The organism is Acidobacteriota bacterium (assembly GCA_038040445.1).
In the GTDB taxonomy this organism is placed as follows: Bacteria; Acidobacteriota; Blastocatellia; order UBA7656; family UBA7656; genus Onstottus_A; species Onstottus_A frigus.
The window spans coordinates 1-44,813 of the sequence record JBBPIG010000027.1; the positions used below are offsets into that span (position 1 = coordinate 1).

The 44,813-nt window shown below is 56.6% G+C and carries 35 protein-coding genes and 1 pseudogene; 19 read left to right on the forward strand and 17 right to left on the reverse strand.

Annotated elements, in window-relative coordinates:
* The first annotated feature begins 739 nt into the window (after positions 1-739).
* Positions 740-3,670, forward strand: coding sequence for a hypothetical protein (locus AABO57_23405; GenBank protein MEK6288676.1), 2,931 nt, complete (start codon positions 740-742; stop codon positions 3,668-3,670).
* 112 nt (positions 3,671-3,782) lie between these two features.
* Positions 3,783-3,911, forward strand: coding sequence for a hypothetical protein (locus AABO57_23410; GenBank protein ID MEK6288677.1), 129 nt, complete (start codon positions 3,783-3,785; stop codon positions 3,909-3,911).
* A 168-nt stretch (positions 3,912-4,079) separates the two neighbouring features.
* Here the strand turns inward: AABO57_23410 and AABO57_23415 are convergent, their stop codons facing one another.
* From AABO57_23415 to AABO57_23470, 12 genes and pseudogenes are all read right to left on the reverse strand, one after another.
* Positions 4,080-4,796, reverse strand: a complete 717-nt coding sequence (locus AABO57_23415) for a hypothetical protein (protein ID MEK6288678.1) — start codon at positions 4,794-4,796, stop codon at positions 4,080-4,082.
* 390 nt (positions 4,797-5,186) lie between these two features.
* A pseudogene (locus AABO57_23420) lies at positions 5,187-5,864 on the reverse strand (efflux RND transporter permease subunit).
* Positions 5,807-6,499, reverse strand: coding sequence for an efflux RND transporter periplasmic adaptor subunit (locus AABO57_23425; protein ID MEK6288679.1), 693 nt, complete (start codon positions 6,497-6,499; stop codon positions 5,807-5,809). The pseudogene AABO57_23420 and the gene AABO57_23425 overlap by 58 nt, the downstream one beginning before the upstream one ends.
* A 10-nt stretch (positions 6,500-6,509) precedes the next feature.
* Positions 6,510-7,883: a TolC family protein gene (locus AABO57_23430; GenBank protein ID MEK6288680.1), complete on the reverse strand. Its 1,374-nt coding sequence runs from the start codon at positions 7,881-7,883 to the stop codon at positions 6,510-6,512.
* 113 nt (positions 7,884-7,996) lie between these two features.
* Positions 7,997-11,179, reverse strand: a complete 3,183-nt coding sequence (locus tag AABO57_23435) for an efflux RND transporter permease subunit (GenBank protein MEK6288681.1) — start codon at positions 11,177-11,179, stop codon at positions 7,997-7,999.
* The gene (locus tag AABO57_23440; GenBank protein ID MEK6288682.1) at positions 11,166-12,683 is read right to left on the reverse strand and encodes an efflux RND transporter periplasmic adaptor subunit; all 1,518 of its coding nucleotides are present in this window, start codon (positions 12,681-12,683) and stop codon (positions 11,166-11,168) included. The genes AABO57_23435 and AABO57_23440 overlap by 14 nt, the downstream gene beginning before the upstream one ends.
* A gap of 1,528 nt (positions 12,684-14,211) precedes the next feature.
* Positions 14,212-14,397, reverse strand: a complete 186-nt coding sequence (locus tag AABO57_23445; protein ID MEK6288683.1) for a hypothetical protein — start codon at positions 14,395-14,397, stop codon at positions 14,212-14,214.
* A 322-nt stretch (positions 14,398-14,719) separates the two neighbouring features.
* Positions 14,720-15,901 (reverse strand): aminotransferase class V-fold PLP-dependent enzyme, encoded by a 1,182-nt coding sequence (locus tag AABO57_23450; GenBank protein ID MEK6288684.1) that lies wholly within the window; start codon positions 15,899-15,901, stop codon positions 14,720-14,722.
* Between the two features lie 127 nt (positions 15,902-16,028).
* Entirely contained in the window at positions 16,029-16,871 is an 843-nt protein-coding gene (locus tag AABO57_23455; protein ID MEK6288685.1) for a tryptophan 2,3-dioxygenase family protein, read from the reverse strand.
* 51 nt (positions 16,872-16,922) lie between these two features.
* The gene (locus AABO57_23460; protein MEK6288686.1) at positions 16,923-17,735 is read right to left on the reverse strand and encodes an enoyl-CoA hydratase family protein; all 813 of its coding nucleotides are present in this window, start codon (positions 17,733-17,735) and stop codon (positions 16,923-16,925) included.
* Positions 17,732-18,154, reverse strand: coding sequence for a RidA family protein (locus AABO57_23465; protein MEK6288687.1), 423 nt, complete (start codon positions 18,152-18,154; stop codon positions 17,732-17,734). Before AABO57_23465 ends, AABO57_23460 begins: the two co-directional genes overlap by 4 nt.
* 24 nt (positions 18,155-18,178) lie before the next feature.
* Complete coding sequence (locus AABO57_23470) at positions 18,179-18,961, reverse strand: hypothetical protein (protein ID MEK6288688.1); 783 nt, start codon at positions 18,959-18,961, stop codon at positions 18,179-18,181.
* Positions 18,962-19,160: 199 nt separating this feature from the next.
* On the opposite strand from AABO57_23470, the gene AABO57_23475 reads away from it, so the two are divergent.
* Together AABO57_23475 and pcp are read left to right on the forward strand one after the other, a co-directional pair.
* A complete protein-coding gene (locus tag AABO57_23475) occupies positions 19,161-20,057 on the forward strand; it encodes a DMT family transporter (protein MEK6288689.1) in 897 nt (298 codons plus the stop codon).
* 98 nt (positions 20,058-20,155) lie between these two features.
* The gene (gene pcp / locus AABO57_23480; protein MEK6288690.1) at positions 20,156-20,776 is read left to right on the forward strand and encodes a pyroglutamyl-peptidase I; all 621 of its coding nucleotides are present in this window, start codon (positions 20,156-20,158) and stop codon (positions 20,774-20,776) included.
* 11 nt (positions 20,777-20,787) lie between these two features.
* Here the strand turns inward: pcp and serA are convergent, their stop codons facing one another.
* On the reverse strand, positions 20,788-22,368 hold the full coding sequence (serA, locus tag AABO57_23485) for a phosphoglycerate dehydrogenase (protein MEK6288691.1): 1,581 nt from the start codon (positions 22,366-22,368) through the stop codon (positions 20,788-20,790).
* 199 nt (positions 22,369-22,567) lie between these two features.
* Between serA and AABO57_23490 the strand changes: the two genes are divergently transcribed.
* From AABO57_23490 to AABO57_23535, 10 genes are all read left to right on the forward strand, one after another.
* Positions 22,568-22,846: a hypothetical protein gene (locus tag AABO57_23490; GenBank protein ID MEK6288692.1), complete on the forward strand. Its 279-nt coding sequence runs from the start codon at positions 22,568-22,570 to the stop codon at positions 22,844-22,846.
* 105 nt (positions 22,847-22,951) lie between these two features.
* Positions 22,952-23,275: a 50S ribosomal protein L21 gene (rplU, locus tag AABO57_23495; protein MEK6288693.1), complete on the forward strand. Its 324-nt coding sequence runs from the start codon at positions 22,952-22,954 to the stop codon at positions 23,273-23,275.
* Between the two features lie 58 nt (positions 23,276-23,333).
* Positions 23,334-23,591, forward strand: coding sequence for a 50S ribosomal protein L27 (gene rpmA / locus AABO57_23500; GenBank protein ID MEK6288694.1), 258 nt, complete (start codon positions 23,334-23,336; stop codon positions 23,589-23,591).
* Positions 23,592-23,664: 73 nt separating this feature from the next.
* Positions 23,665-24,696, forward strand: coding sequence for a GTPase ObgE (obgE, locus tag AABO57_23505; protein MEK6288695.1), 1,032 nt, complete (start codon positions 23,665-23,667; stop codon positions 24,694-24,696).
* Between the two features lie 70 nt (positions 24,697-24,766).
* A complete protein-coding gene (gene nadD, locus AABO57_23510) occupies positions 24,767-25,432 on the forward strand; it encodes a nicotinate-nucleotide adenylyltransferase (protein MEK6288696.1) in 666 nt (221 codons plus the stop codon).
* 4 nt (positions 25,433-25,436) lie between these two features.
* Positions 25,437-25,835 carry a ribosome silencing factor gene (gene rsfS / locus AABO57_23515; GenBank protein ID MEK6288697.1) on the forward strand — a complete coding sequence of 133 codons (399 nt, stop codon included), beginning with the start codon at positions 25,437-25,439 and terminating at the stop codon, positions 25,833-25,835.
* Between the two features lie 61 nt (positions 25,836-25,896).
* Positions 25,897-26,850 (forward strand): sigma-54 dependent transcriptional regulator, encoded by a 954-nt coding sequence (locus tag AABO57_23520; protein MEK6288698.1) that lies wholly within the window; start codon positions 25,897-25,899, stop codon positions 26,848-26,850.
* A gap of 43 nt (positions 26,851-26,893) precedes the next feature.
* Entirely contained in the window at positions 26,894-27,391 is a 498-nt protein-coding gene (locus AABO57_23525) for a 23S rRNA (pseudouridine(1915)-N(3))-methyltransferase RlmH (protein ID MEK6288699.1), read from the forward strand.
* Between the two features lie 77 nt (positions 27,392-27,468).
* On the forward strand, positions 27,469-27,837 hold the full coding sequence (locus AABO57_23530; GenBank protein MEK6288700.1) for a TraR/DksA family transcriptional regulator: 369 nt from the start codon (positions 27,469-27,471) through the stop codon (positions 27,835-27,837).
* A gap of 105 nt (positions 27,838-27,942) precedes the next feature.
* The gene (locus tag AABO57_23535) at positions 27,943-28,707 is read left to right on the forward strand and encodes a double zinc ribbon domain-containing protein (GenBank protein ID MEK6288701.1); all 765 of its coding nucleotides are present in this window, start codon (positions 27,943-27,945) and stop codon (positions 28,705-28,707) included.
* 517 nt (positions 28,708-29,224) lie between these two features.
* Here the strand turns inward: AABO57_23535 and AABO57_23540 are convergent.
* Positions 29,225-29,551, reverse strand: coding sequence for a hypothetical protein (locus AABO57_23540; GenBank protein ID MEK6288702.1), 327 nt, complete (start codon positions 29,549-29,551; stop codon positions 29,225-29,227).
* Positions 29,552-30,523: 972 nt separating this feature from the next.
* Between AABO57_23540 and AABO57_23545 the strand changes: the two genes are divergently transcribed.
* Both AABO57_23545 and AABO57_23550 read left to right on the forward strand, forming a co-directional pair.
* Entirely contained in the window at positions 30,524-34,330 is a 3,807-nt protein-coding gene (locus tag AABO57_23545) for a TonB-dependent receptor (protein ID MEK6288703.1), read from the forward strand.
* A gap of 71 nt (positions 34,331-34,401) precedes the next feature.
* A complete protein-coding gene (locus tag AABO57_23550; GenBank protein ID MEK6288704.1) occupies positions 34,402-35,589 on the forward strand; it encodes a tetratricopeptide repeat protein in 1,188 nt (395 codons plus the stop codon).
* A gap of 85 nt (positions 35,590-35,674) precedes the next feature.
* On the opposite strand, the gene AABO57_23555 is transcribed toward AABO57_23550, so the two are convergent.
* Complete coding sequence (locus AABO57_23555; protein MEK6288705.1) at positions 35,675-36,982, reverse strand: MFS transporter; 1,308 nt, start codon at positions 36,980-36,982, stop codon at positions 35,675-35,677.
* Between the two features lie 359 nt (positions 36,983-37,341).
* On the opposite strand from AABO57_23555, the gene AABO57_23560 reads away from it, so the two are divergent.
* Entirely contained in the window at positions 37,342-38,253 is a 912-nt protein-coding gene (locus AABO57_23560; protein MEK6288706.1) for a uracil-DNA glycosylase, read from the forward strand.
* A 99-nt stretch (positions 38,254-38,352) separates the two neighbouring features.
* Here AABO57_23560 and AABO57_23565 read toward each other — a convergent pair whose 3' ends face one another.
* Positions 38,353-38,733, reverse strand: a complete 381-nt coding sequence (locus AABO57_23565) for a zinc-ribbon domain containing protein (protein ID MEK6288707.1) — start codon at positions 38,731-38,733, stop codon at positions 38,353-38,355.
* A gap of 556 nt (positions 38,734-39,289) precedes the next feature.
* On the opposite strand from AABO57_23565, the gene AABO57_23570 reads away from it, so the two are divergent.
* Both AABO57_23570 and AABO57_23575 read left to right on the forward strand, forming a co-directional pair.
* Positions 39,290-40,213: a hypothetical protein gene (locus AABO57_23570; GenBank protein ID MEK6288708.1), complete on the forward strand. Its 924-nt coding sequence runs from the start codon at positions 39,290-39,292 to the stop codon at positions 40,211-40,213.
* 186 nt (positions 40,214-40,399) lie between these two features.
* Positions 40,400-41,443, forward strand: coding sequence for a hypothetical protein (locus AABO57_23575; GenBank protein MEK6288709.1), 1,044 nt, complete (start codon positions 40,400-40,402; stop codon positions 41,441-41,443).
* 23 nt (positions 41,444-41,466) lie between these two features.
* Here the strand turns inward: AABO57_23575 and AABO57_23580 are convergent, their stop codons facing one another.
* Complete coding sequence (locus AABO57_23580; GenBank protein ID MEK6288710.1) at positions 41,467-44,559, reverse strand: ABC transporter substrate-binding protein; 3,093 nt, start codon at positions 44,557-44,559, stop codon at positions 41,467-41,469.
* Between the last annotated feature and the right edge of the window lie 254 nt (positions 44,560-44,813).

Here is a 44,813-nt window from a genome sequence, read left to right on the forward strand (position 1 = left end):
CCAGCAATTCGTTCTTGGTGACGACTTCACCGCCGTTTTCGGTCAACACGCAAAGCAGTTCGATCTCCTTCAAAGGCAGATTTACGGGTTCGCCATCATGCCACAAAACTTTCTTCTGGGCGTCTAACCGAAACCTTCCGAATTGCCTAAGACGCTTAATTTCACTGCTCATAGAAACCTCCGGTAAACGAATGGAGATTTATTGGAGAAAAACTTCAAGACATTTCTCTCGCGCACACAGTTTAATGCCAGTCATCAACGGAAGGTACGTTGAAAGGCTTTGCGAAAGCAGTTGGCTCAGAAGGCTAATTGTTTCCGTCGCGGCGCAATTCTAGAACATATGACCCCAAAAGGAAAGAAATTCCGAATCACCACCGAAAGCACGAAATCTTTATCGTTCGGTTGAGCCGCGACACGGAGATCTACGGATTCTGTCCGAACTGCAAAACGGAAGTCAAGATGTTGTCTTTGGATTCTACAGGGAGGGTCTCAGGAGTAAGTGGACGAGAAGTGATCAGACGAATTGCTGCGGAAGAAATTCACTCGATTGAAACCGCAAGCGGTGACCTGCTCGTCTGCCGGAACTGTTTGAAGCACTGTCTTCAAAAGGAGAACTCATGAGGCGTGCTCGTGTTCCAGGACCCTGAGCCGGGCTGCAATGAGACAAGCCGGAACAAAGGCCGGTCAAACCGGGCCCGTTCCTGGTTGTGGAATAACCTGACTAACCGGAGGCACTGTCATGTTGAAATTGTCAAACCCTACATTCTCTACGATCGGGTTCTTAGTACTGTCGATAACGCTGTATGCCCAGAACCCTCAACCAAATATAGCTTCGACTGAGAAGATTCAATCCAGGCTAGTCACCGCTTCCGTCGCCGGTGAGTCCATACGCTTCGTATCTCTTGGAGAACTGATCCAGATGCGTCTCGAAGTCATCGCCGCGTCCGGCGAGACGATGTTTGACTCGGGCTTCAAACCAGGCAATGTGATTGATTGGCCCTCGTCAGATAAGCAGGGACAGCGTGTTTCCGCTGGATCATACCTCTGCGTCGTTACTGTCAAAGACCGTTCAGGCCAGATCACAAGAAAGCAAGTAATTGCCAGCTTGCGCGATCAATCGCTCAGATTGAGTCAGTCCGATAGTTCACTGCTTACCGCCGCTCAAGCTCAAACAGCCGATATGAATTCAGATGCAGATGTCAGCTTGACCATTCTCGAGCCGGAACAGTCGCCGGCGGCGGCCGTTGTTGCGCACGACGGGAGCGGGGCTCATCTGGTCAGCGGGAGCGGGGGATTGTCAATCAGCAGCGGGGACTTCTTCAGCAATAAAATACTCGAGCATCTCAGACTTACCGCGGAAGGCAATCTGGGGATTGGTGTTTCTAATCCGCAAGCGAAGCTCGACGTCGCCGGACTGATCAGATCAAGCCAGGGCATCATGTTTCCCGACGGAACAATACAAACCACAGCCGCCAAAGACCAAATCAAAGACCCCAGCAAAGATCCGGTGTTCAAGGAAGGGAACAACTCGAAGACATGGGATCAAAACAGCAAAGCGGGGAAAAAAGGGAAGGGTGACAAGACGGTCGGGCCGGAGTTATTTGTCGGCGAAGACCTGACGGTCAATGGGAACATCTTCTTCACACCGCCGGCGGGGTGTTGTCGAGACATCACGATGCCGAACAGTAGTGGAGGGCTAAGGTTCTACGCAATGGCCTTTCCGCTTACGGGGAATCCAACGGGAGCGGCGATTCAGTTCTTTGGAAATAACACAGATTTACCTGGACAGATGTTTTTGGACTCCGGAGCGCACGATGCGGCGGCGTTGATCTTCCGGACGACCGGTACAGGAGGGACCATAGCAGAGAGGATGCGAGTGAACGCTGGTGGGAACGTGGGCATCGGCACGACTAACCCGGCGGCGAGACTTCATGCGCTCGGCGCTTCGAGCAACAGCGCAACACCTATTGGGATCTTGGAGTCTACGGGCAGTCAGATCCCTTTATCATTCAGGATCAATGGAACTGAACAGGCACGGATCAGGTCCGACGCCAACGGCAATATCGTGTTGGCGACGATCAACGGCGGATCTAGGAACATTCATTTCAGGGCTGGGGACGACAGCACCACGAATATGTTCATCCAGTCGTCAACAGGCAACGTCGGCATAGGAACGACCGCTCCCAATTCGAGGCTCGATGTAGTAAATACAAACTCACAAATCCACTTTACGGATACATCAACAGAGAGCGGCGGCTATCTTGTCAGCGCCGATGGCTCGGCAACCCTATCCAGTGGGGCCAGGTGGAACGGTCGCGACTGGGTCCCCGTAGGCGCTCCAGGCAAGTCCATAACTAGTATGACCAACGGTAACATTCGGTTCTTCACCGACAATGTGTTCTTCCCAGGCACGACTTTTACCCCAACCGAACGGATGCGGATTGACGTCATTGGCAGGGTCGGCATAGGCACGACCGCGCCAGCAAACCCACTTCATGTAGTCGGCCCGGGCACAGCAAGCGGGGGGGTTGCCGGAATCAATAATGTCGTTGCGCACTTCACGCAAGCTACAGCGACGGAAGCTGCGGCCGTTTCTATCGATGCGCCTTCGGGACAGGAACCGGTTCTGTACCTGGCTGAACAGGGACTCCCAAAGTGGAGTATTAGGAACGATGCGAGCAACGGTGATAGATTCAAGATTCGTTCACACAATAGCGACGGAACGAGCAATACGCTCTTGACGATGGAATCTCTTTCCGGTGACGTCGGCATTGGCACTACCAATCCGACGAATAAGTTCCACGTTCAGAGTAGCGTAATTGATCATTATGTGACAGGCCCTTGGCTTGTGGACCAACACATCGCTCGATTCGTAAATACGTCTCCTAACGAACCCGACGAAGGCCCACCCGGTATCGGCCGTACTCCGCAAGTGCTGTTGCTCCAGCTAAGCGAGGTGCATACCCCCGCACATAGTAACCACTACATCAGCTTTTGGAACGATGACGCGGAATCCGTCGGTTCGATTCAAGGCAACGGTGATGGTGGTGTCCAGATTGGCAGCCCCGGCAGCGACTATGCAGAATGGCTGCCGCGCCTCAACCCCGCTGAGAAGATTCAACCCGGAGAAATCGTGGGTCTACACGCCGGCCGGATCACAAAACATACCCGTGGCGTGACAAAGGTGATGGCGGTGAGCACCGGCGCGATTGTCGCCGGCAACGACCCAGGCGAAAAGGCTCGTGATGGGTATGAGCTTGTGGCATTTATCGGGCAAGCGCAAGTGCGTCTGCGTGGAGCGGTGAAGGCTGGCGACTTCATCGTAGCGTCTGGCCTGAACGATGGCACCGGGATAGCGGTCTCGCCCGATTGCATAAGCTCAGAACAATTCGAGCAAGTGGTGGGGCAGGCTTGGGAGTCTTCCGCGGACCCCGGAGTGAAGTCGGTGCGAACCGCTGTTGGGTTGATCCACCGTGATCCCACAGTAAGCCGCCTGCTCGAATCCAGCCGGAATCAGACAGCGCAGATCGCTGCATTGAGTGCTCGGCTAACCGCGATTGAATTAAGGTTGGGAAAGAAACTCGCCGCTCATAAGACTGCCGCCAGCCGAAATAGCACAAGCGGTATCAGGGAGCGCAGAGTGCAAAGCGGGGCGCTCGGCTCACGGTAATCGAATTAAGGGAGGAGAAAGAACCCATCACTTAAATCCAAGGCGAAAGACATTGACCGGCGAACAATGGTCAATCCCCGGATAGAAGAATCTCGGATATTGAGCGAGCGAAGTGGAAAGAATCACCAGCGATGTAGGGGAGCCACTTGAGCCACCGCGCTACGAAGCCGAGGTAGAGGCTTTTCTCGGTGCGCGAGATGTGAAGATTCTCGCCGCCGGGTCTGGTCCCGAGCGGCGTTGAATGATAAACCGAGTACGCGACTGTGGGACGGAAGGTCCGGTCGTGGCCCCTGCACGACCGTGTTCGGAGAACTACTTCGTAACCGAACCAGTTTGTTCCTCATGCGCTCCGGTGATGACTATTATCTGCAGGCCTTTCGGCGTTAGATGATTGTCATCAGGCAAGCAATCAGCTCTCTGCCGGAGGTATGTCGATGCTATTGGATAAGCAAAGCAGAAACTCCGCCAGCACATAAGGCGGCTGGCTCCCCACGTATAGGCTGAGTTGTTGAAAGACTGAACCTAAAACATCCCGACGTAGACGGAGAGCCATCTTCTCCTTTTCCTTCAAGCTTGAATCCGTTGACAGGTGGGTTGGTTCCGCAAAGGACCAGGGAAACCACAGTGAGGTTGATCCTTCCAGCTTGTAGGTCTTGTTGGGGGTGTGGATGTACTGATCAGAATCGGGGACGCGTTTGTTGTCTCCTATGCTGCGGTGGACATCCATAGAATCTGTGAACGCCATTTCGGCGCTGATGTATTTGTCGTTTTGCTCGAGATCCGGGAAATACTTCTCTGCTCGAGATAACACAAAGAGAACCTGCGCCGTGAGTCCTTCAAACCGTTCAAATTGAGACTGTCTGTGAGGGTTAGGCTCCCAACCGATCCCTTCTTTGTAGGCCCTCAAAAGCCAGTCGATTCCCTTCTTGATATTCTCATCAAAACGATTTCCGAGAAGCTCGTTTAAGGATTCGGATCTTTTTGTCTCCAGCAGACTCCAAACCGCCATTAGTGTTGGATAGACTCTGGTGAACTCCTCGCCTCTCACCTGCACTGGAGACCACCCGCCGGATTCATCCTGTCTCTCAACGAGTCGTGTGAGATCGCGCTGTATGCGACCCAGCATTTGCGCGCGCTCTGCGTCGCTCCATATTTTTGTTCGCGATTCGAGCGACGAAATGTTTGCCAAAGTCACCCAACCGGCTATCTCTGCGAGAGTGTCCTTGTCCTCCTCAAACACCCCCCAACCTTGCTGGGGATAAGAGCGGCGCGCATTCTCAAGGTAGTTCAAGGCGGCCTTGATCTGAGGAACATATCTCTCTAAGTTTGGCTGGCTAGACAGAACGGCCTGGAGACATTGCGCGGTGGTCCAGGCTTGCGTGCGGGCTCTTGGGTTCGATGAATCAATTCGAATACCGCCGTTACTTGCCTGCAACGCAAATATGCGATTGATCCATCCACGACCAATGACACACCCCGCGCGGCGATATGAATGGCCGTGCGAAGCAACGACTTTTCAATACTCGACGCGGCCACGCTCAAACCACCGATAGAGCGTCGGTAGAATCAGCAGCGTCAGCAACGTTGATGTGATCAGACCCCCGATCACGACCGTTGCGAGCGGACGCTGCACTTCCGCTCCCGCTGAAGTGGCAATAGCCATCGGAATGAATCCAAGGCTTGCCACGAGCGCGGTCATCAACACGGGGCGCAAACGCGTCTCGGCTCCCTCGCTTACCGCTTGTTCGATGGTTCGGCCTTCATCGCGCAGCCGGTTGATATAACTGACCATCACGACGCCATTGAGCACCGCCACGCCGAACAGCGCGATGAAGCCCACGCCCGCCGAGATTGAGAATGGCATTCCGCTCAAGGCGAGCGCTAGAACTCCACCCACAATCGCAAAGGGAATCCCTGTGTAGATGAGCACCGCCTGCTTGATAGAGCCGAAGGTAGTGAACAGCAAGACGAAGATGAGAAAGAGCGCCAGTGGCACCACGATCAGCAGCCGTGCCGAGGCGCGCTGGGGGTTCTCAAACTGCCCGCCCCAGCGAATGTAGTATCCGCTGGGAAGCTCGACCCGCTCCTCGATCGCGGCCTGCGCGTCTTTGACGAAGCTGGCGATGTCGCGCCCCCTTACATTAAGCTCGACGACAATGCGACGGCGGGTGTCTTCTCTTGAGATTTGAGCAGGCCTAACTCGATAAGCCGCTTCGTTCGGCGCAGAGTCGCCTCGGCTTCGTCTAGCCGAGCCTTCGCCTGTATCACGGTGACGCGGTTTTCCGCGCGTTGTACGCGAGCATAGTTTTGCTCGGTCAATGCAAGGCGGGTCTCTGCTTCGTGGAGCTTGCCATGCATCTCGGCCACTTCAGGACTTGAAACGACGGCCAGTGCCGCGCCGGCTCGCACCTGGTCGCCGGGGACGACATTCACGCGCTCGACCCGGCCTGACACAAGGGGCGTCACTTGCTGCGTTTGTTGCTGGTTGGCTTCGACTGCGCCGGTCACGCGCAGCAGGGCGACGGCTGTCCGCTCACTCACTTCAACTATTTCAATGCCTGCGGCGGCAAAGGCTGCTGGTGACAACTCAACTTCACTGTCTGCGTCTTCCTCATGCGCATCGGCCTGCTTACTCTCCGTCGAAGCATCTTTGCGATTCTTATCCGCGCTTTCGTGCCTGGGCCACATGAACAGGGCTATGACCCCTGCCAAAACAGCCGTCCCTATGATGATGAGCAGGTTGCGATTGCGAGCGGAGATGCGCGCGTTGCGAATGTTGCGCTCACCGTCAGCGGGTTCGCTTATGGAGTAATCCTTTTCGTCTGTCATTCTTTCCTCACTATGGCTTCGTACCTATTGCCGATTGAAGGTCAGCCAGGGCGCGGTAGTATTCGGCCAGCGTCTCAGTAAACTCGCGCTGCGAGTCTACGAAGCGGCGTTGCTCAGATAACAGTTCGGTCACACGGAATGCCCCTACCTGATAAGCACCGCGAACCGCTGTAATGTTCTGCCTCGAACGCTCAAGCACGCCCTGCTCATAAGTGGCAATTGCAGAGCGCGCGGCTTCATATCGCCTGTATGCGCTTTGGACTTCGGCGCGCACCACCTGCTCGGCAAACTCGCGGCGGCGCTGCGCCTGTGAGATTGCAAGTTCGGCTTCCGCCTTCGCACCCTGGTTCCGATTGAAGACAGGGATGGTGATCGAGACGCCGAACGAAAGCAGTTTGTCCTGGTCGCGGAGTGTGCCAATGGGCGTGTTGTCGAAGCTCGACCGGTTGGTTGTGTACTTGCTGAAGGCGGTAACGTCCGGTGTCGCCTGTGCGCGCGCAAGGCGAAGTCCTGCCCGCGCCGCCTCCTCACTCAACCGCGCGAGTTTGAGGTCAGGACGAGTGCGGAGTGCGATGTCAACGGACGCCTCTATCGAGTCCGGGGGCTCGGCAAAGGCAGGAGCCGTCAATTCTTCTCGCAGTCGCAACGGCTCGCTCAGGGGCGTGCCGGTGATGCTCTTGAGCTTGAGCAACGCCGCTTGCAGGCGGCCCTCGACGAGCGCGCGCCGCGCCCGCAGGCGATCAATTTCAACCCGCAGAAGATTATGCTCAAGCGGGGCTGCGTCACCCTCCGTTACGCGAGCCTCGACTATGCGAGCAGTTTGAACATCAACGTTGCTTAGTTCCTCTGTGATTTGCAGCTCTCGGAGCGCAGCCAGGCTTTCGGCGTAAGACACGCGCACTTCGTTTGCAAGCCGTCGCTCTTTATCGGCGATTTCGGCTTCAGCCGCTTCTAGCTCAACCCGCGCAAGATCAATACGCCGCTGTCGCTTCCCCCCGAGTTCAATCGGTAGCGCAAATCCGACGCTCGTCTCCCGTTCGCCAGGCGAGTTCGTAAAGCGTCCGGTTGTCTGCTCGAAGTCAACCGTTGGATTTGGCCGAAGACCCGCTTGACGCAACCGAGCCCGCCCGCGCTCTATGTCAAGTCTTACGGCTGCTAGTTCAGCATTCGAGGTAAGGGCACGGCGAACCAGGTCGTTGGACGAAGCGCCTTGCACTGGATCTATGTAGCGGGAGAGCGTGGCGCTTACGGTGCTCAACGTGTCAGCGGCGCGCGCAGTTGATCCCCGATCAAATAATCGTGATCGCTCCGTACCAAGAGAGACGACTCCGGTCTCGATAGAAGGGTTCTGCCCGTAAGCAATATGTGTTGAGACAAGAGCCATTAGAATCCAGCTCAGTAAATTCGCTCGCGTAGGTTTAGAAAGCATTATGGTTACGACCTCTCTGTTCAATGTCTGTGGGTTTCGCCGAGACGTGCGCATGCTCTCGACTCCTACTAATCTCCCACTGAGGCGGGTGCGGCTGACTGAACCTCGGCACGCCGGCTGCGCCATTGCGACCACGATAGGACGACTTTCTCGTGCAGGCCCTCGCTCATCCCATAAAGCGCCGGCAGTGCAACGAGCGTTAAGATAGTCGAGGTGATCAGCCCGCCGATCAGCGCAATCGCCATCGGCTGCTGAAGCTCCGCGCCGGCGCCCCAGCCGATTGCGATCGGAAGCACGCCGAGCCCAGCCGCAGCCGCGGTCATTAACACCGGGCGCATCCTGGTGTGAGCGCCGATATACAACGCCTCACGGAGACCGTGCCCTTCGGCGCGTAGCTGGTTGATATATTCAACGAGAATCAACCCCTTCTGCACGGACAGACCGAAATGAGCGAGCAAGCCGATTATTGATGAGACGTTGAGCGTAGTGCCGGTGACCCACAAGGCGATGAACCCGCCGGCCAGCGCCAGTGGGATCGTAGCGAGTATAAGCAACGCTTGCCACACCGAACGGAAGGCCACATACAGCAGGAGAAAAACCAGAAGCAACGAAATGACAAACGCGCGTGTCAGCTCTCCCGCCACTTCTTGCTGCCGCTCGTAGCCGCCGCCATAACTTATGAAGTATCCGGGCGGCAGTTTTAACCCCGCCAGTCCCTTCTCGATATCGGCAACCACCGAGCCTATGTCACGTCCCTCTACGTTCATCGTCACCTGGATGCGCCGGACTTGGTCCTCTCGCTTGATGCTGGCTGGCCCGCGCAAGACGCGCACGCTCGCAATGTCGCCGAGAGGCACTTTCTGGCCCGTCGGCGTATCGATCATGAGGCCGGCGAGTTTTTCAGGCGCGTCGCGACTCTCTTCCCGCAGCCGCACCACGACCGGGTATTCTTTCAGTTGATCCTTGATCACAGTGGTGACCTCACGGCCACCCAACAGCGCCTCAATCGAATCGCCAAGCTGGCCGGGATTGAGGCCGAAGCGGGACGCTCGTTCGCGGTCAACGGCAATGACCACTTGAGGGACGCCTTCGAGTTGTTCCGCGCGCACATCAACGACGCCCGGCACTTTCTCGACAATCTCTTTGACCTGCGCGCCCTTCTGAGCGAGCGTATCGAGATCGCTGCCGAAGACTTTAACGGCGAGGGCGGCCGAGGTTCCGGAGATGGATTCGTCAATCCGCATATTCAGCGGGGTGGTGATAGAAGCCGCCACACCGGGCACCTTCTTCAACCGCTCGCGCACCCATTCTTCTATCTCCGGGATAGTGTGTTTACGCTCGGCGCGCGGCACGAGCTGGATGATGTGCTCGGCTACGGTGACGGGCATCGGGTCTTCAGACCTTTCGGCTCGACCTGTCGGCTGAACTATGGCTGCGATGTCCGGCCCGCCTTCGAGCACCTTGGTCACTTGCGAAGCGATGCGATCGGTTTCGCCAAGGCTTGTTCCGAGCGGTGTGTTCATCTGCAAGAGCAACGCGCCTTCGTCCATCTTTGGCAACAACTCCGTGCCGAGGAATGGCAAGAGTACAAGCGATAAAATGAAGATGGCTGCCGCCGCGCCCACCGCGCGAACAGGACGCCTTAATGATGATCGCAGCACAGGCTCATAAACGCGCTCACACTGTCTTGCTAGCCAGCTCTCATCTTTAAGCTTTGAAGCGACTTTGCGGAGGAGCGTGTAACATAGCGCGGGGGTCAGCGTGAGCGACAGAATGAGGCCGACGGCCATCAGCACGACAACTGTGGCCGCGAACGGGGCGAGGATCTTGCCTTCTAATCCCGAAAGGAATAGGAGCGGCAGAAACACCACTATGATGATCGCCGTCGAATAGGCGGCCGGCCGGCGTACCTCGCTCGCCCCGCGCAGCGTTGCCATCAGCGAGTTATCGGGGTTCGCTTTCAGATGCCGGAAAATGTTTTCGGTGTCGACAATGGCCGCGTCCACCATGATGCCGAGTCCGACGGCCAGTCCGCCCAGCGACATGATGTTGAGCGTCACGCCCCACGCGCGAAGGAAGATAAAACTGATCACTACAGCTACAGGGATCGTAATAGCTGCTATCAGCGTCGAGCGAATATTACCGAGGAATAGAAAGATGATCAGCACGACCGCCACACCGCCGATCAGGAGGGCTTCTTCCAGCGTCTTTGTTGCGACGTTGATTAGCTCAGATTGATCAAAGACCGTCACCATCGAGACGCCATCCGGCATGAAGGGCTTCAATTCTTCAAGGGCCTTCTTAGCCCGATCAGTAACGGATAACGTATCTGTGCCGAACTGCTTGGCGATGGTCATCAGGACTGCTTCCCTTTCGTTGACACGCGCTATGCCGCGTCGCACCGCCGCGCCATCGCGGACATCAGCGATATCACGCACAAGGACAGGGAAGCCATCCCGCACTTTGATCACTACCAGCCCGACATCCTCGAGTGAGTTGATTCGCCCCAGCCCACGCACGTCCATCTCGGTCGCGGTGCCGGTGATGAAGCCGCCTGAGAAGTTCTCGTTCGACTCTCCGAGCGCGTCAACTACCTCGTTCAGCGAAATGTTGTAGGTTCGCATCCGATCAGGGTCGAGGACCACTTCGTACTGACGGCGCTCACCTCCATGCGAGGTGATGCGGATAATGCCAGGCACAGTCTGAAGTTTGTAACGAATGAGATAGTCGGCGGTCTCCTTGAGTTCCTTCTTGTCTACCTCTTCGCCTTCTTTGGTTTCTTTTGCCACATAGACCTGCAGCACCTCGCCCAGCCTTGAGGCGGCTGATGAGAGCACAGGCGGCGCTGTGCCTGCAGGAAAGTTGCGAGCTGCCGTGGCGAGCCGTTCAGCAAGCAGTTGGCGCGCCAAGTAGTAATCGGTGCCGAACCGAAATTCCGTGCGTACGGATACGACCCCGATCTCGGACTCAGACCGCACGCGCACGACATTGGGCAGACTCCGAAATGCAGATTCCAATGGGCGGGCGATCAGCGTTTCGCCTTCCTGTGCGGCCAGCCCTGGATTCTCGACAATCGTTATGATGACCGGCGAGGAAAGATCAGGGAATAAGTCTGTCTCCATCGCCCGGTAACCAATGAATCCCAGAATCGAGGCGAGGATGATTGCGAAGGCTATCAGGAGCCGGTTGCGCAGAGAGAACTCTATGATGCGATTAAGCAGCCCGCCGCGCTCCGTTTTAGTGATCGTCATGGTGTCCCCCTTCTTCGCCGCCGCCTTTCGCCATGTTCTTGATCTGATAAGCGCCGGCTGTCACTATTTGCTCTCCAGCCTCAACTCCGCTCAGAATTTCGGCGAATTGGTAGTTGATCGTCCCCACTTTCACTGGCCGGCGCTCGTAGCGTTCGCCTTCCTTCACGTAAACGACCTTGATGCCTTCTTCATCAACGAGCGCCGAAGCCGGCACCAGCAGCGCCTCCTTGCGCCCTCCGGTCACGATACGCACCTCGACCGCCATTTCGTGCATGAGGTGTGTGCCCGTGTTGGTGACGCGAGCGCGAACGGCAACAGAGCGTTTTGCTGGATCGACAGTGCTGCCCACCGACTGAACTTTTCCTTCGAAGATTCCGTCGGGCGCGCCGGGGATGCGCGCTATGAGGCGTTGTCCAGCTTGCACGCGGCCGGCATACGACTCCGGTAGCTGCGCTTCGATGATTACGCTCGCCAGGTTCATCACGGTCATCAGCTCGGTGCCCAGTGTTACTGCTTGCCCTACCGTGACATGCCGGTCCACGACCGTGCCTGCAATTGGGGAGGCAATGCTGATCATTCCACCCTGGCCAGTGGGGCTTGCGCCTAGCGCTGACAACGACTGGGTGAGCCGCGCGACAACGGCGCGCATCTGTTCTACCTCACTTGCGGCCTCTTGCTGTTCGCGCGTGATTTGAATGCTCGACTGGAACTCGTACTCGGCCTTCGCGTTCTTGTATTCCATTTCGGCCTCGGCCACCTCCCGCCCGGCGGCAGCGCCAAGCTCAGCCAGCCGTTTTTTTCGTTGAAGTGTAGCCTCGGCCAGATCGAGTCGGTTCTTCGATTGAATAACTGCCGCTCGGTTCTCGCTCATCGCCGTTCTTGTCCGCTTCTGCTCGGCGAGGTTGAGTTTCGCGCGCGCCTCGATCAACTGACCGCGCAGATCGGCGATCTGGGGGCTATCGACGAGCACAAGCGCCTGCCCGGCGCCCACGCGCTGCCCCGGTTCGGCTGAAATGCGCACTGCGCGTCCGTCCACTTTCGCGCCGATGATCGCCTGGCTGTTTGGCGCGACGAGCACCTTGCCGGTTGTCGCGATCGTGTCTTCTATCTCACCCTGCGTAACCTCCTCAGTCTTTATCCCGGCCAACTCGGCCGTCTCGTCGCTGATCTCAATTGCTCCTTCCTGGCTGTGCTCGTCACCATGCTCTCCCTCCTCCCCGGCGTGCTTGCCCTGAAGGGTAGGAGGCGTCTCGACAACAACGGTTTTCGCCTTCGGCTTTGGCCATAGCATGTAACCAATCACAAGGAACAAAAGCAGGACACCCGCGCCGATCAAAAGCACGCGGCGGGATGGAGGATCTAGCGCGCGTCCTTCTGTGGTTCTGTCAACAACGGCTCCGCCTCGGCCAGTTTCATCGCTGACTCGCGGCGCCTCCGTAGCCGGATCGCGTTCTAAACCTCTATGCGCAGTGTCGTCCGTCACAGTCACATTATCATGTTTCATTTTGTCGCCTATCACTCTTTGAATCGCGTAGCTTGCCTTGCAGCTCACGCAACTATCATTGCTTATCGGGCACCTTCCAATGCTCTCCTCAACGAAGCTCAGGTACCCGGAGCGGATTGAAGGGTCTACGCACGAATCAGACACACGCGCCAAGAATTGAGAATCCGCGCCGCACTCGGAGTCCCCGAGCGGAGCAATGGCGTACTGGCGAAATTAGGACAAGCGTGGAGGGTGAAACGGGCTGTTTGAGGGAGGCGAGGGTATGGAGTTGTCCTTGAGATCTGTCACAAGGACGTTCGCTGCCAGCGGTGGAACTATTAGAGCAGATCCAGGTAAAGCATGGGCGCAGCAAAAACAGCCTTCGCTAGCAACACCGGATTTCGTGTGACGTTCTGTTTGGGAATAGTCCGAGGCGATGATGCTACTTACCCCAATAATACTAGCGGTGACTATTAGAGACGCACTCCCGCCGTCGATGTCTGTCTCCTCTATGCAGCACGGCATTCGATATGTGAGGTCTAGGAGCGTGAAGACTAGAAGGAAGACCACAATGCCACGATCTAGGTATTCTTTCTTGGTGAGTCCCTTTACCTGCATGAACCACTGACTGTACCATAGTCAATAATCGTAATCAATCCGCCTTCAACGCGTGAAATGATTCGAGGACGCAGATTTCTTTTTCTTTGTTTCCCTGTCGCTGGAGTTGTAAACAACCACTGACTTCTTCTTCGGTGATGACCTCTGTGTGCTATCCAATTCTGAGGGCAAGGTCCGCTGTTGTCTCGACTCTTGCTCGATTAAGCGCATTACTGGAAACCTGGCACTCACATGACATTCCTCAATGGCCGGCGTCGCCGAGCCCGACGACTGAGAGAATTCTCTTGTCAGTCTGTGACATACGTCAAATTTGTACTACGGCTTCAGTCTCACGCAAGCCTCGTTTTCTACGGCCGCAGTTACCCACACCCTAAACTTCTGTCGAGACTCCGAATGATGAGCGTCACATCCTACGACCCAAGGCTGCTCTACCAGGCAATCCCTGCACGCGTCGCCACGCTATTGAACGATAACGGTGAGCGTCGCAGTTACTAGTGTGGCCCGAATCATCACGGGCTGTGAATGTTTCCTGATGCGGGCCGAGTGCCGCGCCTCCCTTGATTTTCAACTTGAATGTTACGTTCGTGTCTGTTGTCGCGATCGGATCAGGCGGCTTTGGAATTATGCCCATTGCGGGATCAGGCGGAGTGACAGTCACATTGCCGGTGAATCCGACTGAGCGGTTTATGTTTACTGTTACACGAACCTTAGTTCCAGGTTGCCCTGTGACTGTTGGTGAATCAAACCCAATCGAAAAGAGTGGTGCTTTTCGGTGTCTAGTTCTGTCGATTACGTAGCGCCTCACTACATACAGACGCAATCAACAGACCGGATCATTCAGAATTCAGACGATGGGGTCCGAATCGTTATCACGCATAGCAGCCCAATAGAAGAGGCTTCATGATCGCCCTTGTTCTGCCAGCGTTGGTGGTCACCATTCGGGCTCGAACATTCCATCCATGCATTCTGATTCGGCTCTGAGATGACGGGCTGTCAGGCCGATGCTCATCAAGAGCGTATCAAGCCTGGCCATTAGAGAATAGAACTCCTCGGTGGCTGGATCAGTTGTGTCAAGCTTTTCCTTGATCTCGCAGACTTCTCGGCAGTGTCCGGCCATCTCATCTACATTACGCGAAACGTATCCGTAACCGGATGCTCCTCAAGCACAGCCGCTTTTAACTTTCTCATATCTTCCACCCCAAAGCTTCGAGGCGACGCTTGTACCGCGCTATGGAGGTTCTCGCCCCTCGGATTTCACTCTGCCAGGGTTTTATGAATCTTCATCAGGATTCGGTTTCCTTAACTCGTTGTTGATTTTGCCTTGATGCTCACTGATAAACCTCCGCTTGTCCTCTATGTTCAACAATAGCTTCTTTCTCTTACCCATAGGAAACGTTGTCTCATCACGAACAAATCCGCAACGAATAGCTTTGGCTCACTCAATGCGCGAGAGCGGCATTGTGCTGTTCGTAGGCTTTCGTCTCGAGAATCTTTTGGATTTCGCGAATCGTGAGCTCAAGCTCTTCATCCTTCGAGTAGAAGTGCGGCGCTACTCGAATGCCTGCGCCCGGACGATAGTCGACGAGGAAGTCGCGGCGCAGAAGCTCGGTCGTCACTTGCTGTCCGTGTGGCACGTCGATCACCACCGTGCCGCCGCGCTCGGCTGGATTCTTCGGGCAGTTGATCTTGAAGCGCGCCTCTTCGGCGATCTCGATCAAGCGGGTTGTTTGTCTGATCGACTTCTCTCGAATCCTCTCAACTCCGATCTCGTTCACTATCTCGTAGCCGGACATCGCCGCGTACATCGCTGGTATGCAAGGCGTGCCGTTCAGGAAGCGATAGATGTTGTCGGCGTACTGGTTCGGCCCGGTCTCAAACGCGAACGGGTCTTCGTGCGCGAGCCATCCCGTCAATCGCGGCTCGAGCTTTGACCACAGATCGCGCTTGACGTACAGGTAGCCCGCGCCCGGCCCGCCGCAGAGCCATTTCACTGAACCGCCAGTCGCGAAATCCAACCCGATCTCGCGCACATCGACCGGCACCGTCCCGGCTGATTGATAGATATCGGCTACAACAAACGCCCCGACTTCGCGAGCGCGTTCGGTGATGGCTTTAAGGTCTTGAATGAACGAGCTTCGGAAGATGACGTGTGAGACGCTGACGAGCAGCGTCTGCTCATCGATCGCGTTGAGCATCCTCTCGATCGGCACGGTTATCCCGTCGTCGGAAGGCACGGTCACCAACTCCGCGCCTTCGCGTTCAAGCGCCTGATAGATGTACAAATTCGATGGAAAGTTCAAGCTCTCGGTGACGATCTTGTTTCGCTTGCTGCCGAAAGCAAAGCACGAGGTGATGATCGACTGGCAGATTGAAACGTTCGGGTGCATCACTACTTCGCCTTCGCCGGCGCCAATTATCTTGCCGATCATATCGCCGACCGTCGTAGCCATCATCCACCATCCTTCATCCCAAGAGCGAATTCCGCGCGTCGCCCACATGTCCGCGTACTCCTGCAGACGATCGCGCGTGCGCCTGGGCATCGCGCCCAGCGAGTGCGAGATCATGTAAACGGTGTTGTCGAGAATTGGAAACTCTTTTCGCCACTCTAGTAACTCGTCCATGGAAACCTCCCTCTCAGGATTGCCGATTGCGGATTGCGGATTTCCGATTGCCGATTGCCGATTGAAACGGCCAGGCATCAAGAATCAAGAATGCAGAAATCGGCAATCGGCAATCGCCAATCGGGAATCATTCGCCGCTGCTCTTGGTGCTGAGATAACTCCTCAGCTCCCACAACTCCGGGAAGAAGGTTCGGTCCACAGTCTTCTTCAGGTAAGCCGCGCCTTCACTTCCCCCGGTGCCTGTCTTGGTGCCTATCATCCGCTCGACCATCTTGATATGACGCAGCCGCCACATCGAAAACATTTCGTCGTATTCGATCAAGCTCTCGGTCAACAGGAATAACGCATAGTGCTTCTCCGCATCCTGATAAACCCGCTTAAGCTCGCTGATGCGCTCCTGCCGCGCAGCCAGTTGCGCTTCCTCGCCGTCGGTCGCTACCTCCGGCAGGTTGAACCCGTGCCGTCGAAGCATCGCGTAGAACGCATCCGCAACCGAGGGTTGTGAGAGCCGCGCTTGCAGTCTCGCGTGCTCCTCCGAACCCGGATCGTAGTTCTTCAGGAATCGGGCGTCCTTCAAACCCGAGACACACTCGATCTCGCGAAATTGAAACGACTGAAAGCCGCTGGCAGGCATCAACTGATCGCGGAAGGCAAGGAAGTCCATCGGCATCATGGTCTCGAGCACGGCGATCTGGTCAACCAGCACGCGCTCGATCTCGATGCAGCGCCGCACCAGGCGATGCGCGGCAAGCGGTTGATCGCCGTTGAGCCTTTCGATGATGGTGTCCAGTTCGTGCAGCAGTTCCTTGAACCACAGTTCGTAGACCTGATGGATGATGATGAACAGCATTTCGTCGTGCTGCGGCGGATCGGAGAGCTGCTCCTGAAGCGAGATCAGATCGCGCACCTTGAGGTAGCCGCCGTATGTGAGTCGCGGCTCGTCCGTACTAGGCGGTAAACCGAATGACATTAAGAATGGTCCTTGGTCCTTGGTCATTGGTCATCGGTCATCGGTCATCGGTCATTTTTTGTTAAACACCGGCGCCCGCTTTTCAGTGAACGCCTGATAGGCTTCGCGGAAATCAGGGTTGAGCATGCAAATGGCTTGAGCCTCGGACTCGGCTTCCAGAGCCATATCGAGGCTCATATGAAGCTCGCGATTCAATGCGGCCTTGGTCATTCCCAGCGCAAACCCCGGTCCGGCCGCAAGCCTTTCCGCCCACCTCACCGTCTCCGCCTCGAGTTCGCCTGGCGCAACGACGGCGTTGTATAGACCGAGGCTGGCGGCTTCTTGCGCGCCGATGAAATCGCCGGTGTATAGCATTTCCGTTGCCTTGCCCAGGCCCACGAGCTTGGGCAGCAAGAACGCCGCGCCCATGTCCGCGCCCGCGAGTCCGACCTTCGTAAAGAGAAACGCTATCTTTGCGGTGTCGGCTGCGATGCGCATATCGCAGGCCAGCGCGATGACCGCGCCAGCCCCGGCAACTGTTCCGTTGAGCGAGGCAATTACTGGCTTGTCGAGGCGGCGAATGTTCCTGATCAACTCGCAGGTCATCCGTGTGAACTCGAGAAGCCCGCTTATGTCGCGCTGGAACAACTCGCCAATGATCTCTTCGACGTCTCCGCCCGAGCAAAACCCGCGCCCGCGTCCGGTGATGACGACAACCCTTATCTGATCGCGCGAGCGGAGGGAGGCAAGCGTGTCCGTAAGCTCGCGATAGACTTCAAATGTGAGCGAGTTCAGCCGTTCCGGCCGATTGAGGGTCACAGTCGCGATCGGGCCTCGCTCCTCGTACAAAAAGCTTTTTGGATCGATGACCTTCGAGGTTTTCACCGCGGGTCCCCGCTCGAACTGTCGGCCGTTGGGATGACCGCGATTGCTTCAATTTCGACCTTGGCAAGGTGTTCGACCAGGCTGTTAACCTCGACCAGGGTCATCGCGGGATAGTTCTTGCCCATGAGTTGGCGGTAAGCAATGCCCACAGCCCGGAGCCCCGACGTGTATTCATCCTTGTTGGTGACAAAGATCAACATTCGCGCGATGTTTTGAGGTCCGCCGCCGGCCTCGCGAACCACGACAAGAACATTCGAGAGCGCCTGCGCGAACTGTTCGGCAAAATCGTCGCTCACGATTCTGTTCGCGGCGTCCCAACCAACCTGCCCGGCGATAAACAACAGCGAGCCGCCTTCGAACAACATGCCGTTGCTGTAGCCGCTAGGGTGGCCGAGCACTTCCGGATTGATTATTGTCATCCTCACATTGATCCTGACTTGTGATCAAAGCGCTTTGAGTCCGCTATATTCCTTAAGCTCCCAGCTCGTGCCTTCTTTGGCGCGCCGCTTCACCAGTCCCAAGCCGGGCACGTAATGATCGACTGTAAGATTCTCCCCTATTTTGCGAGTGATCTTAACGGCGTTGAAAGTGCCGACCGCAGTGGTCACGTCCTCCGGACCGATCACCTCGAAGATGATGAACGTGAGATCGTCACCTCTCGACGGCGGCATGCCGGGGCTATGCACTATGGTACGGAAGGCGTGCGTCCAGGTCGTGCCCTTTCTCGAAATCGACTGTGGATCGACCATCATCACCGAATTCTCTCGATACTCAAAATCAAGCCTGGATTGTTGTCCGGCGATATTGCTCTCGGTTGTTTCTGAAAGGATCTGCACCCTCTCGCCATCGCAAACAAACTTTCTGACTATCGATTGAACTATTTGCATGCCGCCGCTGCGGTCGACGAGTTGCGACCGTTGCGCGAAGACCTTGCGCCCTGCTTCGTCAGCGGCATCGACGATAACAGTCAAGTCTCCGACTATGCCGCTGGAATAGTTGATCACAAATTTGGCAATTGACCCGGGCACGAGCGGGAAGTACGGGTTACATGCTTTGAAATTCGGATCGGCTGCTTCGAGGGGCTTGATTGGTTGAGGCGGCTTGAAATTTGGGGCGCTGTTGGCGTTAAGATTTGAGCTGGCGTTGGAATTGATGTTGGTATTGGCGCCATTGCAGCCGCTGAGCGCGATCACGCCCAGCAGGATAATGACCAAACTGATTCGCATTGACGAGTCATTCCTTTCGATTAATTCTCGTTGGGAGCAATCAAGTTATTAGCACCTCGGGGCCGCTGTTCGCAAGCAGTAGCCTGAACGCTTCTCATCGAACGATCGCGATGCTATAACGTTCGAGCCGGATGGACGAAGGCTGGATATCGCTTCCTTCGCCAGCTTGCCGGCACCGGCTTGAGTTCTCAAACACATCGTGAGCGAAGAACACACCAACGCCTCGCAGCGCGGCCCAGGCCGGGTAATGGCAGCGATGGGGTTCGCCGTTCTAGCGCTCGCGTTTTCTGCGATATTTATCATCAAGCTGGAGCAAGCAGAAGTTCCAGCGCCGGTAATCGCGTTCTACCGGATGGCTGTCGCGACCGCGTTGCTATTGCCGCCGGCGCTGGCGTTCAAGTGGAAAGAGATTCGGTCGCTGGCGCGAGAAGATATCGGCTTGCTGGCGTTGGGAGGATTCTGCCTGGCGGTCCATTTCGGCGCGTGGATCACATCGCTCAAGTATGTCCCCATCGCCACCGCGGTGGTGTTGGTCAACAGTCATCCGTTGTTCGTAGTCATCGCTTCGTACCTCTTTCTCGGCGAGCGGCCCTCACGGCGTAGCCTCATCGGCGCCGGCGTCGGGCTCGCGGGGATGGCAGTTATTAGCCACGACGCTCTAGGGGACCTTCGACCGGCGATGAAGGGTGATGCTCTCGCGCTGTTGGGCGCCCTGGCGGTGGTCGGCTATTTTATCGTTGGCCGAAAGGCGCGAGCACGAATCAGCGTGCTTGGCTACGTCACTCCACTCTACGCCGTGTGCTCTTTGTTGCTGCTAATCTGGGTAATCGCCGCCGGTGATCAGCTTCTTCCTTACAGCGCAAGCACGTGGGGATATCTGGCAGCGCTGGCGATTGTGCCGACGATAATTGGTCATACGGTTTTTAACTGGGCGATCAAGCACGTACGGCCAACGGCAATCTCATTGGCGTTTCTCGGCGAGCCGGTAGCAGCAAGCGTGCTCGCACTGATTTTCTTTGCGCAGCGCCCGCCGCTCGCAACTTTGGCCGGCGGCGCTCTCGTGCTTGCAGGTGTTTATCTGACGACCTCGAAGTAGCGTAGACTGTCTAGTCTGTGTCTGGCAATTCCCACACAAGTCGGATCACCAGACAACAGACTAGACAGTCTATGCTACTTCCCAATGAGGTTATGCGAGTGAAGAGACTACTGCTAACTGCCTTCGAGCCTTTCGCCGGTGAGGGCATAAACCCCTCGCTTGAAGCTGCCCGCCAAATGGATAAGATCGACTTTCGCGATGCGCTCGTCCGCATCGCCGAGCTTCCGGTTGATCGATACCGGGCGGTCGATATGGCACTCGAACTCATACGCGCGGGCCACCCAGATATCGTCATTATGCTCGGAGAAGCAGGAGGCAGATATCGAATCACGCCCGAGCGAGTCGCGATCAACGTCGATGACTTTCGCATTCCTGATAACGCGGGGAATAAACCCAGGGACGAACCCATTGTCCAAGGCGGACCGGTCGGATATTTTTCAACGCTTCCGATTCGCGCGATCACCGATCGGATCAACAGAGCGCTCATTCCGGCAGCGATCTCAAACAGCGCCGGCGCATATTTGTGCAACAGGCTCTTCTACAGCGCGATGCATTCGATTAGCGTCGGACGGCTGCCCGCGATCGCCGGCTTCATACATCTGCCTTATCTTCACGAGCAGGCAATAAACAAATATCCGGACGTGCCCAGCCTCTCACGGGAATCGATAGTGGAAGCGGTACGGCTGGCGATCGAAGTTTCGCTAAGCGATGAGAACTAAGCCGAGATGCGTCACAGCTTTACTTGCTTGACTGAGATGACGCCTGGCAGCGAAGCAAGCGCGCTCAGTGTTTCTTCGGACATGGGCTGGTCGATCTGAATCAACGCCAGCGCGCTCTCTCCAATCTTCTTGCGCCCGAGATAGAGCCGGCCGATGTTGACGTGGTTCTCGCCTATGAATGTAGCGATGCTTCCGAGAACGCCGGGCTGGTCGCGGTTGAAGAGCAGAAGCATGTGGCCCTTTGGGATCGCTTCGAGACTAAAGCCGTTGATTCGAACTATGCGTCCGTCGCGGCGGCCGAATAGCGCTCCCGCGACTTCGCTTTCGCGCTCCGCGGTCACCGCCCGAACTCGAATCATGCTCGCGAAGTCTCGCGCGCGGCGCGACAGCGATTCGCTGACTTTAATGCCACGCTGTTCGGCGACCATTGCCGCGTTGACCATATTCACCCGCTCGATCACCGGGCCGAGCAGCCCTGCGAGCACCGCTTGAGTTATGGGCTTGACGTCGTACTCGGTGACCTCGCCCGAGTATTCGATGGCGACCTCGCGTAAGTCGTGGCCGAATACCAGACCTTGAAAGAGGCCTATCTTATCGCCAAGGGAGATGTATGGTCCGATGGACGCGAGCAGCTCGGCGCTTACTGCGGGCATGTTGACTGCGCCGCGCACCGTGCCGTGTTTCAAGTAGTCAAGCACCTGCTCGGCAATCATCGTCGCTACTCCAAGCTGAGCTTCGGTCGTCGATGCTCCAAGGTGAGGCGTTGTGATCACCTCATCGAGCGCAAGCAGCGCATTGTCGGGCGGCGTCGGTTCCTGCTCGAACACGTCCAGCGCCGCGCCTGCGACTTTGCCGGAGCGGATCGCATCGATCAGGGCTCGTTCATCAATCAAGCCGCCGCGAGCGCAGTTGATGAGTCTCACGCCGTGTTTCATTTTGTCGATTGCGGCGGAGTTGATCATTCCGCGAGTTTCATCCGTTAGCGGCGTGTGGATCGTGATGAAATCGGCGCGGGCTATGAGATCATCGAGCGCGATCATTTCGATGCCGAGCTCGTGCGCGGCTTCACGCGTGAAGTAAGGATCGTAAGCCAATATGTTCATCCCGAACGCGCGCGCGCGCTCGGCGACGGCCGTGCCGATGCGCCCGAGTCCGACGATCCCCAGCGTCTTGCCCATAAGCTCGACGCCGAGGAATCTGTCCTTCTCCCAGCGGCCGGCTTTAGTTGAAGTCACGGCTTGCGGTATCTGGCGCGCGAGCGACAGCAGCATCGCCATTGTGTGCTCGGCCGTAGTGACCGTGTTTCCGGCAGCAGCATTCATCACCACCACGCCGCGCCGCGTAGCGGCGGCGACGTCAATGTTGTCGACGCCCGTGCCGGCGCGGCCAACGACGCGGAGGTTGGTTGCTCGGTCGATCAGATCGGCGGTGACACTGGTCTTGCTGCGAACGATCAGCGCGTCGTAACCGCCGATGATTCGAGCGAGTTCATCGCCGCTGATCGAAGGCTGTTCGTCGACCGTCATGCCGCTGGCTGATCTGAGCTTGTCAACCCCGCTCTTCTCCAATCCGTCACAAACGAGAATGCGCATAAGAACTTCGACTCCCGGATTCGAAGCTCGAATTGTACCGGACGTGCAGACTTCCTTCCACCGCACGCCCGCTTGGGGATTCGTGACGGCGCGCGATTGTCTCGCGGCGCCCTCGATCAATCTTGCTTTGCTTGGCTTGCGCAATCTTGCTGACTGTCAGCACCTTGTTGTGGCAAAGTGACTTGGCTGGAGAGCGCAGATGACCAACTGGCAATTCATAACGATCATTGGTACGTTCGTGCTGAGTTTTTTTGGATTCATCCTGACCATTCTCGGCACGGCGCGCTCAACGCAGGCTGCGCTCAACGAGCAATTCACCGCCTTTAGAAACGAGATGAAGGCCGAGATGGAGACGCTGCGGAACGAAATTCGTCAGAACGATAAACGATACGAAGAACGCTTCGCCCGCCTCGACGCCGACATCCGCGAGATCAAGGATGACCTCCGCCAAGTCTTCAAACCTGTCCTGCCGCACTAGCCGATCCGCTATAACCGACCACGTTTGGAGGCGTTGACACTCGATTCAAGCGCCCGCTATACTTTTGGACTTTCGTCAGAAGCGATTTTTTGGAGGGAGCTAACCGTGGCATACGCGATCATTCAGTCCGGCGGCAAACAGTTCCGAGTCACTGAGGGAGAGATCGTTCGTCTCCCCTCGATCAGAGCGGAAGTCGGCGCGTCGGTCGAGCTTGAGGCGCTTTTGCAAGCCGATGGCGACCGCATTCAAGTCGGGCAAGTCGGCGGCGATCAAGTCAAGGCTACCGTCGTCGAGCACGGCCGCGGCAAGAAGGTGATCGTCTTCAAGAAGAAGCGCCGCAAGCAATACAAGAAGATTCACGGTCATCGCCAGGACTTCACCGCGGTTCGGATCGAATCAGTTGGCGCGGCTTCGGACAAATCAGAATAGGCAGCGATCGACCGCGGATGGTTACAGCCGTTCGCTTTGATCGCTCGACAGAGGATTTATGGCACACAAAAAGGGAGTAGGCAGTTCGCGGAATGGGCGCGACTCGAACGCGCAGCGGCTCGGCGTCAAGCGGTTTGGCGGCGAGAGCGTGTTGGGCGGCGCGATTCTGGTTCGTCAGCGAGGCACGAAATTCAAGCCCGGCAACAACGTTGGCCGCGGTTCGGACGACACGCTCTTCGCGCTGGTCACCGGCGTCGTCAAGTACGAAGAGAAGGGACGCAAAGGCAAGTTCATCAGCGTGTACCCGCAATCTTAGTCATTGGTCGTTAGTCATCGGTCATCCATTTTTGAATTCTCAATGACCAATGACGAATGACCAATGACCAATTATGCAGTTTTTAGATCGAGCCAAAATCTTGGTAAAGGCCGGTGACGGCGGAAACGGAGTGACCGCATTCCGCCGCGAAAAGTTTGTCCCGCGAGGAGGACCGTCGGGCGGCGACGGCGGTCGAGGCGGTTCGGTCTACATGGAAGCGACCGAGCAGCTAAACACCCTTTTGCAATTCCGCTTCAATCCTGAGTTTCGCGCGGGCCGGGGCTCACACGGCGAGGGCGACAAGCGCCACGGGCGAGACGGCGAAGAGCGCAATATCCTTGTGCCTGTGGGCACGTTGGTTACCGACGGTGAGACCGGCGAGTTGTTTCATGATTTCTCCCAACCCGGCGAGCGCATAGTAACAGCGCGAGGCGGCCGCGGAGGACGGGGCAACGCGCAGTTCGCGACTTCAACCAACCGCGCGCCGCGCTACCACGAAGACGGCGAGCCTGGCGAGGTCAGGTCGCTACAACTCGAGTTGAAGCTGATTGCAGACGTGGGTCTTGTCGGCTTTCCCAATGTCGGCAAGTCAACGCTGATCTCACGAATCTCAGCCGCCCGCCCCAAGATCGCCGACTACCCATTCACTACGTTGGAGCCGCATTTGGGAGTCGTCGCTTATGGCGAAGAAGGTTCATTCGTGGTGGCCGACATTCCAGGGTTGATCGAGGGCGCCCACGAGGGGACCGGGCTCGGACTGGAATTTCTGCGTCACGTCGAACGCACCAAGCTGCTCGTTCATGTCATCGACGTCTCTTCGACCGGTCGCGATCCAGTCGAAGATTTTCTGACGATCGGCAGGGAGCTTGAGCTTTATAAAGCTGACTTGCTTGCGAAACCTCAAATGGTGGCTGCGTCAAAGATGGACGCGCTTGATGATTCGGAGAGGGTGGAACGGCTTCGCCAGTTCTGCGAAGCGCGTGGACTCAAGATGTTTGAGATATCGGCAGTAGCCGGCTTCGGCATAAGCGAGTTCGTTGCCGGGGTCGGCGCAGAGGTCGAGCAGATTCGGAGGTCAAGCCAGATGGCGGTTTCGAGTTCATAGTTCCGGGTTCCGGGTCTGTCTATCGGTCGAGTTAATCGTATGAACCCTGAACCCTGAACCCTGAACACAGATGATGGACGAACGCCGCATAGCAGCATTCGGAGGAACATTCGATCCGGTGCACAACGGACACATTGAAGTCTCGCGCGCCATCGTCCAGAACTTCCTGCTTGATCAACTGCTGATCATTCCTGCAAACAGGCCGCCGCATAAGAACTCGAGCGCAATCGCTGACGCTTACCATCGATTTGCAATGTCGGTCATGGCTTCGCTCGAGGAGCCGCGGGTGGTGGTTTCAACTATCGAACTGGAATCGCCCGACCGTCCATACACGTTTGAGACCGTCGAGCGGCTTCGAAGCATTTTCGGAACTAGGACCAGACTGTTTTTTGTTTTGGGCGCGGATTCGTTCGAGGAGATCAGCACCTGGCGCGAACCCGCGCGATTGCTATCGTCCACGAACCTAATTGTAGTTGCGCGGCCGGGGCACGAGGTGACTTCATCGCACCTGGACGAGCGATTCAGGTCAACCGTCGTGGACTTGCGCGGACGCGACGGTAAGCTCGAGATAGGCGGAGAGTTGAACGAGCATCGTATCTACTTGACCAGCTATGTTAACACCGGCATCTCGTCTACGGAGATCAGGCAAAGAGTGCGCGACGGAAAGTCGATAGAAGGCCTGGTGCCGGCGCACGTGGCCGACTATATCAGAAAGTACGAACTGTACAGACGGTGACTTAATGGGTGGTGGCGCTGACAAACAACCCCGATCGCGATCGGTACCGGTGCTGGAAACTGAAACCGCGGTCATGATCGCGGCTCGCGCCGGAATCGACAAGAAGGCGACCGATCTGGCCGTGCTTGACCTGCGGCAAGTCGCCTCCTTTACAGAGTATTTCCTGATTTGCACCGGTGCGAGCACGCGGCAGGTACAAGCTATTTCCAACGCAGTTGAAGAGGCGTTGCTTCAGAGCGGCAAACGCCCGCTTCACATCGAAGGCTATAGCAGTGCAGAATGGATTCTGCTAGACTACGGCGATTTTATCGTGCATGTGTTCGGGCCGGCATCGCGCCGGTTTTACGATTTGGAGCGTTTATGGCGCGACGCGCCTCGCGTTGAAGTAGCCAGTGACGTGTAATGCATGGTGATAGCGAGGCCGCGTGACCAGCGGACCATGCATAAGCACTTCAGTCAGTCTTATGAAGCTCGTTGCCAATTCGCCGGCTATGCAGAAGGTCGCGGAACTGATCGACAGAGTCGCGGCCACCGGGTCGAACGTGCTGGTGTTGGGCGAATCGGGAAGCGGCAAAGATGTCGCGGCTCGGCTTATTCACGATCGCAGCCTTCGACGCGATCGGGCGTTTGTAAAGATCGACTGCGCGGCGTTGCCCGAAGACCTTCTGGAGTCGGAGTTGTTCGGTTATGAGAAGGGGGCCTTCACTGGTGCGACCGAATCGAAGCCCGGACGATTTGAGGCAGCCGACGGCGGCACCCTGGTGCTCGACGAGATAGCCAGCCTCATGTCGTCGTCTCAGGCGAAGCTCCTGAGGGTGATTGAGGAACGCAGGTTTGAGCGGCTCGGCGGGAAGCAACCGGTAAAGATCGACGTTCGTATAATCGCGTTGGCGAACATCGATATCAAGCAGGCCGTGCGAGTTCGAACTTTTCGCGATGATCTGTACTACCGGCTCGCGGTGGTGACTATTGAGCTGCCGAGGCTGGTCGATCGACTCGAGGATTTGCCTCAGCTTGCAGACGAGTTCGTTAGACAGTTTGCGTCTCGCAGCGGCCGGGATGGCGTACGGCTTTCAAAGGCGGCCCTGGAGGCGCTTTCGAGCTATGATTTTCCAGGCAATGTTCGAGAGCTAAGGAACATCATAGAACACGCGGTGGTCACGTCGAGCGAAGACGTTATCGAGCCGGCGGGGTTGCCCGAGTACTTGCGATCGGCTGCGCGGCTGATGCAATCGCGCAAGACAAAGCCATCGCTCGCGGAGCTGGAGGCTGTCTATATCGCCGAGGTGCTCGAGCATACGCGCGGAAACAAAACGCGCGCGGCCGAGATATTGGGAATTAGCCGCAAGAATCTCTACGAAAAGATGCGGCGGTATAACATCGGCAAGCTGGGAACGGGCAGCCCGGCGCTGAACTAGCCGGTTCCGAGTTTCGGGTTCTGGGTTTCGGGTTAAGGGAACTATGAACCAGAACTCGGAACCCGGAACCATCATGAAGCTGCGGATCGTTTGGATCGGCAAAACGAAAAACGCTCCTGCGAAGCAATTGCTTCAGGAATACCTGGAGCGCGTCGGCAAGTTTGCCGCCGTTGAAGTAACCGAGTTGCGCGATCGCAATGACGTCGGCAGCGATACGCGACGGATCATTGATAAAGAGGGCGAGGACATACTTGCTCGAACAGCGGCGGCCCCGTATCTTATTGCGCTTGACGAGCGCGGGCGCGAGCTTGATTCGATCAAGCTGGCCGAGCTGATCGAAAAGCACAGGGTGCTGGGTACGAAGCAGTTGACGTTCGTGATTGGCGGATACGGTGGACTATCGGAGGCGGTGTGTAGGCGAGCGGATTTTGTGCTGGCGTTGTCGAAAATGACCCTGACCCACGAGCTCGCGCGAGTCTTGTTGATGGAGCAGATCTACCGTGCTTTTACAATTATTCATGATTTGCCTTATCAAAAGTGAGGAGCCCGTGGCGAGTGAGTCTGAACCGAGCATTGGGTAAAGGGGATAGTTAAAGAAACTGGACCAGGAGAATTTCGATGGACAAAAGGAAATTAAGACAATACGAGGCCATGTTGACCGAGCAAAGAAATTCGCTGCTGGGCATGGTAGAGCGCACTGAAGACTACGGCCGCGAGGCTGACCGCGATGTCAGCCAGGATCCCGCCGACAAGGCGTCGAACTCATACACTAAAGAGCTTCTCTTCTCTCAGAGCACAAACGAGCGCAATACGCTCCGGTTGATCGAAGAAGCGTTGGATCGAATCACCGAGGGGACTTTTGGCGAGTGCATGAACTGCAGTGAGGATATTCAGCCCAAGCGACTCGATGCCATACCCTGGACGCCTCACTGCATCAAGTGTCAGGAGCAAATGGAGCTAGGCCTGCTAGTTGAAAAAGAGAGTTGATTTGAAGATCCGCCCGCAAAACTATTAGACACAGTCGCCGACTTGTGGGGCCTACACACTTTGTTTAGCCTTCCTCTTAATATTCTCACTTGTGGAGGATCAAGCGTGCTGCCACGCGCACTGCGAAACATCAGAGATGGACTGCTGGGCCTGGCATATCCTGAACAGTGCCGTGTGTGCGGCGGCGCCGTGGAATCTTGGGACGACGGTGTAGCGTGCGCCGAATGCTGGGACGATCCAAACGTAACAAAACTTCTAAAGGAATCTTTGTGCGCGAAGTGCGGCGTACCGGTGTCGAACGCCATAGTCGATGTTCAGGCGGCTACTCGGCCAGCCCGGCTTTGCGGAATGTGCGCGACGCTTCCGTTAACGTCGGCCCGCGCTTGTGGAGTTTATGCTGGCGCTCTCGAAGCCAGCGTTCTGTTCTTGAAGGTCACCCCTCACATCTGTCCTCGTCTGCGGGAAATCATCTGTCACACCTTGTCTGACCATCGCCAGGCGTTGGCTGGCGATGTAGTTGTGCCGGTCCCGCTGCATCGCCTTCGAGAGCGGCAGCGTGGATTCAATCAAGCGGCAATTATCGCCAGGCTGATCTCACGCGAGTTCAGCTTCCGTCTCGACGATCGCTCGATGCTGCGGACTAAACCTACCGAGCGGCATCGCACAGGAATGGACGCGGCCGACCGCGCGCAGTCGGTCGAGCGAGCCTTCGAGGTCGCGAGGCCGCGGTTGATAGACGGCGCGTCCGTGCTGGTGGTCGACGACGTGTACACGACTGGCAGCACTCTGTGCGCAGCGGCCCTCTCGCTGATCGAAGCAGGCGCTCGACAGGTTACCGCCCTAACCATCGCGCGAGTCGGGGACAGGTGATCAGCCGTAGACGGGCCTTGCTCCTGCCAGGGCAATCCCAGCATCCGACCAGAGGAAATCCGATAATTTGGATGCGAAGTTCATGGTTTTGGATAATCTCCGGTATGACCACCGCAGGTCGTTCTCCTGCTTAGCTGGAAACGGTATAGCTGGTGGACTTATAATGGCGGGGGAATTAGGCCTGTCAGGGTATGGTACTTGCTAAAATCAGACTCTCCCTTCAGTAATCATTAAACTTCGTCATAATGATCCGTTACGCCATCGGGAATTCATTTCTGTTGGTGCTTGGCCTAGTTCGATCCTAGATCAACCGGAACCAAAGGGTCACTTCTAGCTGCCTGTCCTCCAGGCGAAGTCTCCATTACAAAGTTCTGCAGACTGAGTTTCTAAACTACTAGAGTGAGTAATTATGAGCGGAACACACAAACAGAAAGGAAATCGAAGACGATCACTCCTCGGCAGAGCGATCCAACGGATTGGTGTTGTCATCCGTCAAATACGCAAACATTGGATCGTCTCACTGGGGGCATTCGTTGTACTGATTCTCGCAACAGCCAGCCAGTTCCTGTATCAGCTCTTTAAAGATCGGAATGAAGATCTTGCGAAAGGAACTATCCAAACTGGGTTCGCCGTTCTGATGCACACCGAGAGTCATGGACACGGCACTCTTGAAGTTGTCTGCTCGGACCCTAAAGAACGACCACCCGCCGATATCGATCTCGCAATTGACTGGCGGATAATGAATATCGGCAATACAAACAATCTGATTGTAGCATACTCTGTCGTTGTGAAATCGGGTGATCGCCTTGTTAGGCTCCGGCGCATCGTCGTCCAGAGCCCGCATTATCTACTAAGACATCATGATGGCATCGTAGAATACACAGATATTTCAAACACTTGCTTTGATAACGTGGCTCATTCGAGAGTTCTAACGCCGAGAGACTCTGTAGGCGGTTGGGTATTCTTCAAGGCAGATTTCCAAAACGATCACAGGTTCAGCATAGATCGCATTCACGTATATATAGTGGATCAATATTCAAAGTTGCACGTGATCGTACCCAAGAGGATAGCTGAAGACGAATACAACCAGCTAACAGAAGGCACTGCGAAAACCACTCCCTCACGAAAGCGCGTGTCGTCGGGAGACGCAAGACTAAAGGAACCGATTGCGATAATACGAAACCGATTGCGATCAAGGCGCGCCAAGAGTGCTCCTAGTCGCAGAAAAAGATGGATTAATACCAACAGGGCGGAATACAATACGATAGCCTTAAAAGCGAGAAGACTCGACCGCTAACCAGCCGGTATCTCAACAGTTCTTTGACCTATTTGCCTCTCAACCTGGAAATCCCCTTCCAAGAAATCCAATAATTTGGATGCGAAGTTCATGGTTTTGGATAATCTCCGGTATGACCACCGCAGGTCGTTCTCCTGCTTAGCTGGAAACGGTATAGCTGGTGGACTTATGATGTCGGGTGAATTAGGCCTGTCAGGGTATGGTACTTGCTAAAATCAGACTCTCGCACCTTCAGTAATCATAAGACTTCGTCATAATCATTCGTTACGTCATTGGAAATCCATTTCTGTGGGTGCTTGGCCTAGTCCGATCTTAGATCAACCGGAACCAAAGGGTCACTTCTTAGCTGTTTGTCGTTCTTGAACAAGCATGAATGTTTGAGGCGCTCGGTCTCAAACATCAATTATCAATGGTCGACCGATTCTCAGGCGCAAAACAGGCACGCAGTCCGATAGCGGGCTACCTGTTTCTTTTGAGACTCCCGGACGGCCCCTCAAATCCATTAGGAGGAGAATCTAGATGAGAAAGAAAAAAGTGCTAGCTAGAGTAGTAATCTGCACACTCTCAACTCTGCTAATATTGGGCTCATTTAGCGGTTTGGGTAGCGCGCAGGTTACCACCACCGGCCGAATAAGCGGCACGGTGATGGATCAGCAAGGCGCAGTGCTACGCAATGCCGAGGTTGTCGTTAGGAACAATGAGACCGGCGCGGAATACAAGGCCCAATCTGGTGACGAAGGCACCTTCTTCATCTCTGCCTTGCCGGTATCGACTTATACCGTGACGGTTACCGCTCAGGGGTTCAAACAGACCAAGGTAACAGATGTAAAAATCGAAGTGGGTAAGTCGGCAACCGTCGAAGTCAAGCTCGAAGTCGGCGCAGCCAGCGAGTCGGTCACGGTTACCGGCGGGGCTGAAGTCCTGCAAAGGGACTCCACCAATATCGGCTCAATTATCTCCGGCCGCCAGATCACCGAGCTGCCGTTCACCTCGCGTGATGCTCTTGATTTGGTGCTGACGCTTCCGGGCACGACCACACCAGGCCGCCCGCGTTCTTCTTCGATAAATGGCCTGCCTAAGGGCGCGCTGTTCATCACCCTCGACGGCATCAATGCTCAGGACAACTTCAATCGGACTGGTGATGCGTTCTTCACCTACATCCGTCCTCGCATTGACGCCATAGAACAGGTGGAGGTTTCAACGTCTACTCCGGGCGCCGAAGCTGCGGCGGGCGGCGCGGTACACATTCGGTTCATCACCAAGGGTGGTTCGAACGACTACCACGGCGGTGCGTACTGGTACAATCGCCAGAAGGGCTTCAATGCCAACTACTACTTCAACAACCTGACCGGCATCGAGCGCGCGCCGATTAGGTTGGATCAGTGGGGAATCAAGGCAGGCGGACCGATCACCCCCTGGCTCAAAGACCGCGCATGGTTCTTTGTTAACTACGAAGAATTCAGGTTGCCCGAAGCGACTGTGCGCACTCGCGTCATCCTGACCCCCGAGGCGCAAGCGGGAATCTTCCGCTATCCTGGAGGACCTGCGAGCGGTGTAAATCTGTTAGCGCTCGCGGCGTCGAAAGGATTCACGGGGACTTTCGATCCTACAATAGCGAAGATCCTTGCCGACATTCGCAGTTCGACGTCGGCGGGCGTGGTCAAAGCACAATCGGATCCGAACTTCCAGAATTTCGTCTTCACGAATACGGGAGGACAGCTTCGACGTTTCCCCACAATTCGTGTGGACTTCAACGTGACCAGCAAGCATCACGTCGAAGCCATCTACAACTTCCAGGATTTCGCATCCAGGGTGGACTTCCTCAATGGCGTTGATCCAGCTTTCCCGGCGCCAATGCCGCAGATTCTTGGAAGCCAGGCATCCAATCGTTTCTCACTTTCAACGGCGCTGCGCTCACAGCTTACTTCGACCGTCGTAAACGAGGCGCGCTTCGGCCTGACCGGCGGGACGGTGGTGTTCTTCCCTGAACCCAATGCGGGCTCCTTTGCACCCTTTGGCGGTGTGTCGATGATCTTCCCTGGCGCACTGGCCAACCCCCAGTCGCTCGACAGCAATTCTCGGCGTAACTCTCCTGTCCAGCAGTTCAATGATAACCTCTCCTGGACCAGGGGCAATCACAATCTCAACTTTGGGGCTGCGTATAACAGAGCGAGTTCGTTCGCCCAGAACTCTGGTGGCCCCCTGGTTCCTCAAGTGAGTTTTGATGTGGTGGCAACCGATACTGCCACTTCGATATTCACTACTGCAAACTTCCCGGGTGCTGACGCCGCAACGATAGCCAATGCCAGGGGAATCTATGCGCTGCTGACAGGCCGGCTATCGCAAGCCGCATTCAACGCCAAGCTCGACGAGACGACAAAGAAGTATTCACTGAACGAGACGACGATCGAGCGCAACAGCGTTCACGGCTATGGCTTCTACTTCCAGGATTACTACAAATTCCGCCCGAACCTCAGCCTCAACTATGGACTGCGCTGGGAAGCCGCGATTTCGCCGCGTCACAACAATGGTGTCTACACCAGGCCGACGGGCGTGTTCGGCGTAAGCGGAGAGGGTAATCTGTTCAAACCAGGCGTCACACCTGGCGCGGCGACTACCTACGTCCGGGTCGACAAGAATACGAAGGCGTTTGAGGACGATCGCAACAACTGGGCGCCGAGCTTCGGCATCGCGTGGAGTCCGAATTTCAAGTCGGGCATACTCAAGCGCATACTCGGCGAAAACGACAGGACGGTCATTCGCGGCGCCTATTCGATTTCGTATGTGGTCGGCGGTTTCGCCGATTACAACGGCATATGGAACGGTAACACGGGCCTCAGCCGAAACATAAGCCTGCTTAACGGCAGAGATTTCGTAGCGGGCAGTCTCCTCTTGCGAAACGGCCTGCCGCCCTTCACTGCTCCGGCTGACCCGGTCTACCCATTGGCATCCGCCGTGGGTGTCCAGGCTCGGGACTTCAATCCGAACCTTAAGGTGCCCTATGTCCAGTCGTGGAATTTCGGCATCCAGCGCGAGCTTACCAGGGACACTGTCTTTGAAGCTCGCTATGTTGGAAACCATTCGATAGGGCTTGGCAGGCAGTACACCATCAACGAGGTGAACATCTTTGAGAATGGATTCCTCCCGGAGTTCATCGCGGCGCAGAACAACCTGAAGCTCAACGGAGGCACGAGTTTCCGCAACCTTGGGCTGCCTGGGCAAGTGGCACTGCCGATATTTGAGAAGTCGTTCGGGACGACGGCAAGTGGTCTGGCCAACTTCACGAACGCGACCTTTATACAGTTGCTCAATCAAGGTCAGGCCGGGAACGTCGCCAACCGACTGGGCAATGTAACAGGAGCAGTAGGGTTCCAGGCAAATCGGATAGCTGGGGGACTGGCTGCAAATCTGTTCATCGCCAATCCGTCGGTGATGGGCGCGAATGCTCTACTGGCGACAAACAGCGGCAGCAGCACCTACAGTGCTCTCCAGGTTGAATTGCGCAGACGATTTTCGCGCGGGCTTACGCTCAATGGTAATTACACCTGGGCTCACGCGCTTACGAACACGTTCGCCGCTCAACCACACACGTTGCGCAATGAGGGGATGGACAAAGGGCCTTCACCCTGGGACATCCGCCATTCGTTCAAGGTCAGCTACACTTATGATCTGCCAATCGGCGCGGGCCACAGGTTGGATTACAAGGGCCCGGGCAATGTCGTTGGCAAGGTGCTGGAAGGCTGGGCGACGGATGGTATCATCCGATGGACAAGCGGCCGCGTGTTTCCGCTCGACGGCGGTCGCGCTACTGCCAACCAGTTCGAATCGGGTGTTAATCTGGTCGGCATAAGCATCCAGGAGCTACAGAAGCTGGTGGCGATTCGAAAGCAGCCTCTGGACGCAACTCGCGGCACGGTCTTCTGGCTTCCGGACGATATCGTTCAGAACACTCTGAAAGCGTTCGGCCTGGTGGCCGGTACGCCGACGGGAAGATACATCGCTCCGCCGACGACACCGGGCAAGTTCGGTACCTATCTCTTCCTGTATGGCCCGGAGTTCTTCCGCGCCGACTTGAGCATTGTCAAAAAGACGCGAGTAACCGAGCGCGCGAATGTAGAGTTCCGCGCAGAGTTCTTGAATGCGTTTAATAACCAGAACTTCCTGATCGGCAATGTTGGCGCGGGTGACGTAGCCAACGCTGATTCCAACAGGGTAACGGTTAGCAGTCTCAACTTCGGACAAACGACTCACGCTTACCGAGACCTTTCAACCACCAACGATCCAGGCGGACGCTTGATGCAGCTCGTCCTCAGGGTCAACTTCTAATCGAACGATCACAATAGGGTAGGAAACGGGAGCGCGCCCGAGGCGCTCCCGTTTCTACTAGAGGATGTCGTATGAAGCTGCGGTTCCCTACGAGTCAAGCCCTACACATCCTTCTGGGTATCTTCTGCCTGGCTTTTGTAGCGAATGCTCAACTGGGCATAAGGGGCCAGATGTTCATGCCCGACGGGTCGCCCATCCAAAAGCCGACGCGACTCACCTTGCTCACAGACAACGGCATGCGCACTGAGATCTTTTACACAGACTCAAACGGGAGAATCGCCCTCCCGCGCATCAACGTCCCTTACACGATCTTGGTCGAAACAGACGGAGAGAGCTACGAGACGACTACTGTGTCATTCAATCCGGTCCACGCAGGTAATTACATAGTCGTTAATTTAAGGCCGCTCACCGCTGCCAACCCTTCCAAACCCGGAACAGTAAAAGCCGACGCGTTAGGCGCTAACGTTTCTCCAAAAGCCAAACTGGCTTATGAAGAAGCGACGAAGCTGCTACAGGCTGGAAAGTATGATGAAGCTTCGGAGCTCCTCAAGCGGGTCATCTCGCTTCAGCCGGATTACGTACAGGCTCACAACGACCTGGGCGCCGTTTTCATGAAACTTGATCAGCTCGACAAAGCCGAGGAAACGTTGCGCCATGCGATCAAGCTCAACGACAGATGGTACCTTCCTCAGCTAAATCTCGGGGTCGTTCTTAACCGCCAGCGCAAACACAAAGAGGCCGCCAAGCTGCTCACCAATCTCCGAAACAACCATCCGGATCAGACAAAAATTCACCCTCCGCTTGTCGAAGCATTGATCGAAGCGCACGAGTGGCGTCAAGCCGAAGAAGAGTTAGGGAAAGCGCTCGCTGTGAAAGGCGCAGACGCGGTGGACCTGAAGATCAAGCTGGGCATGGTCACCTTGAGGCAAAATAAGTTCGACGCGGCGGTGACCGCTTTTCGCGAGGCAACTTTCGCCGAACCTGAGAATGCGCTCGCTCAGTTCAATCTCGGCGCCGCCCTGCTTGAGAGTGGCAACCTCGACGAAGCAGAAACAGCGTTGCGTCTTGCATATAGGATCGAGGGCGCCAAGGTGCCCGGCGCACAATTGCAATTGGGTCAGCTCTACTTCCGCAAGAAGAATTATCCGAAAGCGATCGAGGCATTCGAAACTTATCTACGCGATCTCCCAAACGCTCCCAACGCGGGTCAAGTCAAAGAGGCCGTTGAGAAGCTCCGCCAGGCGCTTAACAAACCTTGAGCCGCGAGTAAGTAATTTCCGCCTGAATCGCCTTCCGGCTACAACCGGTCCACACTTGGTTTTGCCTGTTTGCCTATCCCTTTGATTAGCCATGCTGCGCTGAGTCCGCCTCGGTTGGTTCTCCAGCCATCGCCCCCTGGGCGACCAATATCGGCACTGCCTCGCGGCGAAGGTGCGGCAGTCTCGACCAAAAGAATAGCGACGCCACAATGCACAAAGCTCCGCCGCCGGCCACCGTCGCTGGAGCACCGATGCGGGCGGCCACGGCGCCGGCCAGCAGGCTTCCAAACGGCGCCATTCCCATCAAGCTCATCGAGTAGAAACTCATCAAGCGGCCGCGCATTCCGTCCGGCGCCATCGTCTGCACAAGGGTGTTCGACGCCGACATCTGAAGGATCAACGCGAAGCCGACCGGCACCAGCAACACTGCCGAGATGATCAGATTTCGCGACAGCGAGAATAGAATCAGCATCGAGCCCAGTGCCGCAACGCTCAGCGCCACGACCCGGCCAAGCCCTTCAACATGACGCCGCGCAGCAAGCGTCAACGCGCCCGCAAGGGCTCCCGCCCCCGCCGCTCCAAGCAACACGCCGAGCGCCCGCGGACCGCCTTTCAAAACCTCGCTGGCGAAGATCGGCATCAGCACGATGTAAGGCAAACCGAATATGCTGACGAAAGCGACCAGCAAGAGTAGAGCGCGAACAGGACTCGTGTGAAGCACATAGTCGAATCCTTCTTTGAGATGGGAGAAAGCCGATCCGGAAGCGGGACCCGCGCTCTCTCTGCCCACTCGAATCGCAAACAGCCCGCCGATGACCGCGAGATAGCTGATTCCGTTTATCAGGAAGCACGGCCCTTCGCCAAGCCATCCCACCAGCAACCCTGCCAGAGCCGGACCCAGCACGCGCGAGCCTTGAATCATTGACGAGTTCAGGGCGATTGCGTTCATCAAGTCTTCCCTGCCGACAAGCTCGACCATGAAAGACTGACGGGTCGGTAGATCGAACGCGTTCACTATGCCGAGCAGGATTGCGAGCGCGAATACCCCTTGCACGGTGACGAGACCGCCGATCGTTAGCACAGCTAATGCAAACGCCTGAAGCATCGCCAATGTTTGAGTAATGATGACGATTCGATGGCGGCTGTGCCGGTCGGCCATAACACCGCCCAGCGGAGCCAAAAGGAAAACGGGAACCTGCCCGGCAAACCCTACCAATCCAAGAAGCCATGCAGACCCGGTGAGTCGATAGATCAGCCAGCTCTGCGCAACGCTTTGCATCCACGTGCCGGTGAACGATACGAGCATGCCGAAGTAGTAGATTCGGTAGTTGCGGTGACGAAGCGCTCGAACAGCTTCGTGGATCCGCCGCGCATTCGGTTTTCCGTCCGTCACTGTGCCTCCTCTTAAACCCGCGAGCTGTTTCGCTTCCCGGTAGTGGGTCAGTTTGCGGTTCAGAGTACAAGCTTTAGCTTGCCTCTCAGGTTCATGCGGCCGAAAGAGCAAGCTGAAGCTTGTACTCCGAACTCAAACTGACCCACCACCCGATTCCCGTTATGAGATGAGATGGGATTCTAGTTGGCGGCTAGGACCGGCTCAAGTTGTTGCGCATCAGGCCGACCCTGTGGCTGGGAAAACACGACGCGGTCCTGGTCTATCGGTAACCGTCACTAACGTGAGACAACGAGCTACCATCGGAGTTCAATCCGCGTCCCGCTTGACCCGTGCCAGGGTGTTGTGGAGAATTCGTTGCGATGTCGAAACAGAACATCGATGAAACATTGGGCATCGCCCGCGAGATCAAAGACCAGTTGAAGTTCTATCGCGAGATTGGACTCGAGGACATCGGCGGATCAGCCCGCACTACAGACTCGGCTCCAACAGCTTCCACGGAGTCGGTTTCAATGAGCTTAACGTCCAATGATGCGCCTGCCCGAACGGCCGCCGTGACAGCCGCGCCTCAAGCTCGATATGAGGAACCTGCGCACGGAACATCGCAGACAGAACAGGCTGGACTGTTTGGCGAAATCGCCGTGGCCGGCCAACAAGGCAACTCACGGCTCCGCCCCGCGGTTCTTCCCGCCCTCGAGTCCCGTGACCTTTCGCTTGAAGCGATTAGAGAAGATATCGGTGATTGCCGTCGCTGCAAACTTCACGAGCATCGCCGGACGATTGTATTCGGAGAGGGCGATCCTAAGGCGAGGCTGGTGTTCATTGGCGAAGGCCCGGGTGCGGAAGAAGACGCCAGCGGCCGGCCTTTCGTCGGACGCGCCGGTCAACTACTCGACAAGATCATTGCGGCCATCGGCCTTAAACGCGAAGACGTCTACATTGCGAACATCGTCAAGTGTCGCCCACCCGGGAACCGTACTCCTGAGCGCGACGAAGTGGACACCTGCGAGCCGTTTCTGTTTCGCCAGCTCGCGTTCATTCAACCAGACGTAATTGTCGCACTCGGTTCACCAGCCTTTCAGTGCCTTATGAAAACGAGAGAGCCGATAACCCGTGCGCGAGGCGAGTGGCGTGAATGGAACGGAATAAAACTGATGCCCACGTTTCACCCGGCTTTCTTGTTGCGCTCCCCCGATAAGAAGCGCGAGGTTTGGGAGGACATGAAGAAGGTGCGAGACTACTTGAACGCCATCGCAACCCGAGGGGCACTCTAAGCCGAGACTAGGAACGCCTCAAAGAAAAGCCGGATTCGGCAGAGTCGAGTGCTGAACCTGCGCGACCCCACTGAGAAGTATGGAAGGTTCGGAGTTGGCCTAGGGAAGCGGCGCGTGAATATGGGCTGAAGCCCGCATCCTTAAGAAGCAATCTCGACAATAGACTGGTCGTCCCTGGGTTGGCCTGAATGGCACGGTAGTTTCAATCCCGCACAACGCGCATTTGACTGTGACCTCGACGCGCTCACGCGGAAAAGGCTGACCGTAGGCCTGTAGATTGACTGCGATGCGCTCATTCTTTTTCGACTTGCACGGCTTACACCGCTTTGGATCGTTTCTCAACCCTTTGTCTGCGAAGAACAGTTGCTCTCCAGCGCTGAAGACAAACTCTTCGCCGCAATCGATGCACCTTAGAACCTTGTCCTGGTATTCGTGCACTTCGGTCTCCTCCCTTGCTCGAACTCGCGCCTGTTTCGGCACGCAATGATCGCAGCTTCCGTTTATCGTGTGTTTTTGGACGGTGAGTTTACAGGAAACTAAGCTATTGTCCCCGTGCAGGACTTGGCCACCTGATACTCCGGCTCGCCGCAACCACCCTAACTTGGATATCAACCTACTATTATTGCCAGCTAAGAGTTCAACCTAAAGGGATGCCTGCCATTATCGCTTTATTTGAATGGGTGTCAAGCGAATTGTCGCGGGTCGGGGATGACCTACGGCGTAAGTGAGCGATGATCGGCTGCGCATCAGATTTCGCGGTGGCCGCATAGCGACCTCCTAGCGATATACGACCGCGGGAGCAAAAGGGAATCAGGTAGCCGCCAGGCGGCCAAGCTGACGCTCGTTGTACGCTGCTATCGATCGTTATGCGCCCAGCGCAGCCGGCCCGCCTGTTTCGCGAGAATCTGACGCACACCCGCGCGATCTTAATTATTGACTTAGGTATAAGACTTTGTTACCTTGCGGGCAGATCTTACGCGCGTCTTTTGCCCCTTCGATTTGCTTCAAACCCCGCCCCACACCCGAAGGAGTAGCAATGAAAAGCATGGCCCGTATGGGCGTCGCCTTGATCATCTTTCTCGTTGGATCCTTATCCAGTTCGGTCATTGCCCAGCGGCAGAATTCAGACCAATCCGAGTTTTTAGCCAAACGGTCAGACATCTACTGCACAGGTTATATTGCCGACGTTCTGCCGCGAAAAGACCTGCAGGTCGTCGGGGCTGAAAAGGAGAACTTAAAGGTAACCTTTGCGCAGGGCGACGTGGTATTCCTCAATCGCGGGCTCGGAGCGGGCATGCAGCCGGGCGCGGTCTACTACATAATACGGCCGCTGGGCGAGGTCAATCATCCGTTTACCAAAAAGAAACTTGGCTATCTAGTGCGCGAGATCGGACTGCTTCGAGTAATCGAAGTCGGGGACAAGACCTCCACGGCTGAGATAACGATATCCTGCGACACGATAGAATTTGGGGACCTGCTCAAGCCCTACGAAGAATACACCGGACCAGGCGTCGGTGAGGCCCGCCCCTTGCCACGATACGGTGAAGGGTCAGGAGGGACGGCCGGACAGATCGTGATGTCGCCTGGCTTTCACGAGCACTTGTCCGCAAACCGAGTCGTCTATATCGATCTTGGCACTCGACAGGACGTTCATCCCGGCGACCTGTTCACCATCTATCGCGAGATCGGAAGGCGTGAGGGCATAACAAAAACCCCTCAAGACAAAGTCATCATAGACCGAAGCAGCGGATACAGCGGCGATCGCTATCACGGCGGCGAATACTCGATTCAAGGAACGCGCGTTCCTCAAGACCAAGTCATGCGCGAGCGCCCGCCGCTGCCGCGCAAGGTGCTGGGTGAACTCGTGGTGCTCAAAGTCGAGAAGGGCACTTCAGTGGCACTCATCACGCGAACGAACGCTGAAGTCTGGATCGGTGATCGAATCGAACGGGCAAACTGAGCGTAACATTGATACTCGCGAGGCGCGCCGTGAACTCCGGCGCCTCTCGCTCCCTTCGGGCAGCTTCTTGCCCATTTCTCCATCTTTCAAAACCTTGGCTCGGTAACAAGTCGCGAAGTCGCTTTGCGACCTGTTACCAAATGTCTATAATGGGCTGGTTGACAAATTGTCGGGAGGGCTCAATCAATGCAGCTTAAGTTGAAGAAAATCTCCGCGTTCACGTTGATTTCACTATTGATGTGTTCGACCTTTGTGCTGTCCGGCTACGCCGCTGGGGGCCAGAAAAAAGACAAAGCCGAAAAGCCAAAAAAGCAGAAGGAAGAAAAGAAGAAGGACGGCGCGGACGGTGGTGGCGATCGAGAGGCTCGCGCGGTGCTATGGATGGATCCGACCGATATTGAAAGCCGGGATCTGTTCAACGGTCTGGGTGGCGCAGAGGGCGCGCCCGACGCGAACGGCAAATTCACTTTCGAGGCGCGCTCAAAGGGTGGTACATCCGAAAAGATTATTGTCGTCGACGACAAGGGTCGTAAGTGGACTGTCAAGTTCGGGGCCGAGGCCAGACCAGAAACTTCAGCGACGCGCTTACTGTGGGCCGCCGGATACCACGTGGACCAGGACTATTTCGTCAAACGAGCGCACATCGAAGGTCGCGGCGGCTTCGACGTTTGGGACGTCAGATTCGAACGCCGGGACGATGGCTACAAAGACGATGGGCCGTGGTCGTGGGAGAGCAATCCGTTCGCCGGTACCCGAGAGCTGCAAGGCTTGAAGATAATGATGGCTTTGCTCAACAACTGGGACCTGAAGGACGTGAACAACAAGATCGCGCGGCCGGATAAGAAGGGCGGCGGTGACCGGGATTCTCGAACATATTACGTCGGCGATATGGGTGGAACGCTCGGTAAGACAGGGTCATTCTTCCGTAAGCTACCTTTCTTCGGCAGTGCTCCCGCCGGATCGAAGGGCGACCCAAATGGCTACTACAACCAGCCGTTCATCGACGGCGTGAAAAACGGTCAGGTCGAGTTTCACTACGAGGGCAAGAACTCTAAAGCGCTTGAGGGAGTGACGGTTGAAAACGCTCGTTGGATGGGAAACTTGCTCGGGCGGCTCTCGGACAAGCAGCTCTCAGACGCTTTCCGCGCGGGCGGCTTCAGTGACTCTGAAGCCACGATTTACTTGCGGGCAATTCGGGATAGGATAAACCAACTGAAGAATCTCAAGTAGAGTCGGGAACGGAGCCTCACCCTTTAACTGCTGCTTTTCGCGAACCACAAATGCTTCGGGGTTACGGACGGCGACAGCAGATGAAGAGTTACTCCCTCCAGATCGGCCCGATGTGCGACGAAGCCCCGGCGGTGCGCCAGAAAAGCACACGGCGCGTCTTCGAGCAACAGCTTTGTAATCTCACGATAGATGCCGGCTCGTTGCTCGCGGTTCATCACCGAGCGAGCTTCGCCGGTCAAGCGGTCAACTTCTTCGCTTGAATAGGTGCTGATGAACAGATCGCGATTGCATGAATTGAACAGCACGTAAGTGAAGTTGTCTGGATCAGGATAGTCGGCGTACCAGTCGCGGCCGGCGATAGGCACCGTACGCAGTCTAAGCCCGCGCTCCATCTCCTCGGCCTCAACATACCGGAATTCAGCGCGTATGCCTACCTCGGCGAGGTCTTCTCTCAAGCACTCAACAGCCGAGCTGACTGACTGTGGCCACCATACTTCCGTTTCGAAACCGCCCTCGTATCCCGCGGCTGCCAGCAAGGCTCGCGCGCGGTCCGGATCGTAGGCGTAGCCGCGCTCGCCCGGGTCGTAGCCCAATATCCCGGGGGGTATCGGGCCAATGCTTAGCTCGGCCATCTCGCCGTACACCTCGCGCAAGAAACGTCTGCGATCGATCGCAAGACAGATCGCCTGCCGCACCCGCCTGTCGGACAGCGGAGGCCGCTCGCAGTCAAAGACAAGCATGCGAGTCTGTAATTGCACGGCTTCGAGCACCTGAATGTCCGCTGCCCGCTCCTTGAGCTCGCTCAGGTTGGTGAGCGGCAAATCGCTGACATAGTCAAGCTCGCCGCGCAGGAACGCCTCGAGTATCTCTTCAGCGCTGAGTCCGAAGTAGACGCTCAGCCGGTCAACGTACGGCAGCTCCGGATTCCAATAATTGGAAAACCGTTCGAGTTGCACTTCCTTGCCAAGCACGGGCTCGACCACGCGGAACGGACCCGAGCCTACGGGTCTAATCTCGAAATCAACCGCCGGCCGCTCAACCTCTTCGCGCGGGACTATGTAAGTGTATTCAGTGCAAAGCGTCGAAAGGAAAAAGGCGACGGGTTGAATCAGCTCGAGTTTCAACACTTGCTCGGTAACGACCTGAACCCCGGCGACGGAGTCAGCTTCGCCTGACATGAATTGCTCCGCGCCAAGCAGCGGTCTGAACGCCCACGCGGCGGCGTCTTCGTTTTGCCGCATCTGCCGCTCGAAGGAATACTTGACGTCGTCCGAGCGCACCCGCCGCCCGTTATGGAACCGGGCGGACTCCCGCAAGTAAAAGGTATAAACACGGCCGTCGGGTGAGATCTCCCATCGTTCAGCTACTGCCGGTCGAATCTCCGCGCGCTCGCCGAACTGCACCAGCCCCTCAAAGATATTCGCCATCACGTCGACGCGCGACAGCGACGACACAGTTGCGGGATCCAGCGTCACATGCGAAGCCCGCAACGCGAACCGCAAATGACCGCCGCGTTCGGGCGCCGGCAAATGAAACGTCTCGACTTCGCGATTGAGCAGTTCAGCTTCGCGCACCAGAAGATCGACCGCGCTATTGATACCCGAGATTGAAGCTTGATTCCGGCTGACTACTTCCTTGATCGTTTCCACCGCGCGCAGGACCTGGTCTGCTCCGGCGGACTGTTCATCCGAAGCCGAGCGAATCTGTTCGACCGCCGTCGTCAGTTCTTCCATAGCCTCGGCAATCGATCGAGATACTTTTGCCTGCTCGCGCGTAGCTCGACGCACCTGCTCGGTGAGCTCGCTCATGTGAAGTGCGCGCTCGCCGATGTGGCGCGAAGTGAGAGCTTGCTCGCTGGTCGCACGCTCGATGCCGCGTGCTTGTTGCCGCACCAGATCGGCGGCCTCGAGCACCGTGTGGCTCTCAGCCGCCTGAATCGCCGTCGAGTCAGCAATCGCTCTAATACGGGACGACGCGGCGTTCGTTTTGTCGCGTATCTCCGTGAGCAGCGCCGCGGCGCGGGATGCCAGATCAACGCCCTCATCCGCGCGCTGTCCACCAACCGCGACGCGCTCGATCGTCTCTGTTACGTCTTCGCGCACCGCTTTTATGACCTCTTCGATCTCCCGAGTCGAGGCCGAGGTGCGCTCGCTCAACTCCTTGATTTCGTCGGCGACGATGCGAAAGCCCCGGCCTTGCGTGCCCGCTTGCGCAGCGAGTATCGCCGCGTTCAACGCGAGCAGGTGAGTCCGGTCTGCAATCTCATTTATGACGTGGGTAACCTCTCCTATCTGGTCGGACCTCTTGCCCAGCCGGGTGATGGTTTCGGTCGCGGCGTCGATGGCGGTTTTTATCTTGGACACGCTGGCGGCAGTCTCCCCGACGAGTTGACTGCCTGAATCGGCCGAGCGTGCAACCTCGTCGGCGAGCATGGTTGTTTCGTTGACCGATTCGCCAATACTCCGCGTCGAATTGTCGATCGCCTCCATGGCGCGGGCGGTCTTCTCCGCCGACTCTGCCAGCGCCTCTGTAGAATCGGCAACCTTACGCACGGTGGTCGCCATGTCTTCGATGGCGATCGCCGTCTCTTCGACAAACTGCGCCAGCTCGTCTGCGTTCTCGGACACCTGGTTGATCGAGGTCGCCATCCTCATCACCGAGCTGGAAGTCGATTTAGATAGGTTCGAGAGAGTCTGCAGATTCTCTCCGACCGAGTGCATCGAAGCGTTGATTTCGGCAATTGAGCGCGAGGTCTCTTCGACTGACTTGGCTTCATCAAGTACGCCGGCCGAGAGCATCTGTGTTCCACGCAGCACTTCTCCGACGACTGCTTCGATTGAGTCAGCGGCGCGTTGAAGTCTCCCGACTATGTAGCGCAAACGGCGGGCTAGCCCATCGAGGTTGATGAGCAGTTGTCTGTCTCTTCCGGCCAGCTCCAGGTGCTTCCCATTGGCGAGCACGCTGAGATCGCCCTGGGCTATGTGAGCCAGCGCTTCGAAGATGCGCTCACCTGAGTCCTGTGCCTCACTGTCGCTGGCGGAACGAGGTTTGTCGCTGGGATTGCGATCCAGGGCTACTGGTCGCGCGTCGATAGTTGTCTGGCGCGGGTCCTTCATAATCAAGTAGTGGTTGGGATTGAGCCATTATCGTACCGGCTGAGGTGGGGCGAGTCAAACAATCGCGTTGCGGCGGGCCATTCGGATACACGGAACTGGGTTGGATGCCGCGCGGTTTGGATGGCAACTGCTTTCAGCCGCGTGGTGCTTCAATTTCACCCTACGAACCGAGGCGACAGTTCTCTTCGACACCACCGGCTTCAGCCGCGTGGTGCTTCAATTTCACCCTACGAACCGAGGCGACAGTTCTCTTC

Coding starts and splice junctions, on each gene's coding strand:
- AABO57_23440 (MEK6288682.1), bottom strand. CDS start 12,683: ATGAAACATGATAATGTGACTGTGACGGACGACACTGCGCATAGAGGT.
- AABO57_23530 (MEK6288700.1), top strand. CDS start 27,469: ATGGACAAAAGGAAATTAAGACAATACGAGGCCATGTTGACCGAGCAA.
- AABO57_23550 (MEK6288704.1), top strand. CDS start 34,402: ATGAAGCTGCGGTTCCCTACGAGTCAAGCCCTACACATCCTTCTGGGT.
- AABO57_23450 (MEK6288684.1), bottom strand. CDS start 15,901: ATGGACGAGTTACTAGAGTGGCGAAAAGAGTTTCCAATTCTCGACAAC.
- rsfS (MEK6288697.1), top strand. CDS start 25,437: ATGGGTGGTGGCGCTGACAAACAACCCCGATCGCGATCGGTACCGGTG.
- AABO57_23570 (MEK6288708.1), top strand. CDS start 39,290: ATGAAAAGCATGGCCCGTATGGGCGTCGCCTTGATCATCTTTCTCGTT.
- AABO57_23540 (MEK6288702.1), bottom strand. CDS start 29,551: ATGCGGGCTCTGGACGACGATGCGCCGGAGCCTAACAAGGCGATCACC.
- AABO57_23415 (MEK6288678.1), bottom strand. CDS start 4,796: ATGCTGGGTCGCATACAGCGCGATCTCACACGACTCGTTGAGAGACAG.
- AABO57_23490 (MEK6288692.1), top strand. CDS start 22,568: ATGACCAACTGGCAATTCATAACGATCATTGGTACGTTCGTGCTGAGT.
- AABO57_23430 (MEK6288680.1), bottom strand. CDS start 7,883: ATGGCTCTTGTCTCAACACATATTGCTTACGGGCAGAACCCTTCTATC.
- AABO57_23465 (MEK6288687.1), bottom strand. CDS start 18,154: ATGACAATAATCAATCCGGAAGTGCTCGGCCACCCTAGCGGCTACAGC.
- AABO57_23405 (MEK6288676.1), top strand. CDS start 740: ATGTTGAAATTGTCAAACCCTACATTCTCTACGATCGGGTTCTTAGTA.
- AABO57_23525 (MEK6288699.1), top strand. CDS start 26,894: ATGAACCAGAACTCGGAACCCGGAACCATCATGAAGCTGCGGATCGTT.
- AABO57_23545 (MEK6288703.1), top strand. CDS start 30,524: ATGAGAAAGAAAAAAGTGCTAGCTAGAGTAGTAATCTGCACACTCTCA.
- AABO57_23435 (MEK6288681.1), bottom strand. CDS start 11,179: ATGACGATCACTAAAACGGAGCGCGGCGGGCTGCTTAATCGCATCATA.
- AABO57_23580 (MEK6288710.1), bottom strand. CDS start 44,559: ATGAAGGACCCGCGCCAGACAACTATCGACGCGCGACCAGTAGCCCTG.
- AABO57_23470 (MEK6288688.1), bottom strand. CDS start 18,961: ATGCGAATCAGTTTGGTCATTATCCTGCTGGGCGTGATCGCGCTCAGC.
- AABO57_23445 (MEK6288683.1), bottom strand. CDS start 14,397: ATGGCCGGACACTGCCGAGAAGTCTGCGAGATCAAGGAAAAGCTTGAC.
- AABO57_23520 (MEK6288698.1), top strand. CDS start 25,897: ATGAAGCTCGTTGCCAATTCGCCGGCTATGCAGAAGGTCGCGGAACTG.
- AABO57_23575 (MEK6288709.1), top strand. CDS start 40,400: ATGCAGCTTAAGTTGAAGAAAATCTCCGCGTTCACGTTGATTTCACTA.
- AABO57_23425 (MEK6288679.1), bottom strand. CDS start 6,499: ATGACAGACGAAAAGGATTACTCCATAAGCGAACCCGCTGACGGTGAG.
- rpmA (MEK6288694.1), top strand. CDS start 23,334: ATGGCACACAAAAAGGGAGTAGGCAGTTCGCGGAATGGGCGCGACTCG.
- AABO57_23455 (MEK6288685.1), bottom strand. CDS start 16,871: ATGTCATTCGGTTTACCGCCTAGTACGGACGAGCCGCGACTCACATAC.
- nadD (MEK6288696.1), top strand. CDS start 24,767: ATGATGGACGAACGCCGCATAGCAGCATTCGGAGGAACATTCGATCCG.
- obgE (MEK6288695.1), top strand. CDS start 23,665: ATGCAGTTTTTAGATCGAGCCAAAATCTTGGTAAAGGCCGGTGACGGC.
- serA (MEK6288691.1), bottom strand. CDS start 22,368: ATGCGCATTCTCGTTTGTGACGGATTGGAGAAGAGCGGGGTTGACAAG.
- AABO57_23560 (MEK6288706.1), top strand. CDS start 37,342: ATGTCGAAACAGAACATCGATGAAACATTGGGCATCGCCCGCGAGATC.